Genomic DNA, 56,276 nt, shown 5'->3' with positions numbered 1-56,276 from the left:
TGGTGACGCTGCTCGAAGAGGCCCGTATCCCGCTGCTGTTCGAGGGCGCCGTCTCGGCCGGGCTCGAGCAGCTGCCGAAGGGCATCGTCGTGGTCAAGCTCGAAGTGGGCTACAAGGCGCCGATCGTGGTGACCGGGCAGGAGCTCCGCGTCGACATCGACCTGGCCGAGCTGAAGGCGGCGAGCTTCACGCTGGCCTACCGGGTGCACAACGGGCCGGCCGAGGCGGACCCGGTGGCGGTCACCGCGCAGACGGTGCTGGCGCCGTACGACACCGTCGCGTTGCGGCCGCGTAGGCTCACCCCGGCCGAGTCGGAGTTTCTGAAGCAGGGGTTCGCGGATGCCTGAGTTGTTCGTGCCGGACGCGGCGGACCGGGAGACCCTCGGCGCGTTCGTCGCCCGCGCGGTCCGGCTGGACGGCCAGACGGCCGTCCGGCTGCGCCAGCGCGGCGACGGCGTGGTCGAGGCCTGGACGGCGACGCCGTTCGAGTGCCTGGCGACCCGCGCGGTGGCCGGCGACGTCACCCCCGGCGACGTCACGGTGTCCGGCAACGAGCTGCTCGCCGCACTGACGGTGGCGGGCGCGCCGCGGATGGACCCGGGCCCGGCCCGCGACCTGCTCTGGCACGGCGAGCTGCCGCCGCGCGGCCCCTGGCCGCTGGTCGACGAGCTCCCGGCGCACGTCGTCGCGGAGCTGGCCGACCGGGGCGTCACGCTGGCCCGCGACAACGCGGGCCCGCACGGCAACCCGCCGGCGTCGCTGATGGACCAGGCGGTGCTCACGGTCAGCGGTGGCGCGCAGGAGGTCAAGGTCCAGATGCGCTGCCTGTTCGCCTTGTCCGGCATGGGTTTCGTGGACTCGGGCGTCGAGGGTGACGTCGTCCGCGTGACGGCGACGGACTCGTGGCTGCGCCTGGACGCGCGCTACGGCGCGATCCTGCGCCGCCGCCACGCGCTGCTGCCGCTGCTGTTCTGAAGCCTTACGGATTCCTTGCGAGCCGGGCGATCACCCGGCCGCGGTGGCACGCTGGGCTCATGACCCCGGACGACGACCCCACGGCGGACTTCCTCGACGGTGTCCGCGCCGAGGAAACGCCGTGGCGACGCGACCGTCCGGTGGGTGAGAAGGCGCCCGAGGGCGTCGAAAGACCTGAGAGGTGGGGCCGCACGCGTGCGGCGGGCCGGGCGGCTGCCCAGGCGGCGCCCTACCTCCAGGCCGCGGCCCTGGTGGCGTGGTTGGCGAGCGGCGCTTTCGACGACGGCTCGGGCTCGGGCGACCAGTCCGGCTAGTGCGGGTCCGGCGGCCAAGGGCGAGCCAGCCGCGAACCGGCCTCAGACCAGCCAAGCCGCAGAGTCGGCCGGGAGCTTTCCGTCCACCAGCGGACTGCTCGACAACAGCACCTCACCCGGCGGCAGCGCGATGGGGCTGGCGGACGTGTTCAGCGCACAAACCAGCCCACCACCCCGGCGGCGGAACGCGAAACACCCCGCCGGCGCGCCGTACCACTCCAGTTCGTCGCCGCCGAAGGCCGTGTGGGTCTTGCGCAGCTCGATCGCTTGGCGGTACAGCGAGAGCGTCGAATCGGCGTCTTCTATCTGCTTCTCCACCGTCAGCTCGGCCCAGTCGCCCGGCATCGGCAGCCAGGTGCGCGGGTTGCGGGAGAAGCCGAACGGTGGCAGGTCGCCCTCCCACGGCAGTGGTACCCGGGAGACGTCGCGGCCGAACTCCGCGCCGCTCGTCTTGGCGCGCGGGTCGGCGATGGCCGAAACCGGGATGTCGACGTTGGCCAGCCCCAGCTCTTCGCCGTTGTACAGGTAGACCGCGCCGGGCAGGGCCAGCTCGACCAGCGCCATCGCCCGGGCGCGGCGCACGCCCTGCGCGCCGCCGCCGTAGCGGCTGACCTGGCGCCAGACGTCGTGGTTGCTCAGCGTCCACGTCGCCGGCGCGCCGACCTTCGCCGGCACGGTCAGGGAGCGCTGGATCGCCGTGCGCATGGCGTCGGCGTCGAAGTGGGTCAGCACCAGCCGGAAGTTGAACGCCAGGTGCAGCTCGTCGGGCCGCAGGTAGCGCGAGAGGCGCTCCTCGTCGGTCACCCAGATCTCGCCGACGGCCATGGTCTCCGGGAACTCGTCGAGCACCTTGCGGATCATCTGGTGGATCTCGTGGACGCCGTCGTAGTCCCAGCGCGGGTCGTAGTAGTCGGTCGGGGTGAACCCGCCGGCCCGCGGGTCCATGTCCGGCAGGCCCGGCGGCTTCGCCATGCCGTGCGCGACATCGATGCGGAAGCCGTCCACACCGCGTTCGAGCCAGAACCGCAGGGTGCGTTCCAGGTCGGCGGCGACCTCGGGGTTGGCCCAGTTCAGGTCCGGCTGCTGCGGCGCGAACAGGTGCAGGTACCACTGGCCGTCTGGCACGCGGGTCCACGCCGGGCCGCCGAACGCGCTGACCCAGTTGTTCGGCGGGTCCTCGCCGCGCGGGCCGACGCCGTCGCGGAAGACGTACCGTTCGCGCTCGCGGCTGCCCGGCGCCGCCGCCATCGCCGACTTGAACCAGGCGTGCTGGTTGCTGGTGTGGTTCGGCACGACGTCGACGGTGACCTTGATCTTGCGCTTGTGCGCCTCGGTCAGCAGGACGTCGAAGTCGCCGAGGGTGCCGAACATCGGGTCGACGTCGCGCGGGTCGGCGATGTCGTACCCGTGGTCGGCCATGGGGGAGCGGTAGAACGGCGTCAGCCACAGCGCGTCGACGCCCAGCAGCTCCAGGTAACCGAGCCGGGACCGGATGCCCTCCAGGTCGCCGACGCCGTCCCCGTCCGAATCGGCGAACGAGCGCACGTAGACCTGGTAGAAGACGGCTTCCCGCCACCACTCGAGCGCTTTCCGGGGGCCCCGGGTGGCGGAGCCCCCGGCCCGGGGCGAAGCCCCGGATGTTTCGGCGTCCTCCGGCTCGGCTCTCATCAGACGAAGCTGTTCATCATGCTGTGCGCGGCCATCTCCAGGTAGGCCCACAGTTGCTGCCGGTAGGGCTCGTCGAGGTTCTCTTCGTCCACGGCGATCCGGATGCAGCGCAGCCAGGCGTCCCGCTCGATCGGCCCGATCTTGAACGGCGCGTGCCGCATCCGCAGCCGCGGGTGTCCGCGCTGGTCGGAGTAGGTGTGCGGGCCGCCCCAGTACTGCATCAGGAACAGCCGGAAGCGTTCCTCGGCCGGGCCGAGGTCCTCCTCCGGGTAGAGGGGACGCAGGATCTCGTCCCGCGCGACTTCCTCGTAGAACCGCCCGACGATCCGGCGGAACGTGGGTTCGCCGCCCACCGCTTCGTACAGGTTCGCCGGTTCGCTCACTGGTGACACGCCTCCCATTTTGCCCTTCGGCCCAAGGTTCCCGACGCCCGGTACCGCTGCTTCCGAACCGTCGCAAAACCGTTTCCCAGCGTAACGGCGGCGGTCCCGACGACCCCATCGCGACCATCTCCGGCCGAGGGTCGTGAGTGCGTAACAGTGTTAGAACACTGTTACGCACTCACGACCGGTGCTACTCGGACTGGCGGCGGCCGTTCTCGAGCGCCGTCGCCGCCGCCTTGGCCGGGAACAGGCGGCCGAGCGGGGGCTCGAAGCCGGCTTCCTCCAGGGCCGCCAGGAGCTGGCCGCGCAACGCCCGCTGGACCGCCCACTGCTTGCCCGGGCGGACCTTCACCGTCAGGCGCAGCTGGATGCCCTCCGGGGTGACGCTCTCCACCCCCAGCATCTCCGGCGGCTCGAGCACGTTCTCCCGCAGCAGCTCGCTCGACGTCGCCGTGGAGGCGGCCGCCATGAGCACCGTGGACGCGCGCTCGACGTCGGCCGAGTAGCCGAGCGGGACGTCGACGAGCGCGATCGCGAAACCCTGGCTGGAGTTGCCGACGCGCAGGACCTCGCCGTTGCGGACGTACCAGACCGTGCCCTTGACGTCGCGCAGCGTGGTGATCCGCAGGCCCACGGCCTCGACGGTGCCGGTCGCCTCGCCGATGTCGACGACGTCGCCGACGCCGTACTGGTCCTCGACCATCATGAAGATGCCGGACAGGAAGTCCTTGACGAGGTTCTGCGCGCCGAACCCGATCGCGACGCCGATGATGCCGGCCGAGGCGATGATCGGGCCCAGGTTGATGCCGAGCTCACCCAGCACGAGGATGAACGCGAGCCCGTAGATCAGGAACGTCGACGTCGACTTCAGCACCGAGCCGATGGTCTGCGCGCGCTGGCGGCGGCGTTCGATCACGGCCGAGCCGAGCACCTCGGGGGCGCGCTCACGCAGGGGGCGCAGCAGCGCCGGCAGCTTGCCGCCGGAGCGCGGCAGCCGCGTGACGCGGTTGATCATCCGCTTGATCAGCAGGCGCACCACGAACGCGATCAAGAGGATGAACAGGATCTTCAGCGGCTTGGTGAGGAGCCAGTTCGCCGAACCGGCCAGCCACGCGTTGTTCGTGACCTCGTACACCTGGGAACAGAAGGTGCTGGAGTCCTTGATGCATGGCGGGTCGGCGGTGAGCAAGGGGGACACGGGGGTTGATCATCCTTCCGATCTCGTCGGTTTCGCCAACTTCGAGTGGATGTTGGGTCGCGGGGATGTGACACGTCTTGTAACACACGTGCGCTGGGGGCCTGTTCTGTGGTCGACTATGCCTACGCCCCTGGAGGTGGTCGAGTGCCAGACCGACAACCCAGCCCCCGCGGCGTCTCCGGCCAAGCCATGGCCGAAGAGACGCCAGAGGTGGTCCTGCGCGCCTATCCGGGGGGAACCGCATCCGGCGGACCCGCCCCGGCCGGGCCGGGGAACCGCCCAGGGGGAACTACCCGCCCGCCCGGTCAGCGTAGTAGAGGCCGGGACCCGGCGGCCCCGTCCTGGGGCCGGCGCCGGGTGCTCCTGCTCAACGCGACCTTCGAGCCCCTGACCGCGCTGCCCCTGCGCCGCGCTGTGGTCCTGGTCATGTGCGGCAAGGCCGAAGTGGTGCACGGCGACCCCGGCGGCATCGAGCTCCACGCCGCGACGCTGTCTCTGCCGGTGCCCTCGGTGATCCGGCTCAGCACCTACGTGCGGGTGCCCTACCGCGCGAAGGTGCCGCTGACCAGGGCCGGGCTGATGCACCGCGACCGGTACCGCTGCGCCTACTGCGGGGGGCGGGCCGAGACGATCGACCACGTCCAGCCGCGCAGCCGTGGCGGACCCCACAGCTGGACGAACTGCGTCGCCTGCTGCGCCAAGTGCAACCACCGCAAAGCGGACCGGCTGCTCTCGGAGATCGGCTGGAAGCTGCGCGTCGTCCCGCGGGCCCCGCACGGCCCGCACTGGCGCCTGCTCGCGCACTCCAAGGAGGCCGACCCGCTCTGGCGGCCTTACTTGGGTTCGGCCGCCTAACCGGGCCCTGACATGCCGGCGCCCCGGCTGCCTTGCGGCGGCCGGGGCGAGCCGGGTGCTTGCGCGGTGCGTCCAGGAAGGCGAGCGCCCTGGTGAAAGGGCTCAGGCGGCGAGCGCGAACTCGCTCTGGCAGGTGACGCGCGTGCCCCGGGTGACACGGGTGCCGCGCGTGACTCGCGTGCCGCAGGTGACGCGCGTGCCGGCCGTGACCCGTGTGCCCATCGTGACCCGCGTGCCGCGGGTGACCCGGGTGCCCCGCGTCACCCGTGTGCCCGCTGTCACCCTGGTGCCCATCGTGACGCGCGTCCCCGCCGTGACCCGCGTGCCGCGGGTGACTCGTGTACCCCGGGTGACCCTGGTGCCCGCCGTCACACGCGTTCCGGCCACGAAGTCGATATCACTGGGTGACGAGGTGGTCTCGGTGATCGCCTGTGCGGGGGTGTGGACGCTGTTCATGGCAAGGCCTCCTGGGACCGGTGCGTGACCTGCTGGGGCTGGGGAGCGGGGCGCAAGGCCCGTACAGGTGAAAAAGCTACGAGGATTTCAAGGCAACGACAAGACGACAGCGGCGGGTGCGGCCGCCTGTACGTTGAGTTGCAACCTTTCGGCCCGACGGTCTTCGCCCCAACGTTCCAGTGCCCGCGCGCCAAGCGGCGGACGGCGCCTGCCTTACGACGAACGGTCGAGTGCGCCGCGCGCGGTGGTCGCGGAGGTCATCCGATACGCTCAGCGCCGTGAACGTTGTCGAGACGATCGTGGTCTTCGCCGTGATCCCGCTGGCCATCTACGGCTTCGCCGGGCTGCTGACGCTCCGGCGCAAGTCCGGTGGCGCCCCGCGGCACCGGCCGGGCCAGGCTTGGGAGTACCCGGCCATGTGGTGGAGCGCCAACCCCGACGGGGTCGGTGAAGGGCACGCGCACGCGGGTGCCGGGAACAGCGTGGTCGCCGCAGGCGCCACTACCGCGGCAGGGGGCGCTCGTGGCAACTGGTGAGCTGACGAAGCGCGTCGACGAGTCCGAACTGGGCTACGGCGAAGCGCTGACGTCCAGCGGCCGCGTGTCGGCCGCCAAGATGTACGAGCCCGCCGCGCCGGCCGGCCCGTTCACCACCCGCCAGCTGGCCCGCCTGGACGAGGCGCTGACGTTCGCGAGCCGGGAGACCGGCCTGGACTTCAGCCTGTACCTCGGCGAGCTGGGCGGCCAGGACAGCCGCGCGACGGCGGAGCGGCTGCACGCCACCACGGCGAACCCGGCCAACTCGGTCCTGATCGCGGTCTCGCCCGGCGAGCGGCTGATCGAGATCGTCACGGGCAAGACGGCCTTCAGCCGCCTGCCCGACCGCGGCGCCAAGCTGGCGATCGCGAGCATGGTGGCGTCGTTCAAGGAGGGTGACCTGGTCCGCGGCCTGGTCAACGGCCTCGCGAACGCGCTTCGCATGTTGTCCGACCAGGCGGGCCCCGCGCCCCGCTGACTCCAGACGTACGAAAGGGCCCCGCACCACCCGGTGCGGGGCCCTTTCACGTGTGGCGAAGAGCCGTGAAGGCCTCCTTACCGGCTCTTAAGGCCGGTAAGGAGGCCTTCACGGCTTTCAGACCTGGGCGTCGAAGTCGCGGGCCGCCAGGGCCCGGACGATGCCCGCGCGGCCTTCCGAGACCAGCCGGCGCAGGGCCTGCGAGTGCTCGGTCTCCAGCCACTTGTCGGACGCCTTCACCGTCGCCGGCTCCACGGCCCACGACGGGTACAGCCCGATCGCGATCGGCTGCGCGCGCTCGCTGGAGCGCCGCTGCCACACCTCGTCGATCACCTCGAAGTACTTCCCGACGTACGCGCCGAGCAGCGCCTTCTGCCCCGGGTGCGAGAAGCCCGAGATGAGCGAGTCGCTGACGGCGTTGGTCAGCTCGTCGTCGTGGACCGCGCGCTCCCACGCGTCGGCCTTCGCCTCGGCCGCCGGACGCAGCGCGCGGCCGCGTTCGGCCTGGCGGCGCCCGGTCGCGGTGTTGTCGCGGGCCAGCTCGGCGTCGAGCTCCGCGGTGCCCGCCTTGTCGTGCGCGACCAGCGCGTGCAGCAGGCGCCAGCGCAGGTCGGTGTCGACGCTGAGGCCCTCCAGCGGGGCCGAGCCGTCGAGCCAGCCGGCGAGCACCGCGAGGGTCGCCTCGTCGAGCACCGAACCGGCCAGCGAGTTCACGAACGCCAGCTGGTGGTCCGAGCCCGGCTCGGCGCCGCGGACCAGCTCCAGCAGCCGGCCGGTGAACGCCGGCCAGCCGGTCTTGGCCGCCCAGCCCTGCTCGGCGTAGGAGTTCAGCGCGGTCTGGGCCTGCAGCAGCAGCCGCTGCACGACGCCGACCTCGCTCTCGGTGTGGATGCCGCGCTGCACCAGGGTGACGAAGTCGCGGGCCTTCAGCTCGGCCTCGCGGGTCATCTCCCAGGCCGCCGACCAGCACAGGGTGCGCGGCAGCGGCTCGGTGATGTCGGCGACGCGGTCGATCAGCGTGGTCAGCGACACCGGGTCGAGCCGCATCGTGCAGTAGGTCAGGTCGTCGTCGTTGACCAGCACGAGCTTGCCCGCGGCCTGCCCGACCAGGTCGGGCACCTCGGTGCGCTCGCCGTCGACGTCGAGCTCGACGCGGTGGGTGCGGACGATCTTGCCGTTGCCGTCCTCGTCGTAGATGCCCACGGCGACGCGGTGCGTGCGCAGCTCGCCGGCGCCCGGCTTGGCGCCGGACTGCACGACGGCGAACGAGGCGAACGTGCCGTCCGCGCCGATCTCGTAGCGCGGGCTCAGCGAGTTCAGGCCGGTGGTCTCCAGCCACTGCGCGCTCCACCACGACAGGTCGCGCCCGGACGCCTCTTCCAGCGCGCCGAGCAGGTCGGCCAGCGTGGCGTTGCCCCAGGCGTGCTTGCCGAAGTAGACCTTCAGGCCGTCGAGGAAGTGCTCCAGCCCGACGTAGGCGACGAGCTGCTTGAGCACGCTCGCGCCCTTGGCGTAGGTGATGCCGTCGAAGTTCACCTCGACCGCGTGCAGGTCGACGATGTCGGCGGCGATCGGGTGCGTCGAGGGCAGCTGGTCCTGGCGGTAGGCCCAGGACTTCTCGATGTTCGCGAAGCTCGTCCACGCATTCTTGTACTCGGTGGCCTCGGCCTGGGCGAGCACGCTGGCGAAGGTCGCGAACGACTCGTTCAGCCACAGGTCGTCCCACCAGCGCATGGTGACGAGGTCGCCGAACCACATGTGCGCCATCTCGTGCAGCAGCGTCTCGGCGCGCCGCTCGTAGGCGTAGCGGGTGACGCGGCTGCGGAAGACGTAGTCCTCGAGGAAGGTGACGGCGCCGGCGTTCTCCATCGCGCCCGCGTTGAACTCCGGCACGAACAGCTGGTCGTACTTGGAGAACGGGTACGGCGTGCCGAACTTGTCGTGGTAGAAGCCGAAGCCCTGCTTGGTCTCGGTGAACAGGCGCTCGGCGTCCATGTGCTCGGCCAGCGACGCGCGGCAGTAGATGCCGAGCGGGATCGTCTTGTGGGCGTCGGTGTACTCGTCGCGCCACTCGGCGTACGGCCCGGCGATCAGCGCGACCAGGTAGGTCGAGAGCCGCTCGGACTCCTTGAAGACGGTCCGGACGGCGCCTTCCGGCGTCTCCTCGGCCGACTCGGCGAGCGTGTTGGAGACGACCTTCCAGTCCTTCGGCGTCACCACGGTGAGCCGGTAGACCGACTTCAGGTCGGGCTGGTCGAAGCAGGCGAACATCCGCTTGGCGTCGGCCGTCTCGAACTGGGTGTACAGGTAGACGCCGTCGTCGACCGGGTCGACGAACCGGTGCAGGCCCTCACCGGTGTTCATGTACCGGCAGTCGGCGGTGACCGTGAGCTCGTTCGTCTCGGCCAGGTCCGCCAGCGCGATGCCCCGGTCTTCGACATAGGCGCTGATGTCGACGTCCGCGCCGTTCAGCGTGGCGGAGTGCACGCGATCGGCGACGAGGTCGACCCAGGTCTGTTCGCCGGCCTTGGCGCTCGCGAACCGGACGGTCGTCTTCGACGCGAAGGTCTTCTCCCCGGGTCCGCCGTGGCCGTCGGTCAGATCGAGCTCGATGTCGTAGCCGGTGACGTCGAGCAGATCCGCGCGCAGCTTGGCGAGATCACGGGTCAGGTTGGGGGCGGGCACAGGCACCTCTGGTCGTGGGATCGGTTTTCAGGCTCCCCGCATCCAATCATGGGTCCGGGGTGCCGGGCGATGAGGGAACAAGCGTGCGCTCCCCGGTGTTGGCCCGCAGTGTGGGGCCTGCCCACACGCCGACGTCGCCTTCACGTGCACAGGAGTACCCGATGACCACTGCCGAGCAGCCCACGAAGGTCGATTTCTACTTCGACCCGATCTGCCCGTTCGCCTGGATCACCTCGCGCTGGATCCTCGAGGTGGAGAAGCACCGCAACCTGGACCTGACCTTCCGCGTGATGAGCCTCTCCTACCTGAACTCGGGCCGGGACGAGCTGCCGCAGGAGTACAAGGACCTGCTGGCGAAGGGCTGGGGCCCGGTGCGCGTGGCCGTGGCGCTGGCGGAGCTCAAGGGCGAAGAGGTGCTGCGCGACTACTACACCGAGTTCGGCACCCGCTTCCACAACCAGGGCAACAAGGACCGCGACGTGGTCATCAAGGAAGCCCTGGCCGCGATCGGCGCGCCGTCCGAGCTGTACGACGCCGCGGACTCCACGGAGTACGACGACGCGCTGAAGAAGAGCCACCACGAGGGCATGGACCCGGTCGGCATGGACGTCGGCACCCCGACGATCCACATCGACGGCGTGGCGTTCTTCGGCCCGGTCCTCAGCTCGATCCCGCGCGGCGACGCCGCGCTGAAGATCTTCGACGGCGCGGTCGCGCTGGCGAGCTACCCGGACTTCTTCGAGCTCAAGCGCACCCGCACGGGCGACCTGAACTTCGACTAAAGCGTCTTGAGGGCGGCCGAGGTGACGTCGGCGGGGTAGCGGGACGCCGCCACCGCCGCCGCCTCGGTCGACTCGCCCCGGCCGACCGCCGCCTTCAGGGCGATCAGCTCGTGCAGGCCGTGGCGGTGGTAGCGGACGAAGTCGGCGTCGACCGGGTCGCCGTGGCCGGGGACGACGACCCGCGGTTCCAGCGCGAGCAGCGTGTCGAGGGTGTCCGGCCACGCCGTCAGGTCCGAGTCGGCGCCGAACGAGAACGCGCTGAAGCCGTGTTCGGCGTTCTCGACGATGTCGCCGGCGAAGACCACTTCCGCGTCCGGCACGTGCACGATGACGTCGTGGTCGGTGTGGGCGCGCCCGGGGTGCAGCAGCACCGCCGTCCGGCCGCCCAGGTCGAGCTCGGTCCGGTCGCTGAACAGGTGGTCGGGCACGACGAACGTCGTCCGCGCGATGGCGTTGGCGATCGCCGCCTTGCCCTCCTCGCGGTAGTAGGCCATCCACTTCTCCCGCGCGCCCTCGGCGTACTCGGTCAGCTCGGCGCGGCAGCCCTCGTGCGCCCAGACCGCGCACGGCAGGAACCGCTCGGTGCCCCAGGTGTGGTCGAAGTGCGCGTGGGTGAACGCGACCGCCCACGGCAGCGCCGTCAGCTGGCGCACGGCCGCCGCCAGCTCGGCGCCCTGGTCCAGGTCGCCCCGGGTGTCGATGACCAGGCAGCGGTCGGCCCCGACGACCAGCCCGACGGTCAGGTCCAGCTCCTCGTACCGCCGCGCGTGCACGCCGTCGGCGACTTCGACCCAGCGACCGGTCATCGCAAGACTCCTTCGTGCAGGACGGGAGCGGCTTCGCTCACGTCGATCTGGGCGGCCAGCGCGACGTCGCCGCCGTGCCCGGCCTCGGTCAGCTCGCGCCCGGACACGCAGTCCGCGATCGCCGCGACGTCGACCGAGCGCGCGGCCAGCGCCGCTTCGGGGGACAGTGTGCGCCCGAACCGGGCCAGCGCGACGGCGATCGCGCCCGCGCCCACCTGGTCCTCGACGCACGGGCGCAGCGGCCCGAACGTGTCGCCGTGACCGAAGATGTTCACCCCCCAGCGTTCCCCGGCCGCGATGACCCCGATCGGGCCGCCCAGCTCGTGCGCCTTCGCGGCCACGGCGGAGGCGTTGCGCAGGCAGCCGGCCAGCACGTGGGCGCCGGTCGACGCGGCCGCGTCGCACAGGGTGGCGCCGTTCGGCGACGGCAGCGCGAGCAGCGTCCCGGGCGGGATGTCCGTCACCGACGACGGCCGCAGGGTGAACGTGCCCTCGCCGGCGATGACGGCGCCCGCGGCCCGCGCGAGCGCGACCCCGCGTTCGTCGCGCCACCGGACGGGCAGCACCCGGCCGCCGCGGCCGACCACGAGATCCGTGGTGGTGCTGAAGGAAAGCACGTCGACGACCACCAGCACGGCGCATTCCCGGGCGAGCGCGGCCACCCCTTCGGCGCCCCAGTCGAGCCTGACGTCGTGTCCCGACTGCTCCCAGATCCCCACCCCCGGAGCATGCCGGAAACCGGCCGTGATGGCAGACTCCCAGCCGTGCGTGTCTACTTGGGATCCGATCATGCCGGCTTCGAGCTGAAGAACCACCTGGTGGCTCACCTGGAGAAGCAGGGCCACGAGGTCACCGACATCGGCCCGCGGGTCTACGACGCGGCCGACGACTACCCGGCCTACTGCGTCGAGACGGCGCTGCGCGTCGTGGCCGACGAGGGCAGCCGCGGCATCGTCGTCGGCGGCTCCGGCAACGGCGAGCAGATCGCCGCGAACAAGGTGCCCGGCGCCCGCGCCGGCCTGGCCTGGAGCGTCGAGACGGCCAAGCTGTGCCGCGAGCACAACCACGCCCAGCTGATCGGCGTCGGCGCCCGGATGCACACCGCCGAGCAGGCCACCGAGATCGTCGAGGCCTTCCTCGCGACGGAGGTCTCGCCCGAGGAGCGGCACGCTCGCCGCGTGCAGCAGCTGCTGGACTACGAGCGCACCGGCACCCCGCCGGCCCTGCCGGAGGCCTGATGCCCGAGGGGCACACGCTCCACCGGCTGGCCCGGCTGCACAAGCGCCGCTACGCCGGTGCCCCGGTCGAGGTGAGCAGCCCGCAGGGCCGCTTCGCCGCCGAAGCGTCCCGTTTGGACGGTCAGGTGCTCGTCGGCGCCGAGGCGCACGGCAAGCACCTGTTCCACGACTACGGGCCGCACGGGATCGTCCACGTCCACCTCGGCCTGATCGGCATCTTCGGCGAGGGCGAACTGCCCGCGCCGCCGCCGGTGGGCCAGGTCCGGATGCGCCTGGTCGGCCGGACACAGTGGACGGACCTGCGCGGCCCCAACACGTGCGAGCTGCTGGACCCGGCCCAGGCCGACGCGATCAAGGCGCGCCTCGGGCCCGACCCGCTGCGCCGCGACGCGAAGCCGGAGAAGGCGTGGGCGCGGATCTCGAAGTCGAAGGTCTCGGTCGCCGCGTTGCTGATGGACCAGGCGGTGCTGGCCGGCGTCGGCAACGTCTACCGCGCCGAAGTCCTGTTCCGCCACGGCGTCGCGCCGCTGACGCCGGGCCGCGCGCTGGACCGCGCGCTGTGGGACGACATGTGGGCCGATCTGGTGACGTTGATGCGCGACGGCGTCCGCGTCGGCCGCATCGACACGGTCCGCCCGGAGCACCTCCCGGAGGCGATGGGCCGCGCCGCGCGCGTCGACCGCCACGGCGGCGAGGTGTACGTCTACCGCCGCGCGGGCGAGCCGTGCCTGGTGTGCGGGACGCCGGTGGAGACGTCGTCGCTGGTCGGGCGGAACCTGTACTGGTGCCCCACCTGCCAGCCGGCCTGACTCAGAGCCGCTTGCCGAAGGCCTTCGCAAACGTGTGCACGTCGCCCGGCCAGCGGGCCGAGACGTAGTTGCCGTCCTCGACGACGAACGCCGGACGCTCGTCGTCGAGGCGGTCGCGGGCCCGGCCGCTCGCCTTCACCCGGTCGGGCGTGTCCAGGAAGTCCGCCGGCCGCGCCAGCGCGCGGGTGACCTCCTGCTGCACCGACATGTACCCCTCGGGCTGCCCCGGTTCCTCGAGGTAGGTGCGGTAGTAGCCCGGGTCCCAGAACCGGGTCCGGCGCGCGAGCCGCCAGGCCGTCCGCTCCAATTGCCAGGTCAGCGCCGTCGTCGTGCGGCCGTGCAGCACCGAACGGCCGGTGGCCGGGTCGACGCTGCGCGCGGCCAGCAGGACACCGTGGCAGATCGCGCCGACCGGCAGGTCGCGGCGGAAGGCGTCGGCGACCACGCCCTGCAGCACGGGGCTTTCGAGGTACTCGCGCATGCCGCGGGCCCGGTGCCCGCCGGGCAGGAGCACGCCGTCGACGTCGTCGAGCTTGATGTCGTCCCAGCGGATCGGGGTGCGCCACGCGGGATCCGCGAGCAGCGCGCGGTGGGCGTCACGCGCGGCCGCGTCGGCGCGCAGCACGCGGCCGAGCGCGGTGAGCTTCTTCAAGCCCTGCACCCGGCTCCACAGGTCGAGGCCTTCGCCGGTGACCATCAGCTCGTCACAGGTGGCCTGCGTGCCGCCGGGTGTCGCGAAGACGACCGTGTGGTCCCGGCTCAGCACCGCCCGGCTGACGGCCACTTCGGACGGGTCCGAGTCCCGGGCCGGGACGGGGATCAGGACTGTCGCCACGGCATCCTCCCGAACGTCGTCCAGGAGGATGCCAGCCGGGCGTCAGAAGTCGAAACCGCCCCCGTCGAAGCCACCACCGTCAAAGCCGCCGCCGTCGAAACCGCCGCCGCCCCAGTCGCCGCCGCCGTCACCACCGCCGAAGTCGCCGCCGCCGTCACCGCCACCATCGCCGCCGTCACCGCCGCCGCCGTCACCGCCGCCGGAGTCGAGCGCGTCCTGCTGGCCGGCGTCGTAGCCCGATTCCCAGGCCCCGGCGCTGGCGATGCCGCCCATGCCGGAGAACATCGCGCTGAACAGGAACATCGACCCGAGACCCCAGGCGCCGGCGACGAGCGCGGGCTTCCACCACGGCTCGCTGTACCAGCCCTGCGGCACCGGCCGGCCGGCCACGCGACCGCCGGGGTAGTAGTACGGCGTGTCCTGGCCGGCGTCCGGGGAGGCGGCGTAGTGCTGGCCCTCGACGTCGACGTCGCGGCGCTCGGTCACCTTCCCGGCGCGCTCGCGCTCGGCCTCCTCCGGCAGCTGCGGGCCCGGGTCCATGCCCATCGCGACCCGCGCGGCGCGGACGTAGTAGAGGCCTTCGACGGCGGTGTCCTTGACCAGCCGGGCCTGCTCGATGGTGCGCGCCTGCTCCATCTGCGAGCCGGCCGCGTTGTAGCGCTCGCTCGCGTCGGCCATCGCCTGCTGCGACGCGGTGTCCGTGCCGTTGAGGTTGAGGACCTGGCCGCCGAGCCGCTCGACGAGGCGCCGGGCGTCGGCCTTGGCGTCGTCGAGTTCCCGCTGCCGGGCAGCGGCGCGCTGCCGCGAGAAATACAGGCCGCCACCGACGATCACGACGACGAGCACGATCAGGAAGATCGCGGTGCCCATGGACCACTCCCAGAAGCTCGGTGCCCGGTGACCGGAAGTCACCTTGTGATTCGGACAACGCGGACGTTGCGCGGAGGGTTCCCGGGTAGTGATCCGGCCCACCGTCAGGCCTGGCCGAAGAAACTAGAACACGTTATAGTTCCGCGGTATGAAGTTCACCCTGTCGATCGCGATGAACCCGCTTGATCAGCTGGGCGAGCTGGCCCGGGCCGCGGAAGAGGCCGGCTTCGCCGCCATCGCCCTGCCGGACTCGCTCTTCTACGCCGAGACGGTCTCCACAGACTATCCCTACACCCCCGACGGCAGCCGGTTCTGGACCGCCGAAACGCCCTGGGTGGACCCGCTGGTCGCGACCGCCGCCATGGGCGCGGTCACCAGCCGCATCGAGTTCTACACCTCCGTGCTGAAGCTCGGCTCGCGCAACCCGGTGCTGCTGGCGCGTCAGGTCGGCTCGGCGTCGGTGCTCACCGGTGGCCGGTTCGGGCTCGGCCTCGGCGTCGGCTGGCTGCCGCAGGAGTTCGAGTACTGCGGGGTGCCGTTCGAGCGGCGCGGCAAGCGCGTCGACGAGGCCATCGACGTGCTCCGGCTGATCCTCGACGGCGGCATGGTCGAGTACCACGGCGAGTTCTACGACTTCGACAAGCTGCAGATGAGCCCGGCACCGCCGTCGCGCGTGCCGTTCTACATCGGCGGCCACACCGACGTCGCGCTGCGGCGCGCGGCCCGCGTCGCCGACGGCTGGTCCTCGGCGATGATGAAGCTCGAGGAGCTGCGCCAGACCATCGCCCGGCTGAAGGAGCTGCTGGCCGAGCGCGGCCGCGCCGACGACCCGTTCGAGTACCAGGCCGTCTGCATCGACAAGTTCGGCCTCGACGGTTACCGCGAGCAGGGCGAGGCGGGTGTCACCGACATCATCACGATGCCGTGGGTGTTCGACGGCGTCGGCTTCGACGCCCCGGTCGAGCCGAAGCTGGAGTCGATCCGCAAGTTCGGGGCCGAGATCATCGACAAGTTCGAGGAGTGACGGCGATGGGCGTGCAGGTCAGCTGGGACACGGAGAAGGAGCAGCCGCCGGCGCGGCGCGCGGCCCTGGCGTCGATGACGGCGGTGACGGCGGGGGACAAGGACGCGTGGCTGGCGCTGTTCGCGGCCGACGGTGTCGTCGAGGACCCGGTCGGGCCGTCGATGTTCGACGAGACGGGCAAGGGCCACCACGGCCACGACGGCATCAGTGCCTTCTGGGACAAGACGATCGGCAACGTCGAGCGCTTCGAGTTCGTCATCCGCGACTCCCACGCGGCGGGCGCCGAGGTGGCGAACGTCGGCACGATCACGACGTACCTCCCGGGCGGCTACCGCGTCGACACGGACGGCGTGTTCGTCTACCGCGTCGGCGACGACGGCCTGATCACGTCGATGCGCGCGTTCTGGGAGACCGAACGCGCGATGGCCACGGCCCGGCAGATCACGGAGTAGCTTCTCCGGGACCCGCGCCGGCCCGGTGCGGGCCCCGGACCTGTCGCACCTCAGCGGCGGGACCGGCTGTCGTAGGCCTCCCTGGCCTCTTCGACCTTGCCGAGGTTGCCCGACCACTCCGAAAGGCTCGCGAACAGCGGCCCGAGGCTGCGGCCCAGCTCGCTGATCTCGTACTCCACCCGCGGCGGGACCTCGGCGTGGTAGGTCCGCACGACGAGGCCGTCGCGCTCCAGCTGCCGCAGCCGCTGGGTGAGCACCTTCGGCGTGATCGTGCCGATGCGGCGTTCCAGCTCGACGAACCGCTGCCGCCCGTATTCCTTCAGCGACCACAGGATCGGCGTCGTCCACCGGCTGAAGACGATGTCGACCACCGGTGCGATCGGGCAGGCCAGCTCGGGTGTGGTTCCGGTCACTTTCGGGGCCTCCAGCCATTACTTTCCTCTAGGTACCTACTATACGTCGGAATGTAGCGTCCTCCGCATGATCACAGTCATGGGAGCGACGGGGAACGTCGGACGGCCGCTGGTGCGAGCGCTGGCCGCGGCCGGTGAACAGGTGACGGCGGTGTCCCGCCGAGAGACGGCGGACGTGCCGGACGGCGTGCGCGTGATGCCCGTCGTCGAGTCCGCTTTGGACGGTGCCGAGGCGCTGTTCCTGATGGTGCCGGGCGGTTTCGCGCCCGTGGACGACGTGCTGGCCGCGGCGCGCGCGGCCGGCGTCGAGCGGGTGGTGCTGCTGTCGTCCCAGGGCGTCGCGACGGGCCGGCACCCGGCGGTGCTGGAGGACTCCGTCCGGGCCTCGGGTCTGAAGTGGACGATGCTGCGCCCGGGCGGGTTCGCGTCGAACGCCCTGCAGTGGGCGGAAAGCGTGCGGACGTCCCGGCAGGTGGTGGCGCCGTTCGGTGACGTCGCGTTGCCGGTGGTGGACCCGGAGGACATCGCCGCGGTGGCCGCTGCGGCCTTGCTGTCCGGACGTTCCGGCGACGTCTACGAGTTGACCGGCCCGGCGCCGATCACCCCTCGCGAGCAGGCGGCGGCGATCGGCGAGGCGTTGGGCGAGCCGGTGCGTTTCGTGCCGCGGACCCGCGAGGAGGCACGCGCGGCGATGCTCGGCTTCATGCCGCCGGAGGTCGCCGACGTGACGCTGGGCATCCTGGGCGCGCCGACCCCGCAGGAGCAGCGCGTCAGCCCGGACGTCTCGCGGGTGCTGGGCCGCCCACCGCGTCCGTTCACCGAGTGGGCCGCGCGCAACGCGGCGGCGTTCAAGTGACGGCACTGTCCTATCAGGACACGGGAACCGGCGCCCCACTGGTGTTCCTGCACGGCAACCCGACGTCGTCGTACCTGTGGCGTAACGTGACGCCGTCCCTGCTGGGCCGCCGTCTCGCGCCGGACCTGATCGGCATGGGCGCCTCGGCGCGCCCGGACATCGAGTACACGTTCGACGACCACGCCCGCTACCTGGACGCCTGGTTCGACGAACTGGCTCTGGACGATGTCGTCCTGATCGGCCACGACTGGGGCGGCGCCCTGGCCGCGGACTGGGCGTCGCGGCACCCGGGGCGTGTCCGCGGTCTGGCGTTCACCGAGGCGATCTTGAAGCCGATGACGTGGGAGGAGTTCCCGCCGGCGGGCGCGGAGGTGTTCCGGACGATCAAGACGTCGACGGATCTGTCGGGCTTCTTCACCGGACTCCCGCCGGAGTACCGGACCACGCACGACGTTCCGCTGCTGCGCTGGGCGCGTTCCCTGCCCCTGGGCGGCGAGCCGGCCTCGGTGGTGTCGCGCATCGAGGCGTTCGGCACCTGGCTGGCGGCGACGCCGGAGATCCCGAAGCTCCTGATCACGTTCGAACCGGGCCACGACACGATGCTGACACCGTCGATGATCGACTGGTGCCGGGACAACTTCGCGTCGCTGGAAGTGGTGCATCACCCCGTCGTCGCCGGTCACCACACGCCGGAAGAGCAGCCGGAGCTGGTCGCGGAGTCGTTGCGGGCGTGGCTGCCGGGCTAGCAGGTGCGATCCCGGGACGTGCCGTTCGGCGCGAACTCCAGCCGGACGTCGCCGGAGGCGGGCAGCAGGATCGCCGTGCCGTCCGCGCGGTTCCACTGCCGGGGGAGCAGCATCGACGTCCCGCCGGACTGCTGGACGAGCACGAGCCCGTCGTAGCGGAACCGGTACTGGGCGTCGGGCGCGCAGGGCGTCACCTTCACCCCGCGCGCCCGGAGGCCGAGGTCCTTGCCGCTGAACACGACGGTGTCGGCCATCGTCGGCAGGGCGACCTCGTACTCGTACGCGCGGCGTTCGCCGAGCGCGGCCGAGTAGTCCGTCACCGACCAGAACGCGCCGATGGTGACGAGCACGAAGGTGAAGGTCCACTGCACGACGGCCGCGGTCGGCGACCCGCGGCGGCCGGTGCGGGCCTGGTGCAGGCGGTCGGCGAGCGGGAAGAACAGGAACCCCACGGCGATGCACAACCCCGGCAGCCCGGCGAACCGGTAGAGCAGGGCGGGCTCGGCGAGGCCGGTCAGGCCCACGACGACCAGCACGATCCCGGCGACGGCGAGCACGGGCACGGCCCGCCGCAGCAGCGTCTGCCACGCCCGCGGCGACAGCCGGGCTTCGAGCAGGCGATTGGCCCAGAGGGTGGCGAGCCCGACGGCGGCGACGGCGGTGATCGGCACGGTCATCCCGTCGCTCGCGCGGATCAGGTAGTCGGCGACCGACAGCCCGAGCACCGAGTAGTGCACGCCGAACCACCCGTAGAACGCGTTGGCGTGCTGGGTACCGAAGTAGAACAGCAGCGCGGTCAGCACGGTGGTGGGCGCGAGAATGGAGCTGAAGACCTTCAAGGCCCGCGACGGCGCGTCACGCGTGACGCCGGATTCCCGCGGCCGCCCGGCCACGCGCCGCGCGGTCAAGCGGGATCGCAGAGGTTGTTGACGACCCAGGTCACGGTGCCGCCTTCGGCCAGCGGGTCGGGTATCTCGTTGCGGCCGACCCAGCAGTCCTCGTCCGCGTGCCCCAGGCTCGGCTCTTCGCGGAAGGCGTTGTGGACGCAGACGTCGTGCGCGGGACAGACCCGGCGGTAGAAGTCGTCGACGGAGAAGTTGGTGAAGGAGGTCCCGATCTGCTGTTCGAGACTGCGCCGGTCCGCGGAACCGAGCACCCACCGATCCGGCGGCTTGGGCGGCTCGGGCGGCTTCTCCGTGACGGCGGTGGTCGTGTCCGCGGCCTTACTCGATCTCGGAGTGGTCGTCAGCGGCGCGACGCTCCGGCTGGTCGTACCGCTGGAGCTGGTCAACCCCAGCGCGCTGGTGGCGGGCGCCTGCAGCGTGGACGCGGCGGAGGTCACGACACCGCTGCTGCTGCCGCCGGAGGCGGACGGCGCCGCCGGCTCCGGGACACGCCCACAGGCCACGACCAGAACGGCCGCGACAGCCAGCACGACACCGGCACGGGTCGGCCTGTTCATCGGACATCACCTCTCCGTGAGGGGAAGTCGCGAGAAAGCGAAGAAATACAACAAGATCGGCTCGAAAAAGCAACGTGATGAGCCGAATGCCCGAACGGTGGCGGGTATCCCTGCCTCCAGGCCTGCTCCGCCAGAACGATGCCAGCGCCGCTTGTCGTCCCACTGGATGGTCTGCTTCACCGCGGCCTTGCCGAGAGCGCGTGGTGACCTTGTCCCGGTGCACTCGACGCCGTAACAACGCTCGCGGACGAAACGACATGTCCCGCGTTCAGTCCGGAGACATACCTGGTGGCCGAAGTCGCGGCCGCGACTTCGGCCAAGGAAACGCCGGTGCGAAAGGTGTTCCGCATCGGGTACCGACGAGCGTTCCCGGAACTGGACGTCCCGGTCGGATGAAACCGGAATCAACCGATGAGATCGAAGGTGGCAGAGATGTGCGCGTGTGTGAAAGCCGGCCGAACGAAGTGCGCGTGGTGTAAGGAAGCCGAGAAGATGGGCCGCCCTCCGGCCCGCCACAGCTGCCAGTGGGGCAACTGCTCTTGAGGCAAGGTGGAACAGTCCCCGTCAACTACGGCAGAGGCAGGTTGTCCACAGTCGGCAAGGGCAGCGTGTGGTAAACCCGCCGGCCGCCGACGATGGCGCCGTTGGGGACCGAGGGAACTCGGCCCCCGACGGGTGCCACCCGGATCGCGCCAGTGGTCCGCGCGTCCCGAGGACACGCCACGCCAAGACCTGCTGGTCGGGATGACAGGATTTGAACCTGCGACCCTTCGCTCCCAAAGCGAATGCGCTACCAAGCTGCGCCACATCCCGGTCCCACCCCCAGGGGGGTGTGCGATCAGCCTAGCGGGTCACGCTAAGCTGACCTCGCACCCGGGTACCTCGGGGGCACGCGGGTGTAGCTCAATGGTAGAGCCCTAGTCTTCCAAACTAGCTACGCGGGTTCGATTCCCGTCACCCGCTCCAACGGCCGAGGCGGCGTCCGCCTCGAGCTTGGCGGCTATCACGTCCAGCAGTTTGTCCGTGTCCACCGGCTTGGTGATGTAGTCGTCCGCGCCGCTGGCCAGCGTCCTTGCCCGGTCCTCCGCGGTGGCCTTCGCGGTCACCGCGATCACCGGGAGGTCGGCGTTGGCCGCTTCCGCTCGGATGGCCGCGATCGTCGCGTTGCCGTCCAGTTCCGGCATCATCACGTCCATCAGGACCAGGGCCGTGTCCTCGTTGCGCTCCAGGGCTCGGATGCCGTCGACGCCCGTTTCGGCGTAGACGACCTCCAGGCCCGCCTGCTCCAGGACCGCGGCCAGGGCGAAGACGTTCCTCAAATCGTCGTCGACGATCAGGACTTTTTCGCCCTGGAAGCGCTTCGGGGCGATGTCGGGGGCGGCCACCAGGACCGTGCTCGGGACCGGGGGCAGCCTGGGTGACGACAGCGCCGTCACGGCCGGGTCGACCAGGTTCGACGCCGCCACCGGGAGGTACAGGGTGAACGTCGAACCCTTGCCCGGCTCGCTGACCACGCGCAGCTCACCGCCGAGCAGTTCCGTGAGCTGCTGGCTGATGTTGAGGCCCAGGCCGGTGCCGCCGTACTTGCGGCTCGTGGTGCCGTCCGCCTGGCGGAACGCCTCGAAGATCACCGCCAGCTTCTCCTCGGGGATGCCGATGCCGGTGTCCTCGACGGCGAACGCGATGATGCCCGGCGCGTTCCGCAGCGCCTCCTGCTCGACCTCCGCCGGGTCGGCCGCGCGAATGTGCAGGCGGACGCTGCCCTCGTCGGTGAACTTGGCCGCGTTCGAGAGCAGGTTGCGCAGGATCTGCTGGAGCCGGTGCTCGTCGGTGTGGACGCTGCCCGGCACCGGCGGGTCGATGTGGACGGCGAACTCCAGGCCCTTGTCGGCCGTGAGCGGCCGGCACAGCGACTCGACGTAGTCCACCAGCTCCGGCAGCGTGATGTCCGACATCTGCATGTCGAGCCGGCCGGCCTCGACCTTGGCCAGGTCGAGGATGTCGTTGATCAGCTGCTGCAGGTCGGAGCCCGCCGCGTAAATGGTCCTGGCGAACTGGATCTGCTTCTCGGTGAGGTTGCCCTCGGGGTTCTCCGACAGCAGCTTCGCCAGGATCAACGCGCTGTTCAACGGCGTCCGCAGCTCGTGCGACATGTTCGCCATGAACTCGGTCTTGTACTGCGACGCGACCGTCAGCTGCCCGGCGCGTTCCTCCAGCTCCTGGCGGGCCTGCTCGATCTCGCTGTTCTTGACCTCGATGTCGCGGTTCTGCTGGGCGAGCAGCGCGGCCTTCTCGGCCAGCTCGGTGTTGGACCGCCGCAGCTCGCCCTGCTGGGCCTGCAGCTGCTCGGACCGGGCCCGCAGCTCCTGCGCCAGCCGCTGCGACTCGGTGAGCAGCGCCTCGGTGCGGGAGTTCGACAGGATCGTGTTGACGTTGACGCCGATCGTGTGCCGCAGCTGCTCCAGCAGGTCCTGGTGGACGGTGCTGAACTCGTTGACCGAGGCCAGCTCCAGCACCCCGAGCACCTCGCCCTGGAACAGCACCGGCAGCACGATCAGGTTGACCGGCGACGCCGAGCCGAGCCCGGACGACACCAGCGCGTACTCCGGCGGCGCGTTGTGGACCAGGATAGTGCGGTGGTCGACGGCGGCCTGGCCGATCAGCGACTCGCCGATCGCGAACCGCAGGCCGGCGCGGGACTGGGCGAGACCGTAGGCGGCGATGCACTCCAGCACCGTGCCGTCGCGGTCGTCGTCGCGGGCCAGGAAGAACGCGCCCTGCTGGGCGCGCACCAGCGGCGCCAGCTCGGACAGGATGAGCGCGCCGACCGACGCGAGGTCGCGGTGCCCCTGCATCCGGCCGGACAGCTGGGCGAGGTTCGTCTTCAGCCAGTCCTGCTCGGTGTTGGTCCGCGTCGTCTCCTTGAGGTTCGCGATCATCTGGTTGATGTTGTCCTTGAGGTCGGCGACCTCCCCGGACGCGTCGACCGTGATGTGCCGGGTCAGGTCGCCCGCCGTCACCGCGGTGGCGACCTGCGCGATCGCGCGGACCTGCGTGGTCAGGTTCCCGGCCAGCTGGTTCACGCTCTCGGTGAGCCGCTGCCAGGTTCCGGACACGCCGTCGACCTCGGCCTGGCCGCCCAGCTGGCCCTCGGTGCCGACCTCGCGCGCGACGCGCGTCACCTCGGAGGCGAACGCCGAGAGCTGGTCGACCATCGTGTTCATGGTCGTCTTCAGCTCGAGGATCTCGCCGCGGGCGTCGACGTCGATCTTCTTCGTCAGGTCGCCCCGCGCGACGGCGGTGGTGACCTGCGAGATGTTCCGCACCTGGCTGGTCAGGTTGTGGGCCATGAAGTTGACGTTCTCGGTCAGGTCCTTCCAGGTCCCGGCCACGCCGGGGACCCGCGCCTGGCCGCCGAGGATGCCTTCGGTGCCGACTTCGCGCGAGACGCGCGTGACCTCGTCGGCGAACGCGCGGAGCGTCTCGACCATGCCGTTGAGCGTCTCGGCCAGCGCCGCGACCTCGCCCTGGGCGACGATCGAGATCTTCTTCGACAGGTCGCCGTTGGCCACGCCGGTCGCCACCGTGGCGATGCTGCGCACCTGGTCGGTCAGGTTGGTGGCCATGACGTTGACGTTGTCGGTGAGGTCCTTCCACGTGCCCGCGACGCCGCGGACCGTCGCCTGGCCGCCGAGCTTGCCCTCGGTGCCGACCTCGCGTGCGACGCGGGTGACCTCGTCGGCGAACGCGGAGAGCTGGTCGACCATCGTGTTCAGCGTCGTCTTCAGTTCGAGGATCTCGCCGCGCGCGTCGACCGAGATCTTCTGGGTCAGGTCGCCCTTCGCGACGGCCGACGTCACGGTGGCGATGTTGCGGACCTGGTCGGTCAGGTTGTTCGCCATGAAGTTGACGTTGTCGGTGAGGTCCTTCCAGGTGCCGGCGACGCCGGGCACGGTGGCCTGGCCGCCGAGCTTGCCCTCGGTGCCGACTTCGCGCGCGACGCGGGTGACTTCGTCCGCGAACGCCGAGAGCTGGTCGACCATCGTGTTGAGCGTGGTCTTGAGTTCCAGGATCTCGCCCCGGGCGTCGACCGCGATCTTCTGCGTCAGGTCGCCGCGCGCGACGGCCGTCGCGACCTGGGCGATGTTGCGGACCTGGGTGGTCAGGTTGTTCGCCATGAAGTTCACCGAGCCGGTGAGGTCGCGCCAGGTGCCGGCGACGCCGGGGACCTGCGCCTGCCCGCCCAGCTGGCCCTCGGTGCCCACCTCGCGGGCCACCCGGGTGACTTCGTCGGCGAAGGCGGAGAGCTGGTCCACCATGGTGTTCATGGTCGTCTTGAGCTCGAGGATCTCGCCCCGGGCGTCGACGGTGATCTTCTGCGTCAGGTCGCCCTTCGCCACGGCCGTGGTCACGTGGGAGATGTTGCGGACCTGGTCGGTCAGGTTGTCGGCCATGCCGTTGACCGAGTCGGTGAGGCTGCGCCACGTCCCGGCCGCGCCGGCCACCTCGGCCTGCCCGCCGAGCTTGCCCTCGCTGCCGACCTCGCGCGCGACGCGGGTGACCTCCCCGGCGAACGCGGAGAGCTGGTCGACCATCGTGTTGAGCGTGTTCTTCAGCTGCAGGATCTCGCCGCGGGCGTCCACGTCGATCTTCTTCGTCAGGTCGCCGGTGGCCACCGCGGTCGCCACCTGGGAGATCCCGCGGACCTGGTCGGTCAGGTTGTCGGCCATCAGGTTGACCGAGTCGGTGAGGTCGCGCCACGTCCCGGCGACGCCCGGCACCTGGGCCTGGCCGCCGAGCTTGCCGTCGGAGCCGACCTCGCGGGAGACGCGGGTGACCTCGTCGGCGAAGGAGGAGAGCTGGTCGACCATCGTGTTGATGGTGTTCTTGAGCTCCAGGATCTCGCCGCGGGCGTCGACGTTGATCTTCTGGGTCAGGTCGCCGCGCGCGACGGCCGTGGTGACCTGCGCGATGTTGCGGACCTGCTCGGTGAGGTTGTCGGCCATGAAGTTGACGGAGTCGGTGAGGTCGCGCCAGGTCCCGGACACGCCCGGCACGACCGCCTGGCCGCCGAGGCGGCCCTCACCCGCGATCTCGCGGGAGAGCCGCGTCACCTCGACGGCGAAGCGCGTCAGCTGCGCGATGAGGCCGTTGACCGTCTTCGCCAGGGTCGCGTACGCGCCCTGCAGCGGGCGGCCGTCGAGGGTGAGGGTCATCGGCTGGGAGAGGTCGCCGTCGGCGACGCCGCCGAGCACGCGCTCCAGCTCGATGGCCGGACGCGTGAGGTCCTCGACGAGGCCGTTGACGGCGTCGACGGCGGTGTTCCAGCCGCCGGGGCCGACCTCGGTCTCGAGCCGTTCGAGCAGTCTGCCTTCCTGGCCGACCGCCGTGCGCACCCGCAGCAGCTCGCTCACGAGCCGCTGGTTGCGCTCGGCGATGTCGTTGAAGGCGACGGCGAGCTGCGCCGAGACGCCGTCGCCGTGCGGCACGAGCCGCCGCCGGAAGTTGCCGTCCCCGAGATCCCGCACCGCCACGAGCAGCCGCTCCAGCGCCGCCGCTTCGCCCTGGGATTCCGTTGTCATGTGTGCCGACCCTCTCCACCACGCATGCGCCAGCCATGGTCGTCGACCCAGCGTGCCATGATTCGCCCTACACTTCGAGCCAGTCCGCCCGCTCACGCGGTAGCCGTGCGATAGCAGTCCGGAGGCAGGAGGTCCGTGCATGGTGTCACGTCCGGCTCCGGCGTCGGCAGCCCTGCCGCCGATGGCCGGCGGTGACGCGCCGCCGGGGTTCGACGCCTTCGGCCGGGCCGTTCTCGAGGACGTGCGGGACGCCGTGTTCCTGCAGGACGCCGCGGGTGTGCTGCGCTGGGCGAACCCCGCCGCGCGGACGCTGACGGGCGACATCGAGCCGAAGCTGCACCCGGTCGCCGAGACCTCCGGGCACGTGGAAGTGACGGGCCACCGCCACCCCGCGCGCGTCCGGGCCCTGCCCGGCGGCTGGCACGCCTGGACCGTCGCCGGCCCCGAAGGGGAGAGCGTCTCCCCGCGGCGGCACGTGGGCGACTTCCTGGCCGGAGCCGGGCCCCGGCTGGCCGCCGCGCGCGGCCGCCACGGCACCGCCCGCGTGATCGCCGAGCTGGCCGCGGCCGCGCTCGCCGAGACCGTGTTCGTCCTGCTGCCCACCACCCGCGGCCGGTGGGAGTGGTGGAGCTGCGAGCCCCCGGCCGCGCACGGCCACGGCCGGATCCGGCGGGTGCCGCCCCAGGTCGCGCCGGTGCTGGCGGCCACGTTCGGCGCCACCGGACGGCCGCAGCCGGTCCCGGTGCCCGCGGCCGAGGTCGCCACGCTGCCGTCGATCGTCGCGGACCGGTTCGCCGACCACACCGAGGTCACGGCCGTCTCGCTGGGCCCGAGCGCGAGCGCCGGGGTCACCGGCGCGCTGCTGCTGGGCCGCCGTGCGGACCCGGAGTTCGGCGGCGAGCAGGACCGCGCGGTCGTCGAGTTCGCCAAGGCGGCCGGCACGGCGCTGGCCAACGCGCAGCGCTACGCCCGGCAGGAGGAGGCGACGCGCGGCCTGGAGACCACACTGCGCCCGATCGACCCGCCGGAGCTGGCCGGCACCCGCTTCGAGACCTGGTACGAGCCGGCCGGCGGGGTGCTCGCGGTCGGCGGCGACTTCTACGACGTCCTCCCGCACGACGACGGCAGCGCGTTCCTGGTGCTCGGCGACATCTGCGGCAAGGGCGCCGAGGCCGCGGCGCTGACCGGGCGGGTCCGGCACGCGCTGACCGCGCTCGCCATGGTCGAGCGCGACGGCCGGACGTTGCTGCGGCTGCTCAACGAGCTGCTCATCGCCGGCGGCAGCAGCCGGTTCGCCACCCTCGTGCTCGGCACGGCCACCCCGACGGACGAGGGCGTCGACCTGACGCTGGCCTCCGGCGGGCACCCGGCGCCGCTGATCGTGCGCCACGCGGGCGGCGTCGAAGAGGTCACCGTCCCGGGCACGCTGGTCGGCATCTCGCCGCAGGCGCGGTTCGCCGAAGCGACGGTGCGGCTGGGGCCGGGCGACATGTGCCTGCTCTACACCGACGGCATCACCGAGGCCCGCAACCGGCACGACCCGTCGGAACTGTTCGGCGACGACCGGCTGCGCGCGGTGCTGACGGCCGCGGCCGGGCAGCCGGCCCGCGAGGTCGTCCGGCAGCTGCGCCAGGCCGTGCGCGACTGGCTCGGCAGCTCCGCTCACGACGACATCGCCGTGCTGGCCGTGGAGTGCGCGGACTGATCGTCCGCTTGCCGGCCTGCCGCGTTCGCCGGTGCGTTTGCCGGCCGCCGGAGCGGGTAATTCCGTTCCATGGCGAATGCACTTGAAGGCCGCCGGGTCGCGATCCTGGCCGCGGACGGCGTCGAACAGGTCGAGCTGGAGCAGCCGCGCCAGGCCGTGCTGGACGAAGGCGCGACCGTGCAGCTCGTGTCCGTGGACACCGGTGAGATCCAGGCGATGAACGGCGACATCGACAAGGGCGACACGTTCGCCGTCGACCGCAAGGTTTCCGACGTGGCGATCGGCGACTTCGACGCACTGCTGCTGCCGGGCGGCACGATGAATCCCGACAACCTGCGGGTGAACCCCGAGGCGGTGAAGTTCGTGGGCGACTTCGTGCGCGCGGGCAAGCCGGTCGGCGTGATCTGCCACGGTCCGTGGACGCTCGTCGAGGCGGATGTCGTGCGTGGCCGCACCTTGACGTCGTACCCGAGCATCCGGACCGATCTGCGTAACGCGGGGGCCACCGTCGTCGACGAAGAAGTGGTCGTGGACAACGGCCTGGTCTCCAGCCGCAACCCGGACGACCTGCCGGCGTTCTGCGCCGCGGTCGTGCGGGAGTTCGCGGGCTGACGGCCGTCCTCTGTGGACATTCACCCGGCCGTGTCCTTAAGTCCCGCTTAAATATGTTGGCTTTCGGCGTTCCGGCGGAGGACGCTGAGGGGGTGGCCAGGACCGCCCGAGAGGAGGTGGACGCAATGACAGTGAACGCGAGGCGCTACGGCCGTTGGTGCCGTGAACACTTCGACGTGGTCGCCGCCGAGCGCGTTCCCGCGCCCCGGGCCGCCGACGCCGCCGAGGCCCTCCCGCAGCCGGAGTCGGCGCCGGTCGAGACCGTCGCCGAACAACCGCAGCAGAGCTGAGTCTCCCGCACGCGAAGGGCCCCCGGATCACGATCCGGGGGCCCTTTCTTGCAGCGGAGCAGCGAGCCGCGTGGTCAGCGGTAGCTGCGGCGGCGGTACCAGACCCGCCTCGGGCCGGGGGCGCCGATGCGGGTGATGACGTCCGTCAGGACCGCGCCGATGACCAGCCAGATGACCGCGGCCAGGCCGTCGTTGCAGAAGACCCGGAACTTCTCGGAGTCCGGTGTGAAGAGGTCGCGCAGGCCCAGGGAGACGCCGGCCGACCATTCGGAGATGAGGTGCGCGAAGCCGTTCGCCGCGTTCGCCTCGCCGAAGACCAGCACGATGTGCACGGCCAGGACCAGCGCGAACACCGCGCACACGAGGTGGATGAGCGCGTTGACCGTGCGCACGATCCGGAGGCGGGCGGGGGTTCGCTCCACGACTTCTTCGGTGGCGGCGGGTTCGTACCGCGGATCGTAGGGCTGCTCCGGGGGAGGGGGATACGGCATCGTCGGCGCCGTCCTTTCGACAGTCCTCTGTGGACGGATCTGGGGCGTGCGGTGCCACGAAGAGGTACCCGATGCCGGAGCCGGCAAACCCGGTGTTCCGTAAACTTCCGAAACATGGGGCGTGATAGGGTACTTTGCGGAAATCGAGGAGGGTCATGGCGCAGGAGGTCTACTCCGTCGAGCAGGTCGCGACGCAGCTCGGGCTGCACGTCCGGACCGTCCGGAACTACGTGCGCGACGGGCGGCTGAAGGCCGTCCGGATCGGCAAGCAGTACCGGATCACCGCGGCCGACCTCGCGGCCTTCACCGGGCTGCCGGCCGCCGCGCCGGCGTCCGCCAAGAAGGCGGACCTCTCGAGCGTGGTCGAGATCGAGGACGTCGACCGGGCGACGGCGGACCGGATCGCCACCCTGGTCCACGCGTCGCTGCAGGGACCGCAGTCCCTGCGCGTCGAAACGATCTACGACAAGGAGAAGTCCGTCCTGAAGCTCATCGTGCTCGGTGACCTCGCGGCCGGCGCGGACCTGCTGCGGATGGTCGCGGGGTTCGTCGAAGGCCTGGGCTGAGCCGGGCGGCTGAACCTCGCCCCGGGTGGGCAACCCGGGCCGCCACGGCACGTCCAGGTGATCATGAGACTCCTCCGGCGTACGGCACTGACGCTGTCCGTCCTCACCGCCCTGGCCGTCCCCGCCTCGCCCGCTTCCGCGGAAACCGTTGTCCCGAAAGGCTTCCAGCCCGCGTCGACCAGCTGGACCGGCCCGGACACCGGCTACGTCCTCGGCTACTCGCCCTGCGCGAAGTCGTGGTGCCCGGCGCTGCTGGGCACGACCGACGCCGGGCGGCACTGGCGGCGCCTCGGCGCGCCCTCGATGCCGCTGCCGGACAACCACAACCACGTCGCGCTGACGTTCGTCACCGACCGCGTCGCCTACGTGAGCGACGGCGTGCACGTGCGGACGACGCGGGACGGCGGCGCGAGCTGGCACCCGGTCGGTCTCGTCGACGCGCGGGAACCCTTCTACGTCTCGAAGATCACCGAAACCGGCGGCCGCGTGTTCGCCGTGCTCAGCACGTACGGCGAGGGCCGCGGCTCGACGCGGCTGTACTCGGCGGCCGCCGGGTCGCCGGTGCTGGTCCCGATGCCGGGCTTCGCGGTCACCGGGGACATCACCTACGGCGACGTCGCCGTCGGCGGCGGCCTGCAGGTCGCGCTCGGCGCGAACTACGGCGACGAGAAGTACTGGACCTCGCGTGACGGCGTCCGCTTCACCCCGGCCGCGCCGCCGTGCCCGACGGGGACGGTCGCGTCGCTCGCCGGTGTCCGGGACAAGCAGGTCGTGGCGTTGTGCAGCAGCAGTCCCGGCTCGCCCCAGCCGGGCTCGACGGAACGGAGCGTGCGGCACGCGGCGCGGCTGGGCGGGACGTTCAGCGGCACCGACGCGGCCCCGGTCGTCGGGATCACGCAGGGCTTCGGCGCGGCGTCACCGGCGTCCGCGACGATCGCGGCGGAGGGCGGCGGCGTCGGCTTCCTGCACCGCACGACGGACGGCGGGCGCACCTGGACGACGACCGTCCTCTCGGAACGCGGGCTCAGTCTGACCGATCTGGACTTCCCGGGCCGCGGCACCGGGGTGGTCGTCGACGGCCAGCCCGACGCGGCCGACGGCTCCGCTGTGTACCGGTCCACGGACGGCGGAACGACGTGGCACGAACTCCTGTTCGGCTGATTGTGCCTGGCAGGCAAGGCCCTTGCGCGGTTCACTTGATGAACGCCATGTCGTAGTCTGAGCACTGTCCGTTGCCGGACACGGTGGCCGAGCCCGGGGCAGGGGCTCGTCCGCCGCTCGACGAGGGAGAGTCGATGACGCCTGGGGACCTGCGGTCCGGGGCCGAGGGAGGCGCAGCCGCCCTCGATTTCAGCAAGGCGAGCTTGGCCCGGCTGTCCGACGCGTTGCTTGGCGGGCACGACCACTACGAAGTCGACCGCGAAGCGATGCGGCGGCTCCTGGCGATCGCGCCCGGCGCGCGCACGATGGCGAAGGAACACCGCGACTGGCTGGTCCGCGCGGTGCGGTTCCTGGCCGGAAAGCGTGGCCTCGACCAGTTCCTGGACCTGGGCTCGGGCATGCCGACCGCGGAGAACACCCACCAGGTGGCCCAGAGATACAACCCGGACGCGCAGGTGGTGTACGTCGACATCGACCCGGTCGTGCAGGTGCACGGGCGCGCTTTGCTGGAGGAGAACTACCTCACCCACGTCACGGGCGCGGACCTGACGAAGCCGGCGGAGACCCTCGCCGACCCGGTCGTCCGGGAGCACCTGGACTTCTCCCGGCCGGTGGCGCTGATCCTGACGTCGATCGTGCACCACATCGACGACTACGACCGGGCGAAGAAGATCGTCACGGAATACGTCGCGGCGCTCGCGCCCGGGTCGTACCTGCTGCTCACGCACAACTTCGACCCGGAAGAGGACTCGCCGCGCCAGGAACTGGCGCGGTTGCTGGAGACCAGTTTCCAGGGCACCGGGCTGGGCAGCGTCCACCGGTCGCGGGAGCAGATCGCGTCGTTCTTCGACGGCCTCGAACCGCTTCGGCCGGGATTGGTCTACCTGCACGAATGGTGGCCGGACGGCCCGCGCATCCACCCGTTGAGCGAATTGAACTTCCTGACGCTGGGCGGAGTCGCCCGCAAGCTGTGACCGAGCCCGGCACTTTCACGTGAAAGTGCCGGGCTCGGGGTGAAAAGATCAGGCGGCGTTGAAGGTGTCCGGGTCCGGACCGGTGCGCTCGTCGCGGTTCAGCGGCGTCAGCGACTCCACTTCCTCCTCCGTGAGGGTGAACTCGAACAGGTCAAAGTTTTCCTGGATCCGTGACGGAGTAACGGACTTCGGGATCACCACGTTGCCCAGCTGCAGGTGCCAGCGCAGCACGATCTGCGCGGGCGTGCGGCTGTGCTTGACCGCCAGTTCCGCGACGATCGGGTCGCCCAGCAGCGAGCCGCCCTTGGCGAGCGGGCTCCAGGCTTCGGTCGCGATGCCGTGCTTGGCGTCGAACTCGCGGACCTCCCGCTGCTGCAGGTACGGGTGCAGCTCGACCTGGTTGAGCGCCGGGGCGACCTCGGCGTGCTCGAGCAGCCGCTCGAGGTGCGCGGGCTGGAAGTTGGACACGCCGATCGCGCGGACGCGGCCGTCGGCGTGGAGCTTCTCGAACGCCTTCCAGGTGTCGAGGTACTTGTCGCGCTCGGGCGTCGGCCAGTGGATCAGGTACAGGTCCAGCTGCTCCAGCCCGAGTTTCTCCATGCTGACGTCGAACGCCTCGAGCGTCGCGTCGTAACCCTGGGCGGAGTTCCACAGCTTGGTGGTGATGAACAGCTCGTCCCGGGCGACGCCGGACTCGGCGAGGGCCTGGCCGACGCCGGCCTCGTTGCCGTAGACGGCGGCGGTGTCGATGCTGCGGTAACCCGCTTCGAGCGCGGCCTGCACCGCGGCCTTGGTCTCGGCGTCCGGGACCTGGAAGACGCCGAAGCCGAGCTGCGGCATCCGGACGCCGTTGTTGAGTTCGATCACGGGCACGCTGGTCACGAAGGTTCCTTTCGGTGGGTGGTTCATCGGGCGGGTACCCGTTCCCCGGGTTCGAAACTAACCCGGGACTTGCGGTCGAGCAGGCCGGAGACGAGCGCCACGGCCAGGCCGGTCGCGGCGAGCAGGGCGCCGATCCAGTTGGGGGCGGTGTAGCCGAGGCCGGCCTCGATGGCCTGGCCGCCGAGCCACGCGCCGCCGGCGTTGCCGAGGTTGAACGCGGCGATGTTCGCCGCCGAGGCCAGCGCCGGGGCGCCTTCGGCCTTGGCCATGACGCGGGCCTGCAGCGGCGGCACGGTCGCGAAGCCGGCCGCGCCGAACAACACGATCGTGATGGCCGCCGGCACCTGCGCGTGGGCGGTGAACACGAACGCCGTGAGCACCAGGGCCAGCGCGGCGAGGATGACGTACAGGCTGGGCATCAGCTTGCGGTCCGCGGCCTTGCCGCCGAGCAGGTTGCCGGCGAACAGGCCGGCGCCGAAGAGCACGAGCAGCCAGGTGACGGCGCCGCTGGAGAAGCCGGCGACCTCGGTCATCATCGGCGCGATGTAGGTGAAGGACGCGAACACCCCGGCGAAGCCGAGGGCCGTCGTCAGCAGCGCGAGCCACACCTGCGGACGCCGGAACACGGCGAGCTCGCCGCGCAGGCCCGCGCCCGGGGCGGGCCGCTGGTGCGGCACGAGCGCCAGGATGCCGATCGCGCCGGCCACGCCCAGGGCGCTGACCACCCAGAACGTCGAGCGCCAGCCGAAGGCCTGGCCGAGCGCGGTGCCGGCGGGCACGCCGAGGACGTTCGCCACGGTCAGGCCGGTGAACATCAGCGCGATGGCGCCGGCCTGCTTGGCCGGGGCGACGAGCGAGGCGGCGACGACCGAGCCGACGCCGAAGAACGCGCCGTGCGCCAGGGCGGCGACCACCCGGCCGGTCATCAGCAGGCCGTAGCTCGGGGCCAGCGCGGAGAGCACGTTCCCCGCGATGAACAGGCCCATCAGCGCGACGAGCACGGTCTTGCGCGGCACCCGCGAGGCGAGCGCGGTGAGCACGGGAGCACCGACGACGACGCCGAGCGCGTAGCCCGAGATGAGCAGGCCGGCGGCAGGGATCGAGACCCCGAAGTCGCCCGCGACCTCGGGCAGCAGGCCCATGATCACGAACTCGGTGGTGCCGATCCCGAAAGCGCTGATCGCCAGTGCGAGCAGGGCGGCGGGCATGGACTTCCTTCTTCCCCGGGTAGAGTGGTCAGCAGCGTCGGCAACTACGAGCGTCCGAGATAGTTGCAGACGCCGTATATTGCACAAGCTTGATGGTGCAGCGTGCAACGGTGTGCGCGCAAGCCGGGGAGAGGTGAACCGTGTCACTGGACGACGACGCCGTCGAAGCGCGCGCGCAGGGCTGGCGGACGCTGGCCGCGCTGCACGCGCGGATCGAGGACCGGCTGCAGCGCGCCCTCGAACGCGACCACGAGCTTTCGGTGAGCGAGTACACGGTGCTCGACGTCCTCGGCCGCCAAGACGGCTTCCACCTCCGGATGAACCAGCTCGCCAACGCCGTGGTGCTCAGCCAGTCCGCGACGACGCGCCTGGTCACCCGGCTGGAGGACCGCGGGCTGCTGGCCCGCTACCTCTGCGCGGACGACCGCCGCGGGATCTACACCGAGGTGACGCCGGCGGGGCGGGAGCTGCTGACGGCGGCCCGTCCGACCCACGACACCGCGCTGGCCGAAGCCCTCGCCGAAGCCGAAGCGCTGCCGGAACTCGCGCCGCTCGTCGGCGCCCTCGGCACACTCACGTTCCCCGGCACCCGCACCGCCTGACGCTTTCAGAAAGTTTCGTCGGTCCGCCCGACAATTGTGCAAGCCGAATGGCGGAGTCCGCGCGTGACTGCGCTTTTCGGTGGAACGTCCCGATCAGCGGGGCATTCCGAAACCGCTCCCGTTCGGCGGCGGGATTACGGCGGCCACGCACCCGAACCCGTGCTCCATCCGTGGGACGGCATTCCCGCCCCGGTTCGATAGTTTCGCTGGTCAGCTCGCTTTTTGCGGCTTTCGTCCGGCCCCGGTGCCCGGTTACCTCGTTGACCCGTTCGTTCCGCCCGCCCTAATTTGTTGTCCCACCAGACGAACTCGGGCGGTGTCGGCGTGGACTCCTCCTTTTCGCTCAAACCGGTGCGCCCGGCCGACCAGGCCGCGGTCCGCCGGACGAACCTCGCGTTGGTGCTGCGGCACCTGCGGGACGCGGGATCCCGGTCCCGGGCGGGCATCGCCGCGGACACCGGGCTGAACAAGGCGACCGTGTCGAGCCTCGTTTCCGAGCTCGTCGAACGCGGCTTGGCCCGCGAAGGCGAACGCGAACGAGCCGGTTCGGTGGGTCGCCCCGGCACGATCGTCGAGCTCGACGGCCGCGGCGTCGGCGGGATCGGCGTCGAGATCAACGTCGACTACCTCACCGCCCTCGCGCTGGACCTGACCGGCACCGTCCTTTTCGAACAACGCGTCGCGCTCGACGTGCAAGCGCTTCCCGTCGAGAAGGTGCTCGACGCCGGCGCCGAGCTGACCGCGCGGGCGCTGCGGGAATGCCGCCGCCTCGGCGTCGTGCCGGCCGGCGTGACCGTCGGGATCCCGGCGCTGGTCGACGTCGCGAGCGGGACCGTCGCCTTCGCGCCGAACCTGCACTGGACCGACGTCCCGGTCGTCCGCGGCATCACCGAACGGCTGACGCGCCGCCTCGGGCCGCCGGCGTTCCCGATCCGCACGGCCAACGACGCGAACCTCGGCGCGCTCGGCGAATACGCGATGGGCAGCGTCGCCGGGACCGCGGATCTCGTGTACCTGACCGGCGAGATCGGCGTCGGTGGCGGCGTGATCTCCGGGGGCCGGCTGCTCGGCGGCGCCGAAGGGTTCTCCGGCGAGATCGGGCACATCCAGCTCGACCCGGCCGGGCGCGTCTGCGGCTGCGGGCGCCGCGGCTGCTGGGAGACGCTCGTCGGGCTGGCCGGGATGCTGCGGCTGGCGGCGTCGCCGAACGACCCGGTGCACGACCCGTCGCTCGACCTCGAACAGCGGCTCGACATGATCCGCCGCCGCGCGCAGCTGAAGGACAAGCGCACGCTCGACGCGCTGGCGCAGGTCGGCACCGGTCTCGGGGTCGGCGCGGCCGTGCTGATCAACGTCTTCAACCCGCGGGTGGTGCTGCTGGGCGGCTACTTCGCCCAGCTGGGGCCGTACCTGCTGGGCCCGATGATGACCGAGCTCGAGGCCCGCGTGATCGCGCCGGGCATCGGGGGCTGCCGCGTCGAGCTGTCCTGGCTCGGGTTCTCCGCGGCTTCGCGCGGCGGCGCGCACGTCGCGCTGCAGGCGGTGTTCGACGACCCGGCGCTGGTGCCGGTGCGCGCGGAAAGGGACAGCGGATGACGCTCGTGGAGATGACCGGGATCGGCAAGCAGTTCCCGGGTGTGCGCGCGCTCGACGACGTCGAGCTGAGCGTCGAAGCCGGCGAAGTCCATTGCCTGCTCGGGCAGAACGGCGCCGGGAAGTCGACGCTGATCAAGGTCCTCGCCGGCGCGCACCGGCCGGACACCGGCGAGATCCGGCTCGACGGGACGCCGGTGCGGCTACCGAACCCGACCGCGGCGATCCGGCACGGCATCGCCACGTTGTACCAGGAGCTCGACCTCGTCGACGGGCTTTCCGTGGCGGAGAACGTCTTCCTCGGCCACGAGCAGGCCCGCGGCGGGTTCGTCCGCCGCACCACCATGCGAGCCGAGGCGCGCAAGCTGCTGGACCGCTTGGGGCACCAGGAAATCCGCGTCGAACGCGAGGTCGGCACGCTGTCGGCGGCGGGCAAGCAGATCGTCAGCCTCGCCCGCGCCCTCTCGCTCGACGCGCGGCTCATCGTGCTCGACGAGCCGTCCGCGGTGCTCGCCGCCGACGAGGTGGCCAACCTGTTCCGGGTGATCCGCGGGCTGACCGCGCGCGGCGTCGCGGTGCTCTACATCTCCCACCGGCTGGCCGAGATCCGCGAGATCGGCGACCGGGTGAGCGTGCTCAAGGACGGCCGGACCGTGGCCGCCGGGCTGCCCGCGCGCACGACGCCGACCGGGGACCTGGTCGCCCGGATGACCGGCCGCCGCGTCGAGTTCCCGTTCCCGCCGCGCCCGGAACCCGGTGCGCACGACGGCAAACCCGAAGTCCTCGGCGTCACCGGCCTCACGCTGGAAGGCGCGTTCGACGACGTCACGTTCTCGGTGCGGGAAGGCGAGATCCTCGGGATCGCCGGGCTGGTCGGCTCGGGCCGCTCGGAGGTCCTCGAGACCGTCTACGGCGCGCGCAAGGCGACGGCGGGGGAGATCCGGCTGGCCGGGAAGCCGTTGAAGAACGGCGTCGGCGCGGCCGTGCGTGGCGGGCTCGGCCTGGCGCCGGAGGAACGCAAGAGCCAGGCGCTGCTGCTGCACGATTCCGTGGCGCGCAACGTCTCCCTGCCGTCGCTGCGGCGGTACGCGCGGTTCGGCTGGTTCAGCGGGAAGGCCGAGATCGACGCCGTGCGCGGGCACACCGAGGCGCTCGACCTGCGCCCGGCCGACGTCCGCCGGATCGTCGGCAAGCTCTCGGGCGGCAACCAGCAGAAGGCCGTCGTCGCGCGCTGGCTGCTCAAGGGCTGCCGGGTGCTGCTGCTCGACGAGCCGACCCGCGGCGTCGACGTCGGCGCGCGGGCCGAGCTGTACCGCGTGATCCGCGACCTCGCCGACTCCGGCGTCGCGATCCTGCTGGTCTCCAGCGAACTGCCGGAGGTGCTCGGGCTGGCCGACCGGGTGCTGGTGCTGCGCGAAGGCCAGGTCGTCACCGAAGCCGACGCACGCGAACTCGACGAGCGCCGCGTGCTGGATCTCATCCTGGAGGAGCGCGTCCATGACTGAACAAGCGTCGGAACAGGCTGAGACAAGCGGGGCTCCGCCCCGAGCCGGGGGCTTCGCCACCCGGGCCCCCGAAGGACGGCCGGTGGCCCGGGCCGCACCCGAGCGGAGGAAAGTCAGCGAAATCCGCAACCTCGGCCTCGTCGGGGTGCTCGTGCTGCTGGCGGTGATCGGCGCGATCACCCAGCCCGGCCAGTTCCTGTCCACCGGCACGCTCGTGCTGCTGCTGACGCAGGCGTCGGTGATCGGCGTGATCACCGTCGGCATGACGTTCGTGATCATCGGCGGCGGCATCGACCTGTCGGTCGGCGCGGTGGTCGCGCTCGCGACGGTGTGGGCGACGACGAAGGCGACGCAGTCGTTCGGCATCGGCGGGATCGTGTTCTGCGCGGTCGCCGTAGGTCTCGGCGCCGGCCTGGTGACGGGACTGCTGATCGCCTACGGGAAGCTGGTCGCGTTCATCGCCACGCTGGCCATGCTCGCCTCGGCGCGCGGCCTGGCGATCCAGCTCTCCCAGGGCCGCACGCAGACCGTCACGCCGAAGAACCAGGCGCTGGTCGACCTCGGCTACCAGGACAGCTACGTGCTCGGGATCCCGCCGCTGGTGCTGATCTTCGCCGCGGTCGCCGTCCTCGGCTGGATCCTGCTCAACCGCACCACGTTCGGCCGCCGCACCTACGCGATCGGCGGCAACCTCGAAGCCGCGCGGCTGGCCGGCATCAACGTCCGGCTGCACACCTGCCTGCTGTACGTGCTTTCCGGGCTCTGCTGCGGCATCGCCAGCGTGATGCTGATCATCCTGACCAGTTCCGGCACCAGCGGGAACGGGAACCTCTACGAGCTCGACGCCATCGCCGCGGTGATCATCGGCGGCACCCTGCTCTCCGGCGGGCGCGGCACGCTCGCCGGGTCCGTCCTCGGCGTCCTCGTGTTCACCACGATCAGCGTCCTGTTCACCCTCAACAACCTGCCCACGGCGGTGCAGCAGCTCGCCAAGGGCGTGCTCATCGTGCTCGCCGTCCTCGTCCAGCGCCGGTATTCGACCGAGAGGAAATCCTCATGAACAACCCCCTCCGCAGACGCGCGTTCCTCGCCGGCGCGTCCGCTGTCGGCGTCGGCGCGCTCGCCGCGTGCACGAGCAACAGCGACGAGCCCGCCGCCGCGACCGTCACCCAGGGCGCGGCCGACACCCCGGGCAAGAAGGTGACCGTCGGGTTCGCCGGGCCGCAGGCCGACCACGGCTGGCTCAACGCCATCACCGTCAACGCCCGCGCGGAGGCCTCGCGCCACCCCGACGTCGAACTGGTCGTCGCCGAGGGCTCGAACGACGCCGCCACCCAGTCCGCGCAGGTCGAGACGCTGATCAACCGCAAGGTCGACGTCCTGGTCGTGCTGCCGGCCGACGGCAAGCAGCTCACCCCGGCCGGGCGCAAGGCGATGGACGCCGGGATCCCGGTGATCAACCTCGACCGCATCTTCGACTCGCCGCAGAGCTACCGCACCTGGATCGGCGGCGACAACTACCGGATGGGCGTCAACGCGGGCAACTACATCGGGCAGAAGCTCGGCGGGAAGGGCACGGTCCTGGAGCTGGCCGGGATCGACACCCTGGAGCTGACGCGGCAGCGCTCGCAGGGCTTCGACGACGCGCTGGCCAACTTCCCCGGCATCCAGAAGATCGGCCGGGCCGCCGCGGAGTTCACCGTGCCGACCGGGCAGGCCCGGATGGCCGAGCTGCTGCAGGCGCACCCGAAGTTCGACGCGATCTGGAACCACGACGACGACCAGGGCGTCGGCGCGCTGCAGGCGGTGAAGCAGGTCGGCCGGTCGGACTTCCTGATGGTCGGCGGCGCCGGGTCGAAGGCGGCGATGGAGCAGATCAAGGCGGACTCGTCGGTGCTGAAGGCGACGGTCCTCTACCCGCCGACGATGGCCGCCTCGGCGGTCCGGCTGGCGCGGTTGCTCGGGCAGGCGAAGGGGCTGGGTGACCTGGCCGAACAGGAGGTGCCCGCGACCGTGACGCTGTTCTCGGCCGTCGTCACCAAGGAGAACGTCGACAAGTACCTGCCGGGGTCGTTCGAATGAGCGGCGGCACCATCGGCGTGGGCATGGTCGGTTACGCCTTCATGGGCGCGGCCCACTCGCAGGCGTGGCGGACCGTGCACCGGGCCTTCGACGTCCCGCGCGCGCCGCGGATGGCGGTGCTCTGCGGCCGGGACAGACCGGCCACGGAGGCGGCCGCGGCGAAGCTCGGCTGGGCGTCCGTCGAGACCGAGTGGAAACGCTTGATCGAATCCGGCGATGTAGATCTGGTGGACATCTGCACGCCCGGCGACACGCACGCGGAGATCGCGCTGGCCGCGCTCGCCGCGGGCAAGCACGTGCTGTGCGAGAAACCGCTGGCCAACACGGTCGCCGAAGCCGAGGCGATGGCCTCGGCGGCCGCCGAGGCGGCCACCCGCGGGGTGCGGTCCATGGTGGGCTTCAACTACCGGCGGGTGCCGGCCGTGGCGCTGGCGCGGCGGCTCGTCGCCGAGGGCCGGCTGGGCGAGATACGTCACGTTCGCGCCCAGTACCTCCAGGACTGGATCGTCGACCCGGAGTTCCCGCTCGTCTGGCGGCTGCGGAAGGACAAGGCCGGGTCCGGCGCGCTCGGGGACATCGGGGCGCACGCGATCGACCTCGCCCAGTTCGTCGCCGGCTCGCTCGTCACCGGCGTCAGCGGGCTGACCGAGACGTTCGTCGGCGAACGGCCACTGCCCGGATCGGCCGAGCGCGGCGCCGTCACGGTCGACGACACCGCGTTGTTCCTGGCGCGGTTCGCCGGCGGCGCGGTCGGCACCTTCGAGGCGACGCGGTTCGCGAGCGGCCGGAAGAACGCGCTGCGCCTGGAGATCAACGGCTCCGCGGGCAGCCTCGCGTTCGACTTCGAGGCGATGAACGAGCTGGCCTTCCACGACCACACCGAAGACCCGGAGCTCGGCGGCTTCCGCCGGATCCAGGTCACCGAGCCCGGGCACCCGTACGTCGGCGCCTGGTGGCCGCCGGGGCACGGGCTCGGCTACGAACACACGTTCACCCACGAGGTGCGTGATCTGCTCGTCGCGCTGGCCGCGGGCGAGGACCCTTCACCGTCCTTCGCGGACGGGCTGCAGGTGCAGCGGGTGCTCGCGGCGGTCGAGGAAAGCGCCGCGGCGCGCAGTGTCTGGACCCGCGTCGAAACCGGAGTGCCGGGCGCGGGCTGAAACAACAGGGAGGGAATCATGGGGAAGATCGGTGTCTGGCTGATCGGGGCCCGGGGATCGGTGGCCACCACGGCCATCGCCGGGGCCGCCGCGATGCGCGCGGGGCTGACCGCGCGCACGGGGTGCGTGACCGAGCTGCCGGACTTCGCCGGGGCGGACCTGCCCGGCTTGGGGGACCTGGTCTTCGGGGGCCACGACGTCGTCGACACACCGCTGGTCAAGCGGGCCGAGCACCTGGTGGCGGCGGGCGTGCTGCCCGCGACGCTGCCGGGGCCGGTCACGGCCGACCTGGAGGCGGCCGAGGCGCGGCTGCGCCCGGCGCCGTCCGGCCACGGACGTGAGGCTGCCGACCGGATCGTCGCGGACCTGACGGCGTTCGGTGCGGGTCTGGACCACGTCGTCGTGCTCAACGTCTCCTCCACCGAACCGCCCTGTGCGCCGCACCCGGCGCACGCCTCCCTGGCCGCGTTGGAAGACGCGCTGGACGCGGGCCTGGACGTGGTGCCGCCCAGCGCGTTGTACGCCTACGCCGCGTTCCGCGCGGGGTGTGGCTTTGTCGACTTCACGCCGTCCACCGGCGCCCGGCTGCCCGCGCTGGACGAACTCGCCCGCACCGCCGGCCTGCCGTACGCGGGCCGCGACGGCAAGACCGGCGAGACGCTGCTGCGGTCGGTGCTCGCGCCGATGTTCGCCCAGCGCGCGCTGAACGTGCTGTCGTGGTCGGGCACCAACCTGCTCGGCGGCGGCGACGGCGCGACCCTCGCCGACCCCGGGGCGGCGTCGAGCAAGAACGCGTCCAAGCAGCAGGTGCTCTCGCAGAACCTCGGCCGCGACGTCGACGGCGAGGTGCACATCGACTACGTCCCCGCGCTCGGCGACTGGAAAACCGCGTGGGACCACGTGCTGTTCGAGGGTTTCCTCGGCGCCCGCATGACGCTGCAGCTCACCTGGCAGGGCTGCGACTCCGCACTCGCCGCGCCGCTGGTGCTCGACCTCGCCCGGCTCACCGCCAAGGCGTGCCGCGACGGCGTCGCCGGGCCGGTGGCCGAGTTCGGGTTCTTCTTCAAGGATCCCGCCGGCGACGGCCCGCACGACCTCGCGTCGCAGTACGCGGCCCTGCGTGAGTGGGCGAACCGGTGAAGGCGCTGATCGAGCTCGTCCGCGCGCCCGCCGCGCTGACCGTGCCCGGGGACGCCGTCGCCGGCGCGGCCGCGTCGGGCTGGCCCTTCGGCCGCCGGACGCTGGCGCTGACCGGCGCGTCCGTCTGCATCTACTGGGCGGGCATGGCGCTCAACGACTACGCCGACCGCGACCTCGACGCGGTGGAACGGCCCGAGCGGCCGATCCCGTCGGGCCGCATCACGCCGGGCACGGCCCTGGGGGTCGCGACCGGGCTGACCGCGGGTGGTCTCGGCATCGCGGCGGTCGCCGGCGGCAAGCGCGCGCTGCGCGTCGCCGTGCCGCTGGCCGTGACCGTGTGGGCGTACGACTTCGTGCTCAAGTCGACGCCGTTCGGGCCGGTCGCGATGGCCGCGGCCCGGACCCTGGACGTCCTGCTCGGGGCGGGTGGCACCCGGGCGGCGCTGCCCGCCGCGCTGACGGTCGGCGCGCACACCATGGCCGTGACGACGCTGTCCCGGTCCGAAGTGGATGGTGCCACCCCCGCCCTTCCGGCCGCCACGCTGGTCGCGACGGCCGGGGTGCGCGTCGCCGCCGGCCGCGTCGGGCCGCTGGCCTCGGCGCTGCTCGGGACGTACGCGGTGACGACCGGGCGAGCGCAGTACGACGCCGTCCGCGACCCGAAGGCACCGGTGATCCGGCGCGCGGTCGGCGCCGGGATCCACGGGATGATCCCGCTGCAGGCCGGGCTGATCGCGCGCACCGGCGCGTGGCGCTCGGCGCTGGCCGTGGCCGCCGCGTTCCCGCTCGCGCGGGCGCTGAGCCGGAAGGTGTCGCCGACATGAGGTTCGGGTACGGCACCAACGGTTTCGCCAACCACCGCCTCGGCGACGCGCTGCGCGTCCTGGCCGACCTCGGCTACGACGGCGTCGCGCTGACGCTCGACCACCAGCACCTCGACCCGTTCGGCCCGGACCTCGCGCGGCGCGTCGCTTCGCTGGCCGACGACCTGGACCGGCTCGGGCTGGCCGTCGTGATCGAGACGGGCGCGCGGTTCCTGCTGGACCCGTGGCGCAAGCACGCGCCGACGTTCCTCGACCCGGACCGGGCCGGGCGGATCGACTTCCTGACCCGCGCCGTCGAGATCGCCGCGGACCTCGGGGCCGAGGCCGTCTCGTTCTGGAGCGGCAACAAGCCCGCCGATCTGTCCACTGAGGACGGCTGGGATCACCTGGTCGCGGGCTGCTCGGACGTCCTCAAGGCCGCCGACGAGCACGACGTCAAGCTCGGGTTCGAGCCGGAGCCGGGGATGCTCGTCGAAGACCTCGACGGCTACTTCGACCTCGCGAGCAGGCTCGGTGATCCGGCGCGGTTCGGGCTGACGCTGGACATCGGGCACTGCCGGTGCAACGAGACGGCGTCCGTGCCCGACTGCGTTCGCCGCGCCCTCCCGCGGCTGGTGAACGTCCAGATCGACGACATGCGCCGGGGCACCCACGAGCACCTCGAGTTCGGCCGGGGGGAGATCGACTTCCCGCCCGTGCTCGAAGCGCTGTCGCCGTACCCCGGGCTCGTCGCCGTCGAACTGCCGCGCGACAGCCACGCGGCCCCGCGGATCGCCCGTGAGTCCCTGGAGTTCCTGCGCCAGGCGGTGACCGCGTGACCGCGTGGCTCGACGAAGCCTTGACGAAGGTCGCGTCCGACGCGACGGCGTTGCGCACGCTGTTCCCCGGCGTCGGCCGCCGGGTGGGCCGGGGACCGTCGGACGTCCCGGGGTGGACGGTCGACGACGTCGCCCGGGTGGAGCTGCTCAAAGCGGCTCCCGGGGCCGCCGCCGAGATGCCCGATCTCTACCGCTACGGCGACGCCGCCGAGAAACGGGCCGTCCTGCGTGGACTGTCTGTTGTGGACATCGGCGACGCCGGGCTGGAGCTGGTCGCGGACGCGTTGCGCACCAACGACACCCGGCTCGTCACCGCCGCGATGGGGGAGTACGGCGCCGCGCGCCTGGACGACTCCGCCTACCGCCACGGCGTGCTCAAGTGCGTCTTCATGGGCATCCCCCTGGCGGACGTCGCCGGGCTGGACCGCCGGACCGACGAGGAGCTGCTGCGGATGATGCGGTCGTTCGCCGCCGAGCGCACCGCGGCGGGCCGCGACGTGCCCGCCGACCTCCTCCCCCTGCTGACCGAACAGGACGTCTGATGCGCATCTTCGACCCGCACATCCACATGAGCTCCCGGACCACCGACGACTACGCGGCGATGCACGCCGCCGGCGTCCGGGCGCTCGTCGAGCCGGCGTTCTGGCTGGGCCAGCCGCGCACGAGCGTCGGCAGCTTCACCGACTACTTCGACGCGCTGGTCGGCTGGGAACCGTTCCGCGCGAGCCAGTTCGGCATCGCCCACCACTGCACGATCGCGCTGAACCCCAAGGAGGCCAACGACCCCCGCTGCGCGCCCGTGCTCGACCTGCTGCCGCGGTACCTGGAGAAGGACGGCGTGGTCGCGGTCGGCGAGATCGGCTACGACTCGATGACCGCCGAGGAGGACAAGGCGTTCGCCGCGCAGCTGGCCCTGGCGATCGACCACGAGCTGCCCGCGATGGTGCACACCCCGCACCGCGACAAGGCGGCCGGCACCGAGCGCAGCATCGCCGTCGTCCGCGAGTCCGGCATCGCGCCCGAGCGCGTGGTGCTCGACCACCTCAACGAGGTGACCGTCGCGATGGTCAAGGACTCCGGCTCCTGGATGGGGTTCTCGATCTACCCGGACACGAAGATGGACGAAGAGCGGATGGTCGCGATCCTCCGGGACTACGGGACCGAGCGCGTGCTGGTGAACTCCGCGGCCGACTGGGGCAAGAGCGACCCGCTCAAGACCCGGCGCACCGGCGACGCGATGCTGGCCGCCGGGTTCAGCGAGGACGACGTCGACCTCGTGCTGTGGCGCAACCCGGTCGAGTTCTACGGGCAGAGCGGGCGGCTTTCGCTGGAGGGCGAGGCGCCGGACGCCGAGTTCGCGGGCAACTCGATCCTGCGAGGTGCGCGCAAGTGAGGTTCCGGCATCCCGACGGCACGCTCGTCCACCTCGCCTACTGCACCAACGTGCACCAGGCCGAGGACCTCGACGGCGTGCTCACCCAGCTGGCGCGCTTCGGCGAGCCGGTGCGGGAACGCCTGGGCGTGGACCGGCTCGGCCTCGGCCTGTGGCTGGCCCGCCCGGTGGCGACCGAACTGGCCGGCAACCCGGCCGCGGTGGCGCGGCTGCGCAGTGAGCTGGCCACGCGCGGCCTCGAGGTCGTCACGCTCAACGGGTTCCCGTACCAGGGCTTCCACGACCCGGTCGTCAAGCACAAGGTGTACCGGCCGGACTGGTCGACGCCCGAGCGGACGCGGTACACCCTCGACCTCGCGCGGCTGCTGGGCGAGCTGCTGCCCGAGGACGCCGTCCGCGGCAGCGTCTCGACGCTGCCGCTGGGCTGGCGCACCGAATGGCGGGACGACGCCGGTCAGCTCGAACTGCTGGCCGAGGGCCTGGCGAAGCAGGACCGCCCGGTGCGGGTGGGGTTCGAGCCGGAGCCCGGCTGCGTCATCGAGACGACGGCGCAGGCGGCGGCCCTGCTGTCCGAAGTGGACAAGGAGTGGCTGGGCGTCTGCCTCGACACGTGCCACCTCGCGGTCGGCTTCGAGGACCCGGCGGCCGCGCTGGACCGGCTGGAGGCGGCCGGGCTGGACGTCGTCAAGCTCCAGGCGTCCGCTGCCCTCGAAGCTGCGAACCCGGCGGATCCGGCGACGCGGAAGGCGCTGGAGTCCTTTGTGGAGCCCCGGTTCCTGCACCAGAGCAACGAAGGTGGCCCACCGGGCGCCGACGACCTCGACGCGGCCCTGGCCGGTGGCCTGCCGGGGGAGGCGCCGTGGCGGGTGCACTTCCACGTGCCGCTGCACGCCGACCCGGCGCCACCGCTGACGTCCACCCGGCCCGTGCTGGCCGGGACGCTGGCCGAGCTGTTCGGCGGCGCCACCGCGCGCACCGACCACATCGAGGTCGAGACCTACACCTGGCAGGTGCTCCCGGACGCACCCGCCGACGACGCCGGGCTCGTCGCGGGCATCACCGCCGAGCTGGACTGGACCCGGCGTTCCCTGATCGAACTGGGCTTGGAAGAGGTTCACTGATGAGTTTGCTGGTTCTCGACGTCGTGGGCCTGACGCCCCGGCTGCTCCCGCACATGCCGAACCTGCGCAAGATGGCCGAACCCGGCTTCACCGCGCAGCTCGACACCGTGTTCCCCGCCGTGACGTGCTCGGTGCAGTCCACGTTCCTCACCGGCCTGCAGCCGGCCGAGCACGGCATCGTCGGCAACGGCTGGTACTTCCGCGACCTCGGCGAGGTGTTCTTCTGGCGCCAGCACAACAACCTGGTCCAGGGGGACAAGTTCTGGGCCGCGGCGCGGCGCGCCCAGGCCGGGCACCAGGTCGCCAACGTGTGCTGGTGGTACGCGATGGGCATGGACGTCGACCTGACCGTGACCCCGCGGCCGATCTACCACGCCGACGGCAAGAAGTCCCCGGACGCCTACACCCACCCGCCGCAGCTGCACGACCGCCTGGTCGGCGCGCTCGGCGAGTTCCCGCTGTTCACCTACTGGGGCCCGACGGCCGCGATCACGTCGTCGAAATGGATCATCGCCGCCGCGCAGAAGATCATGACCGAGGACCAGCCGGACACCACGCTGGTCTACCTCCCGCACCTCGACTACGACCTGCAGCGCTTCGGCCCGGACGCGCCCCAGGCCGCGGCGGCCGCGCGGGAGATCGACACCGCGCTGAAGCCGTTGCTGGACTTCGCGGCCGCGGGCGGGCACACCGTCGTCGCGCTGTCGGAGTACGGCATCACGAACGCGAGCCGGCCGGTGGACATCAACCGCGCGCTGCGCCGTGAGGGCCTGCTCAACGTGTACGTCCAGGCGGGCATGGAGTACCTCGACCCGTGGACGTCGCGGGCGTTCGCGGTGGCCGACCACCAGGTCGCGCACGTCTACGTCGCCGACCCGGCGGACATCCCGCGGGTGCGGGACCTCGTCGCCGGACTGTCCGGAGTGGACGTCGTGCTGGATCGCGCGGCGCAGGCGGGCATCGGGATCAACCACGAACGCGCCGGCGAGCTGGTCGCGATCGCCGAGCCGGACGCCTGGTTCACGTACTACTACTGGCTCAGCGACGACCGCGCGCCGGACTTCGCGAAGACCGTCGAGATCCACCGCAAGCCCGGTTACGACCCGGCCGAGCTGTTCTTCGACCCGGCCGACCCGATGGTCAAGCTCAAGGCCGCGTCCGCGCTGGCCCGCAAGAAGCTCGGCCTGCGGTACTCGATGCAGGTCGTCCCGCTCGACCCCGCGCCGGTGCGCGGCAGCCACGGCCGGCTGCCCGACTCGGCCGAGGACGGGCCGGTGCTGCTGTGCTCGGACCCCGTGCTCGCGCGCGACAAGGTCCACGCCACCGAAGTCAAGGATCTGCTGCTCGCGGCTATCCGTACCGAATAGGACTCACCAGGAGGTCAGACATGGCACGACCGTTGACGCTGTTCACCGGACAGTGGGCCGATCTTCCGTTCGAGGAGGTGTGCGAGCTGGCGAGCGGCTGGGGCTACGAAGGCCTCGAGATCGCCTGCTGGGGCGACCACTTCGAGGTGGACCGGGCGCTCGCCGAAGACGGCTACGTCCAGGCGAAGCTGGACACGCTGGCCAAGTACGACCTCAAGGTGTGGACCATCTCGAACCACCTGGTGGGCCAGGCCGTCTGCGACCACCCGATCGACGAACGGCACGAAGCCATCCTGCCGGCGCGGATCTGGGGCGACGGCGAGGCCGAGGGCGTCCGGCAGCGGGCGGCGGAGGAGATGAAGGCCACCGCCCGCGCCGCGGCGAAGCTCGGAGTGTCCACAGTGGTCGGTTTCACCGGCTCGTCGATCTGGCACACGGTGGCGATGTTCCCGCCGGTGCCGCCGTCGATGATCGAACGCGGGTACGCGGACTTCGCCACGCGGTGGAACCCGATCCTCGACGTCTTCGACGAGGTCGGCGTCCGCTTCGCCCACGAGGTGCACCCGAGCGAGATCGCCTACGACTACTGGAGCACGGTCCGGACGCTGGAGGCGATCGGGCACCGGGCGGCGTTCGGGCTGAACTTCGACCCGTCGCACTTCGTCTGGCAGGACCTCGACCCGGTCGGGTTCCTGTGGGACTTCAAGGACCGCATCTACCACGTCGACTGCAAGGAGGCGCGCAAGCAGCTCAACGGCCGCAACGGCCGGCTCGGCTCCCACCTCCCGTGGGCCGACCCCCGCCGCGGCTGGGACTTCGTCTCCACCGGCCACGGCGACGTCCCGTGGGAGGACGTCTTTCGCATGCTCAACGCGATCGGCTACGCCGGCCCCATCTCGATCGAGTGGGAGGACGCCGGCATGGACCGCCTGACCGGCGCGCCCGAGGCCCTGGAGTTCGTCCGCAAGCTCAACTTCACCCCACCCACCGCGGCGTTCGACGCCGCGTTCTCCTCGAAGTAGCCGTGTCGGCGCGCGAATCACGCGTGTCGACCCCCTGATCACGCGTGTCGTCCCTCCAGGCACGCGTGTCGTCCATCGGAGTACGCGTGCCGGCCGTTCCGGCACGCGAACCGACCCTCCGGGTACGCCGGCCGACCGTCCAGGTACGCCGGCCGACCCGCCGAGCACGCGCGCCGGGAGGACCGGCACGCGCCCGAGACTTCTGTGCACGGGTGGCCGCCAGCCCCGTCGGAAGGTGATCGAAACCGGCTTCGCGCCAATCCGGGGCGAAGCACGCTCAAATCCAGGAAGGAACCAGCATGTCTCCGTCCCCACCGAAGTGGGCGAGGCTGTTCGGCGCCGCGACACTGAGCGCCGGCCTCCTGCTCACCCTCGACACCCCGGCCCGCGCGGACATCCCCGCCGCGGACTACCAGCAGGTCGCTCTCGCCACCGGCGCGGCCGAGCTCGGCGAGGCGATGTCGCTCGCCGTGCTGCCCGACCGCTCGGTCGTGCACACCTCCCGCGACGGCACCGTCCGCGTCACCACCGCGGCCGGCGCGACGTCCGTCGCGGCCAAGCTGAACGTCTACACTCACGACGAGGAAGGCCTCCAGGGCGTCGCCGCCGATCCCGGCTTCGCCACCAACCGCTACGTCTGGCTCTACTTCTCGCCTCGACTGTCCACACCGGACGGTGACGCGCCGACCGACGGCACCGCCGCCGACTTCGCGCCGTTCAAGGGCGAGCTGCACCTGTCGAGGTTCGTCCTCAAGACGGACAACACCCTCGACCTGGCCAGCGAAAAGGTCGTCATGGCCGTGCAGAACGACCGCGGCCAGTGCTGTCACGTCGGGGGTGACATCGACTTCGACGCCGCCGGCAACCTCTACCTGACCACCGGCGACGACACGAACCCGTTCTCCTCCGACAGCTACTCGCCGATCGACGAACGCACCACGCGCAACCCGCAGTTCGACGCGCAGCGCTCGGCCGGCAACACGAACGACCTGCGCGGCAAGCTCCTGCGGATCCACCCGCAGGCCGACGGGACGTACACGATCCCGTCGGGCAACCTGTTCGCGCCGGGCACCGCGAACACCCGGCCCGAGATCTACGGCATGGGCTTCCGCAACCCGTTCCGGATGAGTGTCGACAAGGCGACCGGCGTCGTCTACCTGGGCGACTACGGCCCGGACGCCGGTGTCACCGACGCCAACCGTGGGCCGCAGGGCCAGGTCGAGTTCGACCGGATCACCAGCGCGGGCAACTTCGGCTGGCCGTACTGCACCGGCTCGAACACGACGACCGAGTCGTACAACCACTACACCTTCCCGAGCGGGCCGTCCGGGGCGAAGTACGACTGCGCCGGCGGGCCGACGAACTCCTCGCCGCGCAACACCGGCGTCGCCAAGCTGCCGGTGCCGAAGGCCGCGTGGATCAAGTACGCGGGTGACGAAGGGTCGCCGCCGGAGTTCGGCAGCGGGTCGGAGTCGCCGATGGGCGGGCCGGTCTACCGGTACGACGCCGCTTCGACGTCCACGGTGAAGTTCCCGCAGTCCCTCGACGGCAAGTTCTTCGCCGGGGAGTACGGGCGCAAGTGGATCAAGGCGGTGACCGTCAACGCCGACGGCAGCCGCGGCACGATCGACAACTTCCCGTGGACCGGCACGCAGGTCATGGACATGGCCTTCGGCCCGGACGGCGCGCTGTACGTCCTCGACTACGGCACCGGCAGCGACAACCAGGCGCTGTACCGGGTCGAGTACCTCGCGGGCACCAACCGCAACCCGGTCGCGAAAGCCGCGGCCGACAAGACGTCGGGGCCGAACCCGCTGACCGTGAACTTCTCGTCCGCGGGCAGCAGCGATCCTGAAGGCGGCGCCCTGACCTACCGCTGGAACTTCGGCGACGGCCAGACGTCGACCGCCGCGAACCCGGCGCACACCTACACCACCAACGGGACGTACTCACCGAGCCTCACGGTGACCGACCCGGCCGGCCTCACCGGCACCGCGAGCCTGGTCGTCACGGTCGGGAACACCGCGCCGACGGTGAACCTGACCACGCCGGCCGACGGGCAGCTGTTCTCCTTCGGCGACACCGTGCCGTTCCAGGTGACCGGCAGCGACCCGGAGGACGGGGCGCTGGACTGCTCGAAGGTCAAGGTGACCTACCTCCTGGGCCACGACAGCCACCAGCACCAGATCACCCAGGCGACCGGGTGCAGCGGCTCGATCGCCGTCCCGGTCGACGGTGAGCACGACGCCGCGGCGAACATCTTCGGCGTCTTCGACGCGCAGTACACCGACAACGGCGGCCTCGTCTCGCACAGCGTCCACAAGCTGCAACCGCGGCACCGCCAGGGCGAGCACTTCTCGGCGCAGTCCGGGATCCAGCTCGCCGACCACGGTTCGGCGGAGGGCGGTCGCACGGTCGGTTACACCGACAACGGCGACTGGATCTCCTTCGCGCCGTACGCGCTGGGCAACGCGACGTCCATCAGCGCGCATGTTTCCTCGGGCGGCCCCGGCGGCACGCTGGAGGTCCGCGCGGGTTCGCCGACCGGCACCCTGCTCGGCACGATGACCGTGGCGAACACCGGTGGCTGGGAGACGTTCCAGGACGTGACGACGGCCCTGGCCAACCGGCCGTCCGGGTCGACGTCGCTGTACCTCGTGTTCAAGGGCGTCACCGGGCAGGGCAACCTGTTCGACCTGGACTCGTTCACCTTCGCCACCGGCACGCAGGCGGGGTCGATCGAGGGCGAGTCGTTCACGTCCGGGTCCGGCGTCCAGGCCGCGGCGCACGCCGCGGCGAGCGGCGGGAACACCCTGGGCTACATCGACAACGGCGACTGGGCCGGGTACGCGTCGGTGAGCACGTCGGGCGCGCGGACGTTCACCGCGCGGGTGTCGTCGGCCGGCCCGGGCGGCACGATCGAGATCCGCTCGGGTTCGGCGACGGGGACACTGCTGGGCACGGTTTCGGTGCCTTCGACGGGGGACTGGGAGGTCTTCCAGAACGTCACGACGTCGGTGACCAGCGGCTCCGGGCCGTTGTTCCTGGTGTTCCACGGCGGTTCCGGTTCCCTGTTCGACGTGGATTCGTTTAGCCTGAACAGTATGCCGACCCAGGTGGATCCCGCGTACAACGTGCTGGTGTTCTCGAAGACCGCCGGGTTCCGGCACGACTCGATCCCCGCGGGGATCCAGGCGATCCGCGAACTGGGCACGGCCAACGGCTTCGGCGTCACGGCGACCGAGGACGCGTCCGTGTTCACGGCGTCTTCGCTGGCCGCGTACAAGGCGGTCGTGTTCCTCTCGACCACCGGTGACGTCCTGGACGCGACGCAGCAGGCGGCGTTCGAGTCCTATGTGAACGGTGGCGGCGGCTACCTCGGCATCCACGCCGCGGCCGACACCGAGTACGACTGGCCGTGGTACGGGCAGCTCGTCGGCGCGTGGTTCAAGAGCCACCCGGCGATCCAGGCGGCGAACTTCGTCACCGAGGACCGTACGAACCCGGCGACCGCGCACCTGCCGGCCGTCTGGAACCGCACGGACGAGCTGTACAACTACCGCACGAACCCGCGCGGTCAGGTGCACGTCCTGCAGACGCTGGACGAGTCGAGCTACACGGGCGGCGAGATGGGCGCCGACCACCCGATCACGTGGTGCCACCCGCAGGGGAGCGGCCGGGCGTTCTACACCGGCCTGGGCCACACGATCGAGTCCTATTCGGACAGTGCGTTCCGGACCGAGCTGGTCGGCGGGATCCGCTACGCCGCCGGCGTCGTCTCGGCGGACTGCGGTGTCCGCGCCGGGTCCACAGTGGAGGGTGAGTCGTTCACGTCGGGTTCGGGTGTGCAGATCGCGTCGCACGCGCCGGCCAGCGGCGGCCAGACGCTGGGCTACATCGAGAACGGTGACTGGGCCGGGTTCGCTTCGGTGAGCACGGCCGGGATCACGCGGTTCAGCGCGGTCGTCTCGTCGGCGGGCGCCGGCGGCACGATCGAGATCCGCTCGGGTTCGGCGACCGGCGCCCTGCTGGGCACGGTCGCGGTGCCGAACACGGGCAGCTGGGAGACATTCCGGACGGTCACCACCACGGTGTCGTCCGGTTCGGGTCCGCTCCACCTGGTCTTCCGGGGCGGCGCGGGTTCCCTGTTCGACATCGACACCCTGACGGTGTCCTAGGAAAGTCCGTGAATGCCACATTGAGGGACACTATGTCTCTCAATGTGGCATTCACGGACTTGGGGTCACGGGAGCCAGCCGCCGGTGAAGCCGAAGAACTGGCCTGTCACCGGGGTGGCTTTGCCTGAGGCGAGGAACGCGATCAGCGCGCCCATCTCCTCTTGCTGGCCGAGGCGCTGGAGCGGGACCTCCTTGGCGACGGTCGCGCGCAGCTCGGCGTCGGACTCCCAGAGCCCGGGCGGGAAGTAGGTCGGGTTCTCGAACCAGTTCGGGCCGATGGCGTTGAACTGGATGTTGTACTCGCCCAGCGCCTTGGCGGCCCCGGTCACCAGCGTGGTGGCCGCGGCGCGCGCCGCGCTGTAGAGGACCGCGGTGGCGAGCGGCCGGACGGCGGCCGCCGACGTCACCAGGATGATCCGGCCGGTCCGCGCTTCCTTCATCGCCGGGGTGGCGGCCTGGATCAGCTCGAACGGCCGGTACACCAGCTCCCGCATCAGGAACTCGAGGTCGTCGAGCGGCGCGCCGTCGAACGGCTTCTGGACGGCGGAGGGTGGCACGTAGTCGTTGCTCAGCACGACGTCGACGCGGCCGTGCTCCCGTGCGGCGGCGAGGATCGCCTCGGGTTCCTGCTCGGCGATCGGCGTCAGCTCCGGGTTCTCGGCAACGAACTTGCCGCGTACTTCGGAATCGGAGAACGTCTCGTCGTGGCAGACCACGGTGAACCCGTCGGCGGCGAGCGCCGTCGCACCGGCGGGGCCCGCGTACTGCGTCACGTTGGTGACCAAGGCAACTGTCATGCGGTGATCGTAAGCAGCCGCCCGGCCCCGCGGGTCCGCCGAACGGACGCGCGTGAGGGGCACCCTCAGGGACTCCAGGTCCCTGAGGGTGCCCCTCATGGCACGTCAGCGCACGCCGAGCAGGTGCTCCAGCGCCAGCTGGTTCAGGTGCGTGAAGTGGTAGCCGCGGGCCGCGGCCGCCTCGACGTCGAAGTCGTCCTTCTGCAGGTCGTCCAGGGACTCGCCCGGGGCCAGCGTCGGGGTCGACAGCTCCGGGACGCGGGACGCCGCCAGCGCCTCCACGACCTCCGGGTCGGCGCGGAACTTGCGGGACTTCTCGCGAAGGATCAGGTACGTCCGCATGTTCGCGGCCGCCGAGACCCAGACGTCCTCGGTGTCCTCGGTGCGCAGCGGCTTGTAGTCGAAGTGGCGGGGGCCGTCGTAGCCGCCGTTCTCCAGCAGGTCGACGAGGAAGAACGCGCTCTTCACGTCGCCGTGGCCGAAGATCAGGTCCTGGTCGAACTTCGGGCCGTGCTGGCCGTTGAGGTCGATGTGGAACAGCTTGCCCTGCCACAGCGCCTGCGAGATGCCGTGCACGAAGTTGAGCCCGGCCATCTGCTCGTGCCCGACCTCCGGGTTGAGCCCGAACATCTCCGAGCGCTCCAGCTGCGAGATGAAGCCGAGCGCGTGTCCGATCGTCGGCAGCAGGATGTCGCCGCGCGGCTCGTTGGGCTTGGGCTCCAGCGCGAACCGCAGCGAATAGCCCTTCTCGACGACGTACTCCGCGAGCGCGTCGAGGCCCTCCTTGTAGCGGTCCAGCGCCGCGCGGACGTCCTTCGCGCCGTCGGACTCGGCGCCCTCGCGGCCACCCCAGACGACGTAGGTCTGCGCGCCCAGCTCGGCCGCCAGGTCGATGTTGCGCCGCACCTTGCGCAGCGCGTAGCGGCGGACGTCGCGGTCGTTGCTGGTCAGGCCGCCGTCCTTGAACACCGGGTGGGTGAACAGGTTCGTCGTGGCCATCGGCACCTTGAGCCCGGTCTCGGCGAGCGCCTTGCGGAACCGCTCGATCGCCTTGTCGCGGTCGGGTTCGGTGGCCAGCAGGTCGTCGTCGTGGAACGTCACCCCGTAGGCACCCAGCTCCGCCAGCCGGTGCACGCTCTCCACCGGGTCCAGCGCCGGCCGCGTGGCGACCCCGAACGGGTCGTTCGCCGGCCAGCCCACGGTCCAGAGGCCGAAGGTGAACTTGTCGGCCGCCTGGGGGGCGTAGTCGTCCATGACTGTCCCTTCATTTAGTTCACGTTGTAGACTAAATATGCGCCGCGGCGGTCCCGGGCGTCAAGAGCCCGGATAGAGTGCTCGGCAGGAGGGACACGATGACCCAGGCCGTGCGGCACGACTCGATGCGCGCCCGCAACCTCGAGGTCGTGCTGGGCGCGGTCAGCCGCGGCGGCCCGCTGACCAGGGCCGCCCTCGCCGAGCTGACCGGGCTGACGAAGTCCACGGTCTCGAAGCTCGTCGGCGACCTGGTGGACGCCGGTTTGCTGGCCGAGACCGGGCCCGCCCGCGCGGGTGAGCGGGGCCGGCCGGGCGTGGACGTCGTGCTCAGCGGCGCCCGGATCGCCTCCCTCGGCCTGGAGATCAACGTCGACTACCTCGCCGTGCGTGTGCTCGATCTCACCGGCGCCGTCCGGTTCGCCGCCCGCCGCGACCGCGACAACCGCGGCTCCCGGCCCAAGAAGGTGCTGGCCGAGCTGCAGGCGCTCGCCGGGGAGGCGATCACCGAAGCGCGCCGCCTCGGGCTCGACCTCGCGGGCGCGGTGCTCGCGGTGTCCGGCCCGGTCGGCGCCGGCGTGCTGTTCAGCGCCCCCAACCTCGGCTGGCAGGACGTCCGCGCGGCCGACCTGCTGCGCCTGCCCGTCCCGGTCGAGCTGGACAACGAGGCGAACCTCGCCGCGCTCGGCGAGCTCTGGTACGGCGACGGCGAGCGCGACTTCCTCTACGTCTCCGGCGAGGTCGGCATCGGCGCGGGCCTGGTCGTCAACGGCGAGCTGTTCGCCGGCTCCCGGGGGCTGGCCGGCGAGCTGGGCCACGTCGTCGTGACGCCGGGCGGCCCGGCTTGCCGCTGCGGCGGCAACGGCTGCCTGGAGACCTACGCCGGCCAGGAAGCGTTGCTGACGGCCGGAAACACTCCGACGGTGGCCGCACTCCTGGCCGCTCTCGACCGCGGCGACCAGGTCGCCTTGAACGCGTGCGCCGCGGCCGGCCGCGCCCTCGGCGTCGCACTGACGTCGGCGGTGAACCTGCTCGACCTGGACCGCATCGTGCTGGGCGGCGTCTTCACGCAGCTGTACCCGTGGCTGGCCGAGCCGGTGGCCGAGGTTCTGGCCACCCGGCTGGGCGGCCTCCGCGGCGCACCACCGGTGCTCACGGCATCACGCTTGGGCGGCGACGCCGCAACACTCGGCGCGGCGGGCCGGGTCGTGCACCGCGTGCTGGCCGACCCGGCGCCGTTCCTGGTGCGGGCTCAAGAAGCGTAAGCCTCCACTTCGGACGCTTGGCCCGCGGGCCAGCCGGTGTTGCCGACATCCGTTGGAGGCCGTCGCCGTCGCGTGCGGCGCTTCCGGGTCGGAGCTGCCGCCGGGTTTGGTGAGGGCCATCGTCGTGCGAATCTCGTCGGTCGCCCTCTTCGGCCGCTCAGGGCGGCCCGGGTCGTGCACCGCGTGCTGGCCGACCTGGCGCCTTTCTTGGTGCAGGCTCAGGGGGCGTAGGCCTCCACTTCGGCCGGTTGGCCTGCGGGCCAGTCTGTTCGCCGACATCTGTTGGAGGTCGTCGCCGTCGCGGTGGCGCGCAGAGCCTGCAGATCGGAGCTGTCGCCGGGTTCGGTGACGGTCATCGTCGCGCGGAGGCGCGGCGGGCCGGGTCGTGCACCGCGTGCTGGCCGATCCGGCGCCGTTCCTGGTGCGGGTTCAGGAGGCGTAAGCCTCCACTTCGGACGCTTGGCCCGCGGGCCAGCCGGTGTTGCCGGTGAAGGTGAGCTTCAAATACCGCTGCGACGTCGGCGGGACGGTGATCGTCACGGAGTTGGCCTGAGCCGGATCGAAGACGTACCCGGCCGGGGCGCCGCCGTTCACCGCGATCGTCTGGGTCCGGGAACCCCACGACGGCGGCAGTTTCAGCACCACCCGCCCCACGGTGACGGCCGAGCCCAGGTCCACGGTCACCGTCTGCGGGAACGCGTTGTTCGTGCTTTCCCAGTAGCTCGACGCGTTTCCGTCCACCGCGTTGCCCGGCGGGAACCCGCCCTGCGAACCAGTCGCCGAGACGGCCTTGCCGAACGCGAGGTTCGGCGAAGCCGGTGGGGGACCGCCGAGCTGCGACGCCCA

Annotated in this window: 54 protein-coding genes and 2 tRNA genes (2 of these 56 only partly in view); 36 read left to right on the top strand and 20 right to left on the bottom strand. The window is 71.5% G+C overall.

Translation table 11 applies throughout. From position 1 onward, the window contains the following. The 3 genes in view from OG439_RS25960 to OG439_RS25950 are tightly spaced (at most 59 nt apart) and all read left to right on the top strand, a layout consistent with a single transcriptional unit that may run on beyond the window. A protein-coding gene (locus tag OG439_RS25960; protein ID WP_326943449.1) for an acyl-CoA thioesterase crosses the window boundary here: on the top strand, positions 1-347 show its 3' portion. The gene continues 73 nt to the left of window position 1, outside the view; 347 of the gene's 420 nt are visible here — the last part of the coding sequence; its start codon lies off the left edge, out of view; its stop codon occupies positions 345-347. Further along, positions 340-975, top strand: coding sequence for a hypothetical protein (locus OG439_RS25955; RefSeq protein WP_326943448.1), 636 nt, complete (start codon positions 340-342; stop codon positions 973-975). The genes OG439_RS25960 and OG439_RS25955 overlap by 8 nt, the downstream gene beginning before the upstream one ends. A gap of 59 nt (positions 976-1,034) precedes the next feature. Then, positions 1,035-1,289, top strand: coding sequence for a hypothetical protein (locus tag OG439_RS25950; protein ID WP_326943447.1), 255 nt, complete (start codon positions 1,035-1,037; stop codon positions 1,287-1,289). A 42-nt stretch (positions 1,290-1,331) separates the two neighbouring features. On the opposite strand, the gene OG439_RS25945 is transcribed toward OG439_RS25950, so the two are convergent. The 3 genes from OG439_RS25945 to OG439_RS25935 all read right to left on the bottom strand — a co-directional run bounded on the left by OG439_RS25945 (position 1,332) and on the right by OG439_RS25935 (position 4,538). Next, positions 1,332-2,957: a glycoside hydrolase family 13 protein gene (locus OG439_RS25945; RefSeq protein WP_326943446.1), complete on the bottom strand. Its 1,626-nt coding sequence runs from the start codon at positions 2,955-2,957 to the stop codon at positions 1,332-1,334. Then, complete coding sequence (locus tag OG439_RS25940; RefSeq protein WP_326960134.1) at positions 2,957-3,340, bottom strand: globin; 384 nt, start codon at positions 3,338-3,340, stop codon at positions 2,957-2,959. The genes OG439_RS25945 and OG439_RS25940 overlap by 1 nt, the downstream gene beginning before the upstream one ends. Before the next feature lie 190 nt (positions 3,341-3,530). Beyond that, positions 3,531-4,538 carry a mechanosensitive ion channel family protein gene (locus OG439_RS25935; RefSeq protein ID WP_326943445.1) on the bottom strand — a complete coding sequence of 336 codons (1,008 nt, stop codon included), beginning with the start codon at positions 4,536-4,538 and terminating at the stop codon, positions 3,531-3,533. Positions 4,539-4,895: 357 nt separating this feature from the next. Here OG439_RS25935 and OG439_RS25930 point away from each other — a divergent pair, with 357 nt between their 5' ends. After that, positions 4,896-5,393, top strand: coding sequence for an HNH endonuclease (locus OG439_RS25930; protein WP_326943444.1), 498 nt, complete (start codon positions 4,896-4,898; stop codon positions 5,391-5,393). A gap of 102 nt (positions 5,394-5,495) precedes the next feature. Here OG439_RS25930 and OG439_RS25925 read toward each other — a convergent pair whose 3' ends face one another. Beyond that, positions 5,496-5,849: a hypothetical protein gene (locus OG439_RS25925; protein WP_326943443.1), complete on the bottom strand. Its 354-nt coding sequence runs from the start codon at positions 5,847-5,849 to the stop codon at positions 5,496-5,498. A gap of 278 nt (positions 5,850-6,127) precedes the next feature. Between OG439_RS25925 and ctaJ the strand changes: the two genes are divergently transcribed. Next, entirely contained in the window at positions 6,128-6,385 is a 258-nt protein-coding gene (ctaJ, locus tag OG439_RS25920) for an aa3-type cytochrome oxidase subunit CtaJ (protein ID WP_326943442.1), read from the top strand. Next, a complete protein-coding gene (locus tag OG439_RS25915; protein WP_326943441.1) occupies positions 6,372-6,863 on the top strand; it encodes a DUF5130 family protein in 492 nt (163 codons plus the stop codon). Before ctaJ ends, OG439_RS25915 begins: the two co-directional genes overlap by 14 nt. Positions 6,864-6,980: 117 nt before the next feature. Here OG439_RS25915 and pepN read toward each other — a convergent pair whose 3' ends face one another. After that, positions 6,981-9,548: an aminopeptidase N gene (gene pepN / locus OG439_RS25910; protein ID WP_326943440.1), complete on the bottom strand. Its 2,568-nt coding sequence runs from the start codon at positions 9,546-9,548 to the stop codon at positions 6,981-6,983. Between the two features lie 161 nt (positions 9,549-9,709). Here pepN and OG439_RS25905 point away from each other — a divergent pair, with 161 nt between their 5' ends. Continuing rightward, positions 9,710-10,330, top strand: a complete 621-nt coding sequence (locus tag OG439_RS25905; protein WP_326943439.1) for a mycothiol-dependent nitroreductase Rv2466c family protein — start codon at positions 9,710-9,712, stop codon at positions 10,328-10,330. Here the strand turns inward: OG439_RS25905 and OG439_RS25900 are convergent. Both OG439_RS25900 and OG439_RS25895 read right to left on the bottom strand, forming a co-directional pair. After that, positions 10,327-11,136, bottom strand: a complete 810-nt coding sequence (locus tag OG439_RS25900) for an MBL fold metallo-hydrolase (RefSeq protein ID WP_326943438.1) — start codon at positions 11,134-11,136, stop codon at positions 10,327-10,329. The genes OG439_RS25905 and OG439_RS25900 overlap by 4 nt on opposite strands. Continuing rightward, a complete protein-coding gene (locus tag OG439_RS25895; RefSeq protein WP_442792220.1) occupies positions 11,133-11,855 on the bottom strand; it encodes a 2-phosphosulfolactate phosphatase in 723 nt (240 codons plus the stop codon). The genes OG439_RS25900 and OG439_RS25895 overlap by 4 nt, the downstream gene beginning before the upstream one ends. 45 nt (positions 11,856-11,900) lie before the next feature. Between OG439_RS25895 and OG439_RS25890 the strand changes: the two genes are divergently transcribed. Together OG439_RS25890 and OG439_RS25885 are read left to right on the top strand one after the other, a co-directional pair. Beyond that, positions 11,901-12,374: a ribose-5-phosphate isomerase gene (locus OG439_RS25890; protein ID WP_247055431.1), complete on the top strand. Its 474-nt coding sequence runs from the start codon at positions 11,901-11,903 to the stop codon at positions 12,372-12,374. After that, complete coding sequence (locus tag OG439_RS25885; protein WP_326943437.1) at positions 12,374-13,183, top strand: Fpg/Nei family DNA glycosylase; 810 nt, start codon at positions 12,374-12,376, stop codon at positions 13,181-13,183. Before OG439_RS25890 ends, OG439_RS25885 begins: the two co-directional genes overlap by 1 nt. A 1-nt stretch (position 13,184) precedes the next feature. Here the strand turns inward: OG439_RS25885 and OG439_RS25880 are convergent, their stop codons facing one another. Further along, on the bottom strand, positions 13,185-14,018 hold the full coding sequence (locus OG439_RS25880; RefSeq protein WP_326943436.1) for a DJ-1/PfpI family protein: 834 nt from the start codon (positions 14,016-14,018) through the stop codon (positions 13,185-13,187). Between the two features lie 42 nt (positions 14,019-14,060). After that, positions 14,061-14,888, bottom strand: coding sequence for a hypothetical protein (locus tag OG439_RS25875; protein ID WP_326943435.1), 828 nt, complete (start codon positions 14,886-14,888; stop codon positions 14,061-14,063). 148 nt (positions 14,889-15,036) lie between these two features. Here OG439_RS25875 and OG439_RS25870 point away from each other — a divergent pair, with 148 nt between their 5' ends. Both OG439_RS25870 and OG439_RS25865 read left to right on the top strand, forming a co-directional pair. Beyond that, positions 15,037-15,912, top strand: a complete 876-nt coding sequence (locus OG439_RS25870; protein ID WP_326943434.1) for a TIGR03619 family F420-dependent LLM class oxidoreductase — start codon at positions 15,037-15,039, stop codon at positions 15,910-15,912. Between the two features lie 5 nt (positions 15,913-15,917). After that, positions 15,918-16,364, top strand: coding sequence for a nuclear transport factor 2 family protein (locus OG439_RS25865; protein ID WP_326943433.1), 447 nt, complete (start codon positions 15,918-15,920; stop codon positions 16,362-16,364). Positions 16,365-16,414: 50 nt separating this feature from the next. Here OG439_RS25865 and OG439_RS25860 read toward each other — a convergent pair whose 3' ends face one another. Then, the gene (locus OG439_RS25860) at positions 16,415-16,777 is read right to left on the bottom strand and encodes a winged helix-turn-helix transcriptional regulator (RefSeq protein ID WP_326943432.1); all 363 of its coding nucleotides are present in this window, start codon (positions 16,775-16,777) and stop codon (positions 16,415-16,417) included. Positions 16,778-16,844: 67 nt separating this feature from the next. On the opposite strand from OG439_RS25860, the gene OG439_RS25855 reads away from it, so the two are divergent. Further along, positions 16,845-17,633, top strand: coding sequence for an NAD(P)H-binding protein (locus OG439_RS25855; protein WP_326943431.1), 789 nt, complete (start codon positions 16,845-16,847; stop codon positions 17,631-17,633). Beyond that, positions 17,630-18,379 carry an alpha/beta fold hydrolase gene (locus OG439_RS25850; protein WP_326943430.1) on the top strand — a complete coding sequence of 250 codons (750 nt, stop codon included), beginning with the start codon at positions 17,630-17,632 and terminating at the stop codon, positions 18,377-18,379. Before OG439_RS25855 ends, OG439_RS25850 begins: the two co-directional genes overlap by 4 nt. Here OG439_RS25850 and OG439_RS25845 read toward each other — a convergent pair. The 3 genes from OG439_RS25845 to OG439_RS25835 form a co-directional block, all read right to left on the bottom strand. Continuing rightward, positions 18,376-19,287, bottom strand: coding sequence for a hypothetical protein (locus tag OG439_RS25845; RefSeq protein WP_326943429.1), 912 nt, complete (start codon positions 19,285-19,287; stop codon positions 18,376-18,378). The two genes, OG439_RS25850 and OG439_RS25845, sit on opposite strands and share 4 nt — an antisense overlap. Beyond that, complete coding sequence (locus tag OG439_RS25840; protein WP_326943428.1) at positions 19,284-19,841, bottom strand: hypothetical protein; 558 nt, start codon at positions 19,839-19,841, stop codon at positions 19,284-19,286. The genes OG439_RS25845 and OG439_RS25840 overlap by 4 nt, the downstream gene beginning before the upstream one ends. 736 nt (positions 19,842-20,577) lie before the next feature. Further along, positions 20,578-20,654: transfer RNA gene (locus OG439_RS25835), tRNA-Pro, on the bottom strand. Between the two features lie 79 nt (positions 20,655-20,733). Here OG439_RS25835 and OG439_RS25830 point away from each other — a divergent pair. Next, positions 20,734-20,807, top strand: a tRNA-Gly gene (locus tag OG439_RS25830). On the opposite strand, the gene OG439_RS25825 is transcribed toward OG439_RS25830, so the two are convergent. Continuing rightward, positions 20,759-25,423 carry a HAMP domain-containing protein gene (locus tag OG439_RS25825; RefSeq protein WP_326951617.1) on the bottom strand — a complete coding sequence of 1,555 codons (4,665 nt, stop codon included), beginning with the start codon at positions 25,421-25,423 and terminating at the stop codon, positions 20,759-20,761. The genes OG439_RS25830 and OG439_RS25825 overlap by 49 nt on opposite strands. A 139-nt stretch (positions 25,424-25,562) precedes the next feature. On the opposite strand from OG439_RS25825, the gene OG439_RS25820 reads away from it, so the two are divergent. From OG439_RS25820 to OG439_RS25810, 3 genes are all read left to right on the top strand, one after another. Continuing rightward, a complete protein-coding gene (locus tag OG439_RS25820; protein ID WP_326943427.1) occupies positions 25,563-27,128 on the top strand; it encodes a SpoIIE family protein phosphatase in 1,566 nt (521 codons plus the stop codon). A gap of 69 nt (positions 27,129-27,197) precedes the next feature. Then, positions 27,198-27,740 (top strand): type 1 glutamine amidotransferase domain-containing protein, encoded by a 543-nt coding sequence (locus tag OG439_RS25815; RefSeq protein WP_326943426.1) that lies wholly within the window; start codon positions 27,198-27,200, stop codon positions 27,738-27,740. Positions 27,741-27,865: 125 nt separating this feature from the next. Further along, positions 27,866-28,030, top strand: a complete 165-nt coding sequence (locus OG439_RS25810) for a hypothetical protein (protein ID WP_247055399.1) — start codon at positions 27,866-27,868, stop codon at positions 28,028-28,030. Between the two features lie 74 nt (positions 28,031-28,104). Here the strand turns inward: OG439_RS25810 and OG439_RS25805 are convergent, their stop codons facing one another. After that, positions 28,105-28,521, bottom strand: a complete 417-nt coding sequence (locus tag OG439_RS25805) for a hypothetical protein (RefSeq protein ID WP_247055397.1) — start codon at positions 28,519-28,521, stop codon at positions 28,105-28,107. Positions 28,522-28,676: 155 nt separating this feature from the next. On the opposite strand from OG439_RS25805, the gene OG439_RS25800 reads away from it, so the two are divergent. The 3 genes from OG439_RS25800 to OG439_RS25790 all read left to right on the top strand — a co-directional run bounded on the left by OG439_RS25800 (position 28,677) and on the right by OG439_RS25790 (position 31,222). Then, positions 28,677-29,087 carry a helix-turn-helix domain-containing protein gene (locus tag OG439_RS25800; RefSeq protein ID WP_326943425.1) on the top strand — a complete coding sequence of 137 codons (411 nt, stop codon included), beginning with the start codon at positions 28,677-28,679 and terminating at the stop codon, positions 29,085-29,087. Between the two features lie 63 nt (positions 29,088-29,150). Continuing rightward, on the top strand, positions 29,151-30,248 hold the full coding sequence (locus OG439_RS25795; RefSeq protein ID WP_326943424.1) for a sialidase family protein: 1,098 nt from the start codon (positions 29,151-29,153) through the stop codon (positions 30,246-30,248). 134 nt (positions 30,249-30,382) lie between these two features. Next, on the top strand, positions 30,383-31,222 hold the full coding sequence (locus OG439_RS25790) for an SAM-dependent methyltransferase (RefSeq protein ID WP_326943423.1): 840 nt from the start codon (positions 30,383-30,385) through the stop codon (positions 31,220-31,222). A gap of 48 nt (positions 31,223-31,270) precedes the next feature. Here the strand turns inward: OG439_RS25790 and OG439_RS25785 are convergent, their stop codons facing one another. Both OG439_RS25785 and OG439_RS25780 read right to left on the bottom strand, forming a co-directional pair. Then, entirely contained in the window at positions 31,271-32,104 is an 834-nt protein-coding gene (locus OG439_RS25785) for an aldo/keto reductase (protein ID WP_326943422.1), read from the bottom strand. A gap of 23 nt (positions 32,105-32,127) precedes the next feature. Then, positions 32,128-33,312, bottom strand: coding sequence for an MFS transporter (locus OG439_RS25780; protein ID WP_326943421.1), 1,185 nt, complete (start codon positions 33,310-33,312; stop codon positions 32,128-32,130). A 140-nt stretch (positions 33,313-33,452) separates the two neighbouring features. Here OG439_RS25780 and OG439_RS25775 point away from each other — a divergent pair, with 140 nt between their 5' ends. The 15 genes from OG439_RS25775 to OG439_RS25705 all read left to right on the top strand — a co-directional run bounded on the left by OG439_RS25775 (position 33,453) and on the right by OG439_RS25705 (position 52,117). Continuing rightward, positions 33,453-33,914: a MarR family winged helix-turn-helix transcriptional regulator gene (locus OG439_RS25775; protein ID WP_326943420.1), complete on the top strand. Its 462-nt coding sequence runs from the start codon at positions 33,453-33,455 to the stop codon at positions 33,912-33,914. Between the two features lie 324 nt (positions 33,915-34,238). Then, positions 34,239-35,510, top strand: a complete 1,272-nt coding sequence (locus OG439_RS25770) for an ROK family transcriptional regulator (RefSeq protein WP_326943419.1) — start codon at positions 34,239-34,241, stop codon at positions 35,508-35,510. After that, positions 35,507-37,012, top strand: a complete 1,506-nt coding sequence (locus tag OG439_RS25765) for a sugar ABC transporter ATP-binding protein (protein ID WP_326943418.1) — start codon at positions 35,507-35,509, stop codon at positions 37,010-37,012. Before OG439_RS25770 ends, OG439_RS25765 begins: the two co-directional genes overlap by 4 nt. Before the next feature lie 82 nt (positions 37,013-37,094). Further along, positions 37,095-38,072 (top strand): ABC transporter permease, encoded by a 978-nt coding sequence (locus OG439_RS25760; RefSeq protein WP_326943417.1) that lies wholly within the window; start codon positions 37,095-37,097, stop codon positions 38,070-38,072. Beyond that, entirely contained in the window at positions 38,069-39,094 is a 1,026-nt protein-coding gene (locus OG439_RS25755) for a substrate-binding domain-containing protein (RefSeq protein ID WP_247055376.1), read from the top strand. Before OG439_RS25760 ends, OG439_RS25755 begins: the two co-directional genes overlap by 4 nt. Continuing rightward, positions 39,091-40,254, top strand: coding sequence for a Gfo/Idh/MocA family protein (locus tag OG439_RS25750; RefSeq protein WP_326943416.1), 1,164 nt, complete (start codon positions 39,091-39,093; stop codon positions 40,252-40,254). The genes OG439_RS25755 and OG439_RS25750 overlap by 4 nt, the downstream gene beginning before the upstream one ends. A gap of 18 nt (positions 40,255-40,272) precedes the next feature. Beyond that, positions 40,273-41,394, top strand: coding sequence for an inositol-3-phosphate synthase (locus OG439_RS25745; RefSeq protein WP_326943415.1), 1,122 nt, complete (start codon positions 40,273-40,275; stop codon positions 41,392-41,394). After that, a complete protein-coding gene (locus tag OG439_RS25740) occupies positions 41,391-42,218 on the top strand; it encodes an SCO3242 family prenyltransferase (protein WP_326951616.1) in 828 nt (275 codons plus the stop codon). Before OG439_RS25745 ends, OG439_RS25740 begins: the two co-directional genes overlap by 4 nt. Beyond that, on the top strand, positions 42,215-43,036 hold the full coding sequence (locus OG439_RS25735; RefSeq protein ID WP_326943414.1) for a sugar phosphate isomerase/epimerase family protein: 822 nt from the start codon (positions 42,215-42,217) through the stop codon (positions 43,034-43,036). Before OG439_RS25740 ends, OG439_RS25735 begins: the two co-directional genes overlap by 4 nt. Then, positions 43,033-43,578, top strand: coding sequence for an EboA domain-containing protein (locus OG439_RS25730; protein WP_326943413.1), 546 nt, complete (start codon positions 43,033-43,035; stop codon positions 43,576-43,578). Before OG439_RS25735 ends, OG439_RS25730 begins: the two co-directional genes overlap by 4 nt. Beyond that, a complete protein-coding gene (locus OG439_RS25725) occupies positions 43,578-44,429 on the top strand; it encodes a TatD family hydrolase (RefSeq protein WP_326943412.1) in 852 nt (283 codons plus the stop codon). Before OG439_RS25730 ends, OG439_RS25725 begins: the two co-directional genes overlap by 1 nt. After that, positions 44,426-45,550 carry a metabolite traffic protein EboE gene (eboE, locus tag OG439_RS25720; RefSeq protein WP_326943411.1) on the top strand — a complete coding sequence of 375 codons (1,125 nt, stop codon included), beginning with the start codon at positions 44,426-44,428 and terminating at the stop codon, positions 45,548-45,550. The genes OG439_RS25725 and eboE overlap by 4 nt, the downstream gene beginning before the upstream one ends. Next, positions 45,550-46,917: a nucleotide pyrophosphatase/phosphodiesterase family protein gene (locus OG439_RS25715; protein WP_442792219.1), complete on the top strand. Its 1,368-nt coding sequence runs from the start codon at positions 45,550-45,552 to the stop codon at positions 46,915-46,917. Before eboE ends, OG439_RS25715 begins: the two co-directional genes overlap by 1 nt. 20 nt (positions 46,918-46,937) lie before the next feature. Then, positions 46,938-47,939, top strand: a complete 1,002-nt coding sequence (locus OG439_RS25710) for a sugar phosphate isomerase/epimerase family protein (RefSeq protein WP_247055364.1) — start codon at positions 46,938-46,940, stop codon at positions 47,937-47,939. 299 nt (positions 47,940-48,238) lie between these two features. Beyond that, positions 48,239-52,117 (top strand): carbohydrate-binding protein, encoded by a 3,879-nt coding sequence (locus tag OG439_RS25705; RefSeq protein WP_326943410.1) that lies wholly within the window; start codon positions 48,239-48,241, stop codon positions 52,115-52,117. 65 nt (positions 52,118-52,182) lie between these two features. Here the strand turns inward: OG439_RS25705 and OG439_RS25700 are convergent, their stop codons facing one another. Together OG439_RS25700 and xylA are read right to left on the bottom strand one after the other, a co-directional pair. Then, positions 52,183-52,914 (bottom strand): SDR family oxidoreductase, encoded by a 732-nt coding sequence (locus tag OG439_RS25700; RefSeq protein ID WP_326943408.1) that lies wholly within the window; start codon positions 52,912-52,914, stop codon positions 52,183-52,185. 105 nt (positions 52,915-53,019) lie between these two features. After that, positions 53,020-54,168: a xylose isomerase gene (xylA, locus tag OG439_RS25695; RefSeq protein WP_326943407.1), complete on the bottom strand. Its 1,149-nt coding sequence runs from the start codon at positions 54,166-54,168 to the stop codon at positions 53,020-53,022. A 98-nt stretch (positions 54,169-54,266) separates the two neighbouring features. Between xylA and OG439_RS25690 the strand changes: the two genes are divergently transcribed. Then, complete coding sequence (locus OG439_RS25690; RefSeq protein ID WP_326943406.1) at positions 54,267-55,430, top strand: ROK family transcriptional regulator; 1,164 nt, start codon at positions 54,267-54,269, stop codon at positions 55,428-55,430. A 429-nt stretch (positions 55,431-55,859) separates the two neighbouring features. Here the strand turns inward: OG439_RS25690 and OG439_RS25685 are convergent, their stop codons facing one another. Beyond that, positions 55,860-56,276 carry the 3' end of a discoidin domain-containing protein gene (locus tag OG439_RS25685; protein WP_326943405.1) on the bottom strand. It continues 1,002 nt past the right edge of the window, so the window shows 417 of its 1,419 coding nt (coding positions 1,003-1,419); its start codon lies beyond the right edge, outside the window — the gene reads right to left on this strand; the stop codon is at positions 55,860-55,862.

Origin of the sequence: Amycolatopsis sp. NBC_01307 (genome assembly GCF_035975215.1) — a bacterium.
Taxonomy (GTDB): Bacteria; Actinomycetota; Actinomycetes; order Mycobacteriales; family Pseudonocardiaceae; genus Amycolatopsis.
This window is presented reverse-complemented; position numbering and strand designations above follow the sequence as displayed.

Coding starts and splice junctions, on each gene's coding strand:
- OG439_RS25955 (WP_326943448.1), top strand. CDS start 340: ATGCCTGAGTTGTTCGTGCCGGACGCGGCGGACCGGGAGACCCTCGGC.
- OG439_RS25950 (WP_326943447.1), top strand. CDS start 1,035: ATGACCCCGGACGACGACCCCACGGCGGACTTCCTCGACGGTGTCCGC.
- OG439_RS25945 (WP_326943446.1), bottom strand. CDS start 2,957: ATGAGAGCCGAGCCGGAGGACGCCGAAACATCCGGGGCTTCGCCCCGG.
- OG439_RS25925 (WP_326943443.1), bottom strand. CDS start 5,849: ATGAACAGCGTCCACACCCCCGCACAGGCGATCACCGAGACCACCTCG.
- OG439_RS25905 (WP_326943439.1), top strand. CDS start 9,710: ATGACCACTGCCGAGCAGCCCACGAAGGTCGATTTCTACTTCGACCCG.
- OG439_RS25900 (WP_326943438.1), bottom strand. CDS start 11,136: ATGACCGGTCGCTGGGTCGAAGTCGCCGACGGCGTGCACGCGCGGCGG.
- OG439_RS25885 (WP_326943437.1), top strand. CDS start 12,374: ATGCCCGAGGGGCACACGCTCCACCGGCTGGCCCGGCTGCACAAGCGC.
- OG439_RS25875 (WP_326943435.1), bottom strand. CDS start 14,888: ATGGGCACCGCGATCTTCCTGATCGTGCTCGTCGTCGTGATCGTCGGT.
- OG439_RS25870 (WP_326943434.1), top strand. CDS start 15,037: ATGAAGTTCACCCTGTCGATCGCGATGAACCCGCTTGATCAGCTGGGC.
- OG439_RS25865 (WP_326943433.1), top strand. CDS start 15,918: ATGGGCGTGCAGGTCAGCTGGGACACGGAGAAGGAGCAGCCGCCGGCG.
- OG439_RS25855 (WP_326943431.1), top strand. CDS start 16,845: ATGATCACAGTCATGGGAGCGACGGGGAACGTCGGACGGCCGCTGGTG.
- OG439_RS25840 (WP_326943428.1), bottom strand. CDS start 19,841: ATGAACAGGCCGACCCGTGCCGGTGTCGTGCTGGCTGTCGCGGCCGTT.
- OG439_RS25825 (WP_326951617.1), bottom strand. CDS start 25,423: ATGACAACGGAATCCCAGGGCGAAGCGGCGGCGCTGGAGCGGCTGCTC.
- OG439_RS25820 (WP_326943427.1), top strand. CDS start 25,563: ATGGTGTCACGTCCGGCTCCGGCGTCGGCAGCCCTGCCGCCGATGGCC.
- OG439_RS25815 (WP_326943426.1), top strand. CDS start 27,198: ATGGCGAATGCACTTGAAGGCCGCCGGGTCGCGATCCTGGCCGCGGAC.
- OG439_RS25810 (WP_247055399.1), top strand. CDS start 27,866: ATGACAGTGAACGCGAGGCGCTACGGCCGTTGGTGCCGTGAACACTTC.
- OG439_RS25805 (WP_247055397.1), bottom strand. CDS start 28,521: ATGCCGTATCCCCCTCCCCCGGAGCAGCCCTACGATCCGCGGTACGAA.
- OG439_RS25800 (WP_326943425.1), top strand. CDS start 28,677: ATGGCGCAGGAGGTCTACTCCGTCGAGCAGGTCGCGACGCAGCTCGGG.
- OG439_RS25795 (WP_326943424.1), top strand. CDS start 29,151: ATGAGACTCCTCCGGCGTACGGCACTGACGCTGTCCGTCCTCACCGCC.
- OG439_RS25790 (WP_326943423.1), top strand. CDS start 30,383: ATGACGCCTGGGGACCTGCGGTCCGGGGCCGAGGGAGGCGCAGCCGCC.
- OG439_RS25780 (WP_326943421.1), bottom strand. CDS start 33,312: ATGCCCGCCGCCCTGCTCGCACTGGCGATCAGCGCTTTCGGGATCGGC.
- OG439_RS25765 (WP_326943418.1), top strand. CDS start 35,507: ATGACGCTCGTGGAGATGACCGGGATCGGCAAGCAGTTCCCGGGTGTG.
- OG439_RS25755 (WP_247055376.1), top strand. CDS start 38,069: ATGAACAACCCCCTCCGCAGACGCGCGTTCCTCGCCGGCGCGTCCGCT.
- OG439_RS25750 (WP_326943416.1), top strand. CDS start 39,091: ATGAGCGGCGGCACCATCGGCGTGGGCATGGTCGGTTACGCCTTCATG.
- OG439_RS25745 (WP_326943415.1), top strand. CDS start 40,273: ATGGGGAAGATCGGTGTCTGGCTGATCGGGGCCCGGGGATCGGTGGCC.
- OG439_RS25735 (WP_326943414.1), top strand. CDS start 42,215: ATGAGGTTCGGGTACGGCACCAACGGTTTCGCCAACCACCGCCTCGGC.
- OG439_RS25725 (WP_326943412.1), top strand. CDS start 43,578: ATGCGCATCTTCGACCCGCACATCCACATGAGCTCCCGGACCACCGAC.
- OG439_RS25715 (WP_442792219.1), top strand. CDS start 45,550: ATGAGTTTGCTGGTTCTCGACGTCGTGGGCCTGACGCCCCGGCTGCTC.
- OG439_RS25710 (WP_247055364.1), top strand. CDS start 46,938: ATGGCACGACCGTTGACGCTGTTCACCGGACAGTGGGCCGATCTTCCG.
- OG439_RS25705 (WP_326943410.1), top strand. CDS start 48,239: ATGTCTCCGTCCCCACCGAAGTGGGCGAGGCTGTTCGGCGCCGCGACA.
- OG439_RS25700 (WP_326943408.1), bottom strand. CDS start 52,914: ATGACAGTTGCCTTGGTCACCAACGTGACGCAGTACGCGGGCCCCGCC.
- xylA (WP_326943407.1), bottom strand. CDS start 54,168: ATGGACGACTACGCCCCCCAGGCGGCCGACAAGTTCACCTTCGGCCTC.
- OG439_RS25690 (WP_326943406.1), top strand. CDS start 54,267: ATGACCCAGGCCGTGCGGCACGACTCGATGCGCGCCCGCAACCTCGAG.